Below are 54,323 nucleotides of genomic sequence, written 5' to 3'. Positions count from 1 at the left end.
TCGTCCGTGAAGGCGTGATGGCGCCGGGCGATCTCGTACTGGGCGGCCAGCCGCGAGCCGAAGAGCAGCGGGTCGTCGGCGCCCAGGGCCATCGGGACGCCCGCCTCGTACAGCGTGCGCAGCGGAACGTCCTCGGGCTTCTCGTAGACGCCCAGGGCGACGTTCGACGCCGGGCACACCTCGCAGGTGATGCCCCGCTCCGCGAGGCGCTTGAGGAGCCGCGGATCCTCCGCCGCCCGCACACCGTGACCGAGTCGGTCCGCGTGCAGATCGTCGAGACAGTCCCGCACCGACGACGGCCCCGTCAGCTCACCACCGTGCGGAGCCGACAGCAGCCCGCCCTCCCGCGCGATGTGGAAGGCCCGGTCGAAGTCCCGCGCCATTCCCCGGCGTTCGTCGTTGGAGAGTCCGAAGCCGACCACGCCCCGGTCGGCGTACCGCACCGCGAGCCGGGCCAGCGTGCGCGCGTCCAGCGGGTGCTTCATCCGGTTCGCGGCGACCAGCACGCGCATCCCGAGCCCCGTCTCGCGCGACGTCGTCTCGACCGCGTCGAGGATGATCTCCAGCGCCGGGATCAGCCCGCCCAGCCGCGGTGCGTACGACGTCGGGTCGACCTGGATCTCCAGCCACCCCGAGCCGTCCTTGACGTCCTCCTCGGCGGCCTCCCGCACCAGCCGACGGATGTCGTCCGGTTCCCGCAGACACGACCGCGCGGCGTCGTACAGGCGCTGGAAACGGAACCAGCCCCGCTCGTCCGTAGCCCGCAGTCTCGGTGGCTCCCCGCTGGTCAGCGCCTCGGTCAGGGCGTCGGGCAGGCGGACGCCGTACTTGTCGGCCAGTTCCAGCACGGTCGCCGGCCGCATCGACCCGGTGAAGTGCAGATGCAGATGGGCCTTCGGCAGCTCAGAGACATCACGTACACGCTCCATTGGAGGATCCTGCCGCACGCCGGCGCCGTCCCGATACCGGATTCCCCTTACGTGGTCTTGCTCGCACTGAGAAACGGGCCGTCTCCCCTCGGGGAGGCGGCCCGTCACGCGTGCGTGGAGCGCGAAAACGTCAGTCCTGCGCCTCGGCCAGCAGCTTCTGGATCCGGCTGACGCCCTCGACGAGATCCTCGTCACCCAGGGCGTACGACAGCCGCAGATAACCCGGGGTGCCGAATGCCTCGCCAGGAACGACCGCGACCTCGGCCTCCTCCAGGATGAGCGCGGCCAGCTCGACCGTGTCCGCCGGCCGCCTGCCGCGGATCTCCTTGCCGAGCAGGGCCTTGACCGACGGGTACGCGTAGAAGGCGCCCTCGGGCTCCGGGCAGAGCACGCCGTCGATCTCGTTCAGCATCCGCACGATGGTCTTGCGGCGGCGGTCGAAGGCCTCCTTCATCTTCTCCACGGCCGACAGATCACCGGATACGGCGGCCAGCGCGGCGACCTGCGCCACGTTGGAGACGTTCGACGTGGCGTGCGACTGGAGGTTCGTCGCGGCCTTGACCACGTCCTTCGGGCCGATCACCCAGCCCACGCGCCAGCCCGTCATCGCGTACGTCTTGGCGACACCGTTGACCACGATCGTCTTGTCGGCGAGCTCGGGCACGACCACCGGGAGCGAGTGGAACTCGGCGTCGCCGTACACGAGGTGCTCGTAGATCTCGTCCGTCAGGACCCACAGGCCCTTGTCGGCGGCCCAGCGGCCGATCTCCTCGATCTGCGCGCGCGTGTAGACCGCGCCGGTGGGGTTCGAGGGGGAGACGAAGAGGAGGACCTTCGTGTTCTCGGTGCGCGCCGCCTCCAACTGCTCGACCGAGACCCGGTAGCCGGTCGTCTCGTCCGCGACGACGTCCACCGGGACACCGCCGGCCAGGCGGATCGACTCCGGGTACGTCGTCCAGTACGGCGCCGGGACGATGACCTCGTCGCCCGGGTCGAGGATCGCGGCGAAGGCCTCGTAGATGGCCTGCTTGCCGCCGTTGGTCACCAGGATCTGGGACGCCTCGACCTCGTAGCCGGAGTCGCGCAGTGTCTTCGCGGCGATCGCGGCCTTCAGCTCGGGCAGTCCGCCGGCCGGCGTGTAGCGGTGGTACTTCGGGTTCTTGCAGGCCTCGACGGCGGCCTCGACGATGTAGTCCGGGGTCGGGAAGTCGGGTTCGCCGGCGCCGAAGCCGATCACCGGACGCCCGGCGGCCTTGAGGGCCTTGGCCTTGGCGTCGACGGCGAGGGTGGCGGACTCGGAGATCGCGCCGACTCGGGCGGAGACCCGGCGCTCGGTGGGAGGGGTTGCAGGGCTCATGGGGCCCATCGTTTCAGACCGGAAACGCCACCGGCACGCGGGTTTCACAGACTGAACATGTAGCGGTCGACCACTGAACACCCGTCCGGAATCACGCGGTGGCCTGGTGATCTTCCGTCGGTTTTCCGACGATCTTCCTCCGCCAAGGCCCCTACGGGCGCTTTCTGTTCGACGGGGCGCCCCGGACCACGTACACTCTCACCTCGTTGGCCATCAACTGCCGCGCCGTGGAAGGTGCACACCGAGCACTCGGTCGGATGCGGTACGTTGGGGGACGCGCAAAGGGTCGTAGCTCAATTGGTAGAGCACCGGTCTCCAAAACCGGCGGTTGGGGGTTCAAGTCCCTCCGGCCCTGCTACACACACCTTCGCCAGGATGTGTGTGCATGTACGTACAGTAGTGCACAGCCGTGCGGCTCAGACCGGGCGCGGCACGGCCACGACCCGGGAACAGGTGAGGACGAATGGCGGACGCCGTGGGCTCCATCGACACGCCTGGTGCCCAGGACGAGGCGCAGGAGACGAAGAAGTCCCGAAAGGGCGGTAAGCGGGCCAAGAAGGGTCCGTTCAAGAAGCTTGCCCTCTTCTACCGTCAGGTCATCGCCGAGCTGCGCAAGGTCGTCTGGCCCACGCGCAACCAGCTGACGACGTACACGACGGTGGTCATTGTCTTCGTCGTCATCATGATCGGCCTGGTGACCGTGATTGACTATGGGCTCAGCCACGCCGCCAAGTACGTCTTCGGCTGAGTCTAGAGCGAAGGGCGCCGAGGTAACCGGCGCCCCTTTCGCATGTTCCACCCCTATGTATCCAGGAAGAAGCAGCCATCGTGTCTGACCCGAACCTGAACGACGCCGCCGTCGAGCCCGATGAGTCGGTCGATGACGAGCTCGACATCGTCGAGGGCTCGGACGAGCAGGACGAGTTCGAGGCTGCCGAGGCCGAGGCGGGCGAGCCCGCCGAGGAAGCCGCACTGCACGTCGAGGACGAGGCCGCCGAGGACGCGTCCGACGAGGACGTCGAGGACGAGCTCGTCGAGGAGGAGCCCGAGCCGGTCGACCCGGTCGAGGCCCTCCGCCAGGAGCTGCGCGCACTGCCCGGCGAGTGGTACGTCATCCACACCTACGCCGGTTACGAGAACCGCGTGAAGACCAACCTCGAGCAGCGTGCCGTCTCGCTGAACGTCGAGGACTTCATCTTCCAGGCCGAGGTGCCGCAGGAAGAGGTCGCGCAGATCAAGAACGGCGAGCGCAAGACCGTCCGGCAGAACAAGCTCCCCGGCTACGTGCTGGTGCGCATGGACCTGACGAACGAGTCCTGGGGCGTCGTCCGCAACACCCCCGGCGTCACCGGCTTCGTGGGCAACGCCTACGACCCGTACCCGCTGACCCTGGACGAGATCGTCAAGATGCTCGCCCCGGAGGCCGAGGAGAAGGCCGCCCGTGAGGCCGCCGAGGCCGAGGGCAGGCCCGCCCCGCAGCGCAAGGTCGAGGTCCAGGTGCTGGACTTCGAGGTCGGCGACTCGGTCACCGTCACCGACGGCCCGTTCGCGACGCTGCAGGCGACCATCAACGAGATCAACCCCGACTCGAAGAAGGTCAAGGGTCTCGTCGAGATCTTCGGCCGCGAGACCCCGGTCGAGCTCTCCTTCGACCAGATTCAGAAGAACTGATCGCAGGTCCGTTGACCGACACGGACAGAGAGAGCGCCCTGAGCCGGGCGGCAGTTGCCCCACGGCTCGGGCGCTCTCGTCGTTTTCTGCTGGCAGGGGTGTTCCTGCTGATCGGGGCGGTCGTCTCGGCCTGCGCCGGGTACGTGGGCGTGACCCAGTGGGCGCAGGTCTCCTCGCTCCAGAAGGACGGGGTCCGCGCGGTCGGCGTCTTCCACAACGAGGGCGCCGCCAACTGCTGGCGCCACCGTTGCTGGGCCGAGTTCGAGCTCGACGGGAAGAAGGTGGAGGCCGATCTGCCGGCCCTCACCGCCGCCACGAAGAACAAGGTCTCCCGCGAGGGCCAGCCGATCACCATCCGGTACCTGCCCTCCGACCCGACGGTGGCCGCCGAGGAGGACGGGCTCGGTGAGGTGGGCGCCATCACCACGCTCATCGGCATGTTCGGGGTCGGGTTCCTGATCGCGGGGCTGGTTCAGCTGGTGGTCGCGAGCCGGGACCGTACCCCCGCGCCCGCGCAGCCGTCCTGACCTCGACGATTTCATGCCGGGGGAGGTCATCGGCTACCGTGGTGCGGTATGCCATCTGCCGGATGATTCATCCAATTGATGCAGCTGGTAACCAACTCTCAGTAAGGACCCGGAGAGAGCATGCCTCCCAAGAAGAAGAAGGTCACGGGGCTCATCAAGCTCCAGATCCAGGCCGGCGCGGCCAACCCGGCTCCGCCGGTAGGCCCCGCGCTGGGTCAGCACGGCGTGAACATCATGGAGTTCTGCAAGGCGTACAACGCCGCGACCGAGTCGCAGCGTGGCTGGGTGATCCCGGTGGAGATCACGGTCTACGAGGACCGTTCCTTCACCTTCATCACCAAGACGCCGCCGGCCGCCAAGATGATCCTCAAGGCCGCGGGTGTGGAGAAGGGCTCCGGCGAGCCGCACAAGACCAAGGTCGCCAAGATCACTCAGGCGCAGGTCCGCGAGATCGCCACCACGAAGATGCCCGACCTCAACGCCAACGACCTGGACGCCGCGTCGAAGATCATCGCCGGCACCGCCCGTTCCATGGGCATCACGGTCGAGGGCTGAGCCCCACCCCCCCCGTACGTCAGCAGAAGTGGCAGGGCCTGCTCGGTCCGGACCACGACTCCTTAAGACTCACCAGGAGAAGAAGTGAGCAAGCGCAGCAAGTCTCTCCGCGCTGCGGACGAGAAGATCGACCGGGAGAAGCTGTACGCCCCGCTCGAGGCCGTCCGTCTCGCCAAGGAGACCTCCACCTCCAAGTTCGACGGCACCGTCGAGGTCGCCTTCCGTCTGGGTGTCGACCCGCGCAAGGCCGACCAGATGGTCCGTGGCACCGTGAACCTTCCGCACGGCACCGGTAAGACCGCCCGGGTCCTGGTCTTCGCGACCGGTGACCGTGCCGAGGCCGCGACCGCCGCGGGCGCCGACATCGTCGGCTCCGACGAACTCATCGACGAGGTGGCGAAGGGCCGGCTGGACTTCGACGCCGTCGTCGCCACCCCGGACCTCATGGGCAAGGTCGGCCGCCTCGGCCGGGTGCTCGGCCCCCGTGGCCTCATGCCGAACCCCAAGACCGGCACCGTCACCCCGGACGTCGTGAAGGCTGTCAACGACATCAAGGGCGGCAAGATCGAGTTCCGCGTCGACAAGCACTCGAACCTGCACTTCATCATCGGCAAGGCGTCCTTCGACGACACCAAGCTGGTGGAGAACTACGGCGCCGCGCTGGAGGAGATCCTCCGTCTGAAGCCGTCCGCCGCCAAGGGTCGCTACATCAAGAAGGCCGCGATCAGCACCACGATCGGCCCCGGCGTTCCGGTCGACCCGAACCGCACCCGCAACCTCCTCGTCGAGGAGGACCCGGCCGCCGTCTGAGCCGAGCGCTCACCCCGGTAGCCGCGTCAGGGACGCGACAAAAGCACGACGGGCTCCGCAACCTTCACGGGTGCGGGGCCCGTCTCTTTCGTGTGCGGATATTTCCGTACGGCTGTCAGTGCCCTGAGTTAACGTCGGGACACAGCTAACGCTTAGGGGTGGGACGAATGAAGAGCACGACCGTGCGCCGCGTGGCCCTGTCGATCGCGGCGGCGACCGCTCTGTCGGGGGTGGCCGCCTGCGGCTCCTCTGACTCCGGCGGCGGGACCGCCAAGGACGACAGCGCGGCCGGCAAGGGCAGCACACGCGTCAGCCCGATAGCCGCGCTGCGCTCCGCCGAGAAGTCCACCGACGGCGCCGACTCCGCCAAGGTCGAGTCCACGACGTCCATGGGCTCCGTGATGTCCATGACCGCCGACGGCTCCCTCGGCTGGGCCGACGGCCTCACCGGCAACCTCGTCATCACGTACACCGGCGGCACGATGGCCGACACCATGCGCCAGCTCGGCACCACGTCGATGCAGGCCCGCTATCTGCCCGACGCCTACTACGCCAAGATGGGCGAGCAGTTCGCCCAGCAGGCGGCCGGCAAGCACTGGATCCGGTACGGCTACGACGACCTCGCGGACCTCGGCGGCAGCTCCGGCGCCTACCTCAAGGACCAGATGCAGAACACGACGCCGAACCAGTCGGTGAAGCTGCTGCTGGCCTCCGGGGACGTCAAGAAGGTCGGCGCCGAGAAGGTGCGCGGCGTGGAGACCACGCACTACTCGGGCACGGTGGACGTGGCCGACCTGGCCGACAAGAACTCCAACCTCACCGCGAGCCAGTTGGCGGGCCTCAAGAAGCAGCTCACCCAGGCCGGCGTCAGCACCGAGACCGTGGACATCTGGGTCGACGGCAAGGACCTGCTGGTCAAGAAGGTCGAGAAGGGGCAGATGACGGCCGGCGAGTACACGCAGACCGCGTACTACAGCGACTACGGCACGAAGGTGTCCGTCAGCAAGCCGGCGGCGAGCGACACCGAGGACTTCAAGGACCTGCTGAAGCAGCAGGGCATGACACCGGGCAGCGGCGACACCGCCAGCGGTTCCGGCACCAGCTCTTGAGATCTGTGTTCGGGGCAGTTGGGGCAGGGTTCGCCGTGCTGCTGTGTGCGGGCTGCGCGGGCGGTATCGGCGGCGCGGGCGGGTCCTCGGACTCGTCCGCCGCCGCGGCCGTCGCGCGGGCGGCCAGGGCGACCGAGGGCGTCCCGTCCGTCCACTACCGGGTCAGCGGGCGGATACCGGAGCAGGGGCAGGTCGAGTCGGAGGCGTCCGTCGCCGCGAAGCCGGCTCGCGCCCGCATGGTCACCAGCAGCCGGGACGACGGCAAGACCACCGAGGCCGAACTGCGCATCGTCGACGGGGTGTTGTACCAGCGGGCGAGCGAGAACGGCGTGGCCCAGCAGGCGCACGGCAGACACTGGGCCGACTTCGGTCCGGACGCCAAGTTCACCGCGGGCGGCGGACTGCGGATGGACGTCAGTGGCCTGCGCGACCAGGTCGGGCGGAACCCGGCCCGGGACGCCGCCTTCCTGGCGGCCGCCGCCGCCGGCGACGTACGGCGGACCGGCACCGAGACCGTCGCGGGCACCCGCACCACGCATTACACGGGGACGGCCGCCCTCGACGACCTCCGCGACTCCGTGACCGGGAAGGCGAAGGCGGACCTGGCGCAGTACGAGAAGTTGGGCGTCGACGAGCTCACCCTCGACGTGTGGGTCGACGGCGACGACCACGTCAGGCGGCTGCGCACCCAGGGCTTCGGCCGGCACGGGGAGCTCGATCTCACCGTCACCCTCCTCGACTTCGGCAAGCCGGTGACGGTGCGGGCACCGGCCGCCGACGACACGGTGGACCTGCGCGCGCCGGCCAAGGAGTCCCGCGGCTGAGCACCGTAGGAGCGGATTTGCTTGACAGGGATGTGGTCCCGTACTCTCCAGGAGAAGCCAAAGACCGCTGGTCGTTGCCGTGCTCTCGGAAGAGGGTTCGGTGGCCGAAGGATCCGCTGAACTGCGGACGACCCGCGCAGGTGACACTGTGGAAGTACTCCCGGACTTCGCCGCCCAACAGCGGGTGAATCCGGTCGAGTTACGCCCCGTGCGCCTGCGCCGGGGCGTTTCGTATTCCTCAGCCCCTTCTGAGCGGTCCAACACCCGGAAGGAGGCCGACGCTCTATGGCAAGGCCCGACAAGGCTGCCGCGGTAGCCGAGCTGACGGAGCAGTTCCGCAGCTCGAACGCCGCTGTGCTGACCGAGTACCGGGGTCTCACCGTGGCGCAGCTCAAGACGCTGCGTCGTTCGCTCGGTGAGAACGCCCAGTACGCCGTGGTGAAGAACACGCTGACCAAGATTGCGGCCAACGAGGCCGGGATCTCGACGCTCGACGACCTGTTCAACGGTCCGACGGCGGTCGCCTTCGTCACCGGTGACCCGGTGGTGTCGGCGAAGGGTCTGCGTGACTTCGCCAAGGACAACCCGAACCTCGTCATCAAGGGCGGTGTCCTTGACGGCAAGGCGCTGTCCGCCGACGAGATCAAGAAGCTCGCGGACCTCGAGTCCCGCGAGGTTCTGCTCGCCAAGCTGGCGGGTGCCTTCAAGGGCAAGCAGACCCAGGCTGCTCAGGTCTTCCAGGCGCTCCCGTCGAAGTTCGTCCGCACCGCGGAGGCGCTTCGTGCCAAGCAGGCCGAGCAGGGCGGTGCCGAGTAATTCGGCTCGCGAAATGACCGCCGCGTGAGGCAGCACGCCTGAGGCAGCGGTCGTAGCGGGCCGAACGTACGCCCGCCAGACATGTACACACCGGCACCAGCCGAATTAGTGAAGGGAAGCCATCGTGGCTCTCACCCAGGACGAACTGCTCGCCGAGTTCGAGACGATGACCCTCATCCAGCTTTCCGAGTTCGTGAAGGCGTTCGAGGAGAAGTTCGACGTCACCGCCGCCGCCGCGGTTGCCGCCGCCCCCGCCGCTGCGGCCGCCGCCGTTGAGGCCGAGGCCGAGCAGGACGAGTTCGACGTCATCCTCACCGGCGCCGGCGAGAAGAAGATCCAGGTCATCAAGGTCGTGCGTGAGCTGACCTCGCTGGGCCTGAAGGAGGCCAAGGACCTCGTGGACGGTGCTCCGAAGCCCGTCGTCGAGAAGGTCGCCAAGGAGGCCGCCGAGAAGGCTGCCGAGTCCCTCAAGGCCGCCGGCGCCTCCGTCGAGGTCAAGTAACACCTTCGGGGCCCCTCGGGGCCTCAGCGCGCAGACGCGGCCCGATCGGGCTGTAACGCGACCGCACCGAAGAGCGATCATCCATCCGGGTGGTCGCTCTTCGGCGTTACGGGGAGGCGGGCCACGGTTGCCTTGCACCCGTTGTGGCGGCGGGTATGGTGATCTTCGTCGTGTCTCCCGCGCACCGGGTTTGCGCAGAGGGGCCTTGACGAACCGCACGGAGCGCGCAATTCTCAGGACGCGTCGCCAGAACGGTCCGAATCCGAGGCATGGATCGGCGACGAAGAGGGCAGTATCAACGTGCGTTGAAGGCAGGCATGGCGCAGGCGTTGAGGACAACGAGGGTCTCAGAAAATGGGGACTGGACATCAGTGTGCCGAGTGGCTACACTGACCCTTTGCGCTGCCTGTTAGCTGTCCCCTGCCCGTCACCAGGGGTCTGCCCTCACCTGAGCACCGATGACCGAAGCCCCTTTGAACTGGGGTTTCTGTCTCCGTGGCCGGGGAGGGACCGGGGAGCGCGTAGTGAGTCCGAGCCCTCGGAAGGACCCCCTCTTGGCCGCCTCGCGCACTGCCTCGACCGCGAATACGAACAACGCTGCCAGCACCGCCCCGCTGCGCATCTCTTTTGCAAAGATCAAGGAGCCCCTCGAGGTTCCGAACCTTCTTGCGCTGCAGACCGAGAGCTTCGACTGGCTGCTCGGCAACGACGCGTGGAAGGCTCGAGTCGAGGCGGCTCTGGATTCTGGTCAGGACGTCCCCACCAAGTCCGGTCTGGAGGAGATCTTCGAGGAGATCTCCCCGATCGAGGACTTCTCCGGGTCGATGTCGCTGACCTTCCGCGACCACCGCTTCGAGCCGCCGAAGAACAGCATCGACGAGTGCAAGGAGCGCGACTTCACGTACGCGGCTCCGCTCTTCGTCACCGCCGAGTTCACGAACAACGAGACCGGCGAGATCAAGTCCCAGACCGTCTTCATGGGTGACTTCCCGCTCATGACGAACAAGGGCACCTTCGTCATCAACGGCACCGAGCGTGTCGTGGTGTCGCAGCTGGTCCGCTCGCCGGGTGTCTACTTCGACTCCTCCATCGACAAGACGTCCGACAAGGACATCTTCTCGTCCAAGATCATCCCGTCCCGGGGTGCCTGGCTGGAGATGGAGATCGACAAGCGCGACATGGTCGGTGTCCGTATCGACCGCAAGCGCAAGCAGTCCGTCACCGTTCTCCTGAAGGCTCTCGGCTGGACCACCGAGCAGATCCTCGAGGAGTTCGGCGAGTACGAGTCGATGCGCGCCACCCTGGAGAAGGACCACACCCAGGGCCAGGACGACGCACTGCTCGACATCTACCGCAAGCTGCGTCCGGGCGAGCCCCCGACCCGTGAGGCCGCGCAGACGCTGCTCGAGAACCTCTACTTCAACCCCAAGCGCTACGACCTGGCCAAGGTCGGCCGCTACAAGGTCAACAAGAAGCTGAGTGCGGACGCTCCGCTGGACGCGGGCATCCTGACCGTCGAGGACATCATCTCGACGATCAAGTACCTGGTGAAGCTGCACGCCGGTGAGACCGAGACGGTCGGCGACAGCGGTGGCTCCATCGTCGTCGAGACCGACGACATCGACCACTTCGGCAACCGTCGTCTGCGCAGCGTCGGCGAGCTCATCCAGAACCAGGTCCGCACGGGTCTGGCTCGTATGGAGCGCGTCGTGCGTGAGCGCATGACGACCCAGGACGTCGAGGCGATCACGCCGCAGACCCTGATCAACATCCGGCCGGTCGTCGCCTCCATCAAGGAGTTCTTCGGCACCAGCCAGCTGTCGCAGTTCATGGACCAGAACAACCCGCTGTCGGGTCTCACCCACAAGCGCCGTCTGTCGGCTCTTGGCCCGGGTGGTCTCTCCCGTGAGCGGGCCGGCTTCGAGGTCCGTGACGTGCACCCCTCGCACTACGGCCGCATGTGCCCGATCGAGACGCCCGAAGGCCCGAACATCGGTCTGATCGGTTCGCTCGCCTCCTACGGTCGCGTCAACGCGTTCGGTTTCGTGGAGACGCCGTACCGCAAGGTCGTCGACGGTCAGGTCACCGACGAGGTGGACTACCTGACGGCCGACGAAGAGGACCGATTCGTCATCGCGCAGGCCAACGCCACGCTCAACGACGACATGCAGTTCACCGAGGCCCGGGTCCTCGTCCGCCGCCGTGGCGGCGAGGTCGACTACGTCGCCGGTGACGACGTGGACTACATGGACGTCTCGCCGCGCCAGATGGTGTCGGTCGCGACCGCCATGATCCCGTTCCTCGAGCACGACGACGCCAACCGTGCCCTGATGGGCGCGAACATGATGCGTCAGGCCGTTCCGCTCATCAAGAGCGAGGCCCCGCTCGTCGGCACCGGCATGGAGTACCGCTCCGCCGTCGACGCCGGCGACGTGGTCAAGGCCGAGAAGGCGGGTGTCGTCCAGGAGGTCTCCGCGGACTACATCACCACCGCCAACGACGACGGCACGTACATCACGTACCGCCTGGCCAAGTTCGCCCGCTCCAACCAGGGCACCTCGGTCAACCAGAAGGTCATCGTCAACGAGGGCGACCGGATCATCGAGGGCCAGGTCCTGGCCGACGGTCCGGCCACCGAGAACGGCGAGATGGCGCTGGGCAAGAACCTGCTCGTGGCGTTCATGCCGTGGGAGGGTCACAACTACGAGGACGCGATCATCCTGTCGCAGCGCCTCGTGCAGGACGACGTCCTCTCCTCGATCCACATCGAGGAGCACGAGGTCGACGCCCGTGACACCAAGCTCGGCCCCGAGGAGATCACCCGGGACATCCCGAACGTCTCCGAGGAGGTCCTCGCCGACCTCGACGAGCGCGGCATCATCCGGATCGGTGCCGAGGTCGTCGCCGGTGACATCCTCGTCGGCAAGGTCACGCCCAAGGGCGAGACCGAGCTGACCCCCGAGGAGCGCCTGCTCCGCGCGATCTTCGGTGAGAAGGCGCGCGAAGTGCGCGACACCTCGCTGAAGGTGCCGCACGGCGAGATCGGCAAGGTCATCGGCGTCCGCGTCTTCGACCGCGAGGAGGGCGACGAACTGCCGCCCGGCGTCAACCAGTTGGTCCGGGTGTATGTTGCGCAGAAGCGCAAGATCACCGACGGCGACAAGCTGGCCGGCCGGCACGGCAACAAGGGCGTCATCTCGAAGATCCTGCCGATCGAGGACATGCCGTTCCTGGAGGACGGCACCCCGGTCGACATCATCCTCAACCCGCTGGGTGTCCCGTCCCGAATGAACCCGGGACAGGTCCTGGAGATCCACCTCGGCTGGCTCGCCAGCCGCGGCTGGGACGTCTCCGGCCTCGCGGACGACTGGGCGCAGCGCCTGCAGGTCATCGGCGCCGACCAGGTCGCCCCGGGTACCAACGTCGCGACCCCGGTCTTCGACGGTGCCCGCGAGGACGAGATCTCGGGTCTCTTCGAGGCCACGATCCCCAACCGCGACGGCGACCGGCTGGTCCAGCCCTCCGGCAAGGCCAACCTGTTCGACGGCCGCTCCGGCGAGCCGTTCCCGAAGCCGATCTCGATCGGCTACATGTACATCCTCAAGCTGCACCACCTGGTCGACGACAAGCTGCACGCGCGTTCGACCGGTCCGTACTCGATGATCACCCAGCAGCCGCTGGGTGGTAAGGCCCAGTTCGGTGGCCAGCGCTTCGGTGAGATGGAGGTGTGGGCGCTTGAGGCTTATGGCGCCGCGTACGCCCTCCAGGAACTGCTGACCATCAAGTCCGACGACGTGACCGGCCGCGTGAAGGTCTACGAGGCCATCGTCAAGGGCGAGAACATCCCCGAGCCCGGCATCCCCGAGTCCTTCAAGGTGCTCATCAAGGAGATGCAGTCCCTGTGCCTCAACGTGGAGGTGCTGTCCTCGGACGGCATGTCCATCGAGATGCGCGACACCGACGAGGACGTCTTCCGCGCTGCGGAGGAGCTTGGCATCGACCTGTCCCGGCGTGAGCCGAGCAGCGTCGAAGAGGTCTGACGGGAGTCCGGCCGAAGGTCCTGGTGAGGAATCTTCGGCCGGCCCCTGGACCCCCGTATCAGACCCCATGACTTACAACCCTGAGAGGGATTGACGCATAGTGCTCGACGTCAACTTCTTCGATGAGCTCCGGATCGGTCTGGCCACCGCTGACGACATCCGTCAGTGGAGCCACGGCGAGGTCAAGAAGCCTGAGACCATCAACTACCGCACCCTCAAGCCCGAGAAGGACGGACTCTTCTGCGAGAAGATCTTCGGTCCGACCCGGGACTGGGAGTGCTACTGCGGCAAGTACAAGCGCGTTCGCTTCAAGGGCATCATCTGTGAGCGCTGCGGCGTCGAGGTGACCCGCGCCAAGGTGCGCCGTGAGCGGATGGGCCACATCGAACTGGCTGCGCCCGTCACGCACATCTGGTACTTCAAGGGTGTCCCGTCCCGGCTGGGCTACCTGCTCGACCTCGCCCCGAAGGACCTTGAGAAGGTCATCTACTTCGCGGCGTACATGATCACGTTCGTCGACGAAGAGCGCCGTACGCGTGACCTGCCCTCCCTGGAGGCGCACGTCTCCGTGGAGCGTCAGCAGGTCGAGAACCGTCGGGACTCCGACCTCGAGGCCCGCGCCAAGAAGCTTGAGACCGACCTGGCCGAGCTTGAGGCCGAGGGTGCCAAGGCCGATGTGCGCCGCAAGGTGCGCGAAGGTGCCGAGCGCGAGATGAAGCAGCTGCGCGACCGTGCGCAGCGCGAGATCGACCGCCTGGACGAGGTGTGGACCCGGTTCAAGAACCTCAAGGTCCAGGACCTGGAGGGCGACGAGCTCCTCTACCGCGAGCTGCGTGACCGCTTCGGCACGTACTTCGACGGTTCGATGGGTGCCGCGGCGCTGCAGAAGCGCCTGGAGTCCTTCGACCTGGACGAGGAGGCCGAGCGCCTCCGCGAGATCATCCGCACCGGCAAGGGCCAGAAGAAGACCCGTGCGCTGAAGCGGCTCAAGGTGGTGTCCGCGTTCCTGCAGACCTCCAACAGCCCCAAGGGCATGGTTCTCGACTGCGTCCCGGTCATCCCGCCGGACCTTCGCCCGATGGTGCAGCTGGACGGTGGCCGCTTCGCGACCTCCGACCTGAACGACCTGTACCGCCGTGTGATCAACCGCAACAACCGCCTGAAGCGACTCCTCGACCTCGGCGCCCCCGAGATCATCGTGAACAACGAGAAGCGCATGCTTCAGGAGGCCGTCGACGCGCTCTTCGACAACGGCCGTCGTGGCCGCCCGGTGACGGGCCCCGGCAACCGTCCGCTGAAGTCGCTGTCCGACATGCTCAAGGGCAAGCAGGGTCGCTTCCGTCAGAACCTGCTCGGCAAGCGTGTGGACTACTCCGCGCGTTCCGTGATCGTCGTCGGTCCGCAGCTGAAGCTGCACCAGTGCGGTCTGCCGAAGGCCATGGCGCTGGAGCTCTTCAAGCCGTTCGTGATGAAGCGCCTGGTCGACCTGAACCACGCGCAGAACATCAAGAGCGCCAAGCGGATGGTCGAGCGCGGCCGCACGGTCGTGTACGACGTCCTGGAAGAGGTCATCGCGGAGCACCCGGTTCTGCTGAACCGTGCGCCCACGCTGCACCGCCTCGGCATCCAGGCCTTCGAGCCGCAGCTGGTCGAGGGCAAGGCCATCCAGATCCACCCGCTCGTCTGCACCGCGTTCAACGCGGACTTCGACGGTGACCAGATGGCCGTCCACCTGCCCCTGTCCGCAGAGGCGCAGGCCGAGGCCCGCATCCTGATGCTGTCCTCGAACAACATCCTCAAGCCCGCCGACGGCCGTCCGGTGACGATGCCGACCCAGGACATGGTCCTCGGTCTGTTCTTCCTCACCACCGACGGCGAGCTGCGGAACGTGAAGGGCGAGGACCGCTCCTTCGCGTCCGTGGCCGAGGCGATCATGGCGTTCGACGCCGGCGAGCTCTCGCTGCAGTCGCGCGTGGACATCCGCTTCCCGGTGGGCACCATCCCGCCGCGCGGCTGGACCCCGCCGGCGCAGGAGGAGGGCGAGCCGGAGTGGCAGCAGGGTGACAGCTTCCGGCTGAGGACGACCCTCGGCCGGGCGCTCTTCAACGAGCTGCTGCCCGAGGACTACCCGTTCGTCGACTACGAGATCGGCAAGAAGCAGCTCTCGGAGATCGTCAACGACCTCGCCGAGCGCTACCCCAAGGTCATCGTGGCGGCGACGCTCGACAACCTGAAGGCGGCCGGCTTCTTCTGGGCGACCCGTTCCGGTGTCACCGTGGCCATCTCCGACATCGTCGTTCCCGACGCGAAGCGCGCGATCGTCAAGGGCTACGAGGACCAGGACGAGAAGGTCCAGAAGCAGTACGAGCGTGGTCTGATCACCAAGGAAGAGCGCACGCAGGAGCTCATCGCGATCTGGACCAAGGCGACCAACGAGGTCGCCGAGGCGATGAACGCGAACTTCCCGAAGACCAACCCGGTTTCGATGATGGTGAACTCGGGCGCACGAGGCAACATGATGCAGATGCGTCAGATCGCCGGTATGCGTGGTCTGGTGTCGAACGCCAAGAACGAGACGATCCCGCGTCCCATCAAGGCGTCCTTCCGTGAGGGCCTGTCCGTGCTGGAGTACTTCATCTCCACGCACGGTGCCCGTAAGGGTCTGGCGGACACCGCCCTGCGGACCGCCGACTCGGGTTACCTCACCCGTCGTCTGGTCGACGTCTCCCAGGACGTCATCATCCGCGAGGAGGACTGCGGCACCGACCGCGGCCTCAGGCTCCAGATCGCGGAGGTCGGCGCGGACGGCGTGCTGCGCAAGGCCGACAACGTCGAGACCAGCGTGTACGCCCGTGCGCTGGCCGAGGACATCACCGTCGACGGCAAGGTGCTGGCCCCGGCCAACACCGACCTCGGCGACGTCCTCATCGACGAGCTGGTCAGGCACGGTGTCTCCGAGGTCAAGACCCGCTCGGTCCTGACCTGCGAGTCCGCCGTCGGCACCTGCGCCATGTGCTACGGCCGCTCGCTGGCCACCGGCAAGCTGGTCGACATCGGTGAGGCGGTCGGCATCATCGCCGCCCAGTCCATCGGTGAGCCCGGTACCCAGCTGACGATGCGTACCTTCCACACCGGTGGTGTGGCCGGTGACGACATCACCCAGGGTCTGCCCCGTGTCGTCGAGCTCTTCGAGGCTCGTACGCCCAAGGGTGTCGCCCCGATCTCCGAGGCCCAGGGCCGCGTGCGGATCGAGGAGACCGAGAAGACCAAGAAGATCGTCATCACCCCGGACGACGGCAGCGACGAGACGGCGTTCCCGATCTCGAAGCGTGCCCGTCTTCTGGTCAGCGAGGGCGAGCACGTCCAGGTGGGCCAGAAGCTCACCGTGGGTGCCACCAACCCGCACGACGTGCTGCGGATCCTCGGTCAGCGCGCGGTCCAGGTCCACCTGGTCGGCGAGGTCCAGAAGGTCTACAACTCGCAGGGTGTGTCGATCCACGACAAGCACATCGAGATCATCATCCGGCAGATGCTGCGCCGTGTGACGATCATCGAGTCGGGCGACGCGGAGCTGCTGCCCGGCGAGCTGGTCGAGCGTTCGAAGTTCGAGACCGAGAACCGTCGTGTGGTCCAGGAAGGCGGCCACCCGGCCTCCGGCCGTCCGCAGCTGATGGGTATCACCAAGGCCTCGCTGGCGACGGAGTCCTGGCTGTCGGCCGCCTCCTTCCAGGAGACGACCCGAGTGCTGACGGACGCGGCGATCAACGCCAAGTCCGACAGCCTCATCGGCCTCAAGGAGAACGTCATCATCGGTAAGCTCATCCCGGCCGGTACGGGTCTGTCCCGCTACCGCAACATCCGGGTGGAGCCCACCGAGGAGGCCAAGGCCGCGATGTACTCGGCCGTCGGCTACGACGACATCGACTACTCGCCGTTCGGCACCGGCTCCGGCCAGGCCGTCCCGCTGGAGGACTACGACTACGGTCCGTACAACCAGTAAGGCGTACGTCTGCTGAAGGGCGGTCACCTCGCTTCGCGCGGGGTGGCCGCCCTTCGGCATGTCAGCGGGCGGTGAGCTGTACGAAGGTCACGGCCGCGGTGGCGATCGCGGCCAGGACGCCGATGCTGGCGAGGGGCCAGCGGGAGCGTTCCAGCGACTCGACGCGCCGCTCGTGGTCGGCGAGCTCCTTGTCGGTCTGGTCGCAGCGCTGGACCAGGAGCGCGAGCGAGCCGTCGACCCGGGCGAGGCGGGAGTCCAGGGTGCCGCGCAGGCGCTCCAGCTCCAGCGCGACGGCGAGGGAGTCGTTCGGGTCAGGGTCGGTGCCGGCCTGGTTCCGCGAGTTGGCGGGGCCCACGTTGCGTCATCTCCTTGGGGATCTGTTCGGGTACGGGGGACGGGGAGGGGAACGGTTCCTGGGGGCCGTCTCGCGGCCTTGTCGGGGCTGCCTCAGGCCCGCTTCAGGGCCGTTCGGTGTCCGGGTGCGGGCGGGCCGGTTGCGGGCCGGAGAGGGGCGGGAAGGGGAGGACGGTCGCGTCGGCGGGGCTGGTGCGGCGGGTCCTCGGCTGTGCCGTCGCCTCGGCCCTGCGGCGCTCGTCGTGTTCGCCGCGGTCCCGCCAGCCCTGGCCGTACGCGGTGAACTCCCGCCGCTCGATCTCCGTCCGCGTGGTGATCACCAGGTCCGGCGGAATCGGGCGGCCCTTGAGGTGGGCGGCAAGGGCCCGTCGTAGCTCGGCGCTTGCCCCGGCCTCGTCGGTCTCGTCCCGTTCCGTGTCGTCGTCCCTGGTCATGAGGCCCTCGTATCCCTCCGTACCGTGCGGACCCTCGCTCTGTTCGATTCGAACGTATGAGCGATAGCTGTTCGCAGAGTACTCCACCCGCGTGCCCGCGCGGGGGTGAAACGGAAGCGGTGACCTCCCTTCTGTTCGGCCCTGCGGATCGCCGGGCGCATGCGAAACGGCGGGCCGACCCGGTGTCGGGTACAGCTCCGCCGTGGCGTCAAGTGTGACAGGTTGCGAGCGCGGTCGCAATTAGTGGGGTCAGTCGGCCGCGAGGGTCCCGCCCTCGCCCCGCGTCTCGTCCGGCAGGAACTGCTCGACCACCCGCACGAACATGTCCCGCCGGTCGGCCGGTACGCCCAGGAGATCCGCGACCTCCGCGGGCGTGGGCCGGCGGCCGGATTCCGCGCCCGGAGTCGGGGGGACCCGCTCGTGCGGGTCGGCCAGTTCCTCGGCGGTCAGCCGGCCGGAGCGGATGAGCATGTCGCGGACCGGCACCCCGAGCACGCGGGCGAGTCGGCGCGTGGTCTCCAGGTCAGGCATGCTCTGGCGTTGCAGCAGGCGGGTGACGGCGGCGCGGTGCACGCCCGCCTCGTCCGCGATCCGCGACTTGCCGCCGCCGCGCGGACTGTCGATGTCGTAGTCGCGGTCGCGCATCAGGCCCTCGACCCATGTGGCGAACGCGTCCAGATCCGGACTGGTCATCTGTCTGCTCGCTTCCCTAGGAGGGGTGTGTCCAGTTTGCTTGCGCGCGCGGTATTACGTGCGTTCGTGCAAGCAATGAGTATAGGGCCCGGTGAGCCCGGTGAGGGAGTGTGGCGGGAAGTAGATTGCGTGCGCACGCGCAATCTGTCAGGGTAGACGGCCCCTTCACCCCCACCCCGACCGAGAGAGAGGCCCATGTCGCCGGCCGCCCAGACACCCCCTCCCGCCGCCCAGGCCGCCCGCTGGATCGGCCAGCTGCTCCAGCAACTGCCCGAGCTGGTGGCGGAATTAGCCGCCGGCCGCACCGCGCCGACCCCCCGTCCCACCTCCCCGCCGCCAACCGGCCACGGCACCGCCCCGATCCGCGTCCATGTCTCCGACGCCCTCCGTGACATCACGGACGGCGTGGTCGAACTGGAGGAGGCCGTGCGCGCCCGCCTCGGTCTGCCCCGCCCGCCCCGCGCCTCCGTGCCCGAGCGGCTGCGGCGTATCGCCTCGCTCCTCGACGGCATCGCCGCCGACCCCGTGCTGGCCGCGCACGTGCGCGACGAGAGCCGGCGACTGGCCCGGCGGTGCGCCCGTGCGCTGGGGGACGCCGAGACCGTCGTACGGATCGCCGGGCGCTGCCCCTGGTGCGACTCCGTCTCGCTGCGGGCGTTCCCTGGCCGGGGCGCCGTCCTGTGCGTCAACCCCGCCTGCCGCTGCTCGGACGCGGACTGCGGCTGTCATGACGACCCCGGCCACCGGCACAGTTGGGACGAGGGCGCGGGGGAGTGGGAGCGCCTGGCCGCCGACGGAGAAGAGGACGCCCGATGACGGCGTATCGGCCGATGGCCCGGCCGCCCACGCTCGTGCCCGGTCCGCTCGCCGCGCGGGAGGTCGGGGTCGCGCCCGCGACCATCCGCAAGTGGGTCCAGCTCGGTCGGCTTCAGGCGGCCGGGCGGGCGGGGCGGGCGCAGCTCTTTCGGCTGGAGGACGTCTTCGCGGCCGAACGCGCGGCGCGTGGCGCGGGCCGTCGGACGCGCTGAACCGGAGCCTGTATCGCCGTACACCTAACGGCAAAGGCGTCCGGTGCCGCATCATGGAGGGACCTCGGGGGGTTCTGGAGGTGCTCGGTGTCGCAACCGTCGTGGCAGCCCTGGCAGGACAAGGACGAGTCGTCGGTGAACGGTGTGCCGTACGACACGCAGGGGAGAGACGTGTCGCGGCCGACGTCCCAACCGCACCTTCAGCCCCAGCCGCACCCGCAGCCCTACCTCCAGCCGTGGCCGGGCGCGGGCGCTCCCGCCCCTCAGCCCTGGCAGGCCCACGCCGCCCCGGCCATGCTCGCCTCGCACGCCGACCGTGAGCGGGCCGTGGACGTGCTCAGGGCGGGGTACGGGGAGGGGCGGCTGGAGAAGGGGGAGTTCGACCGGCGGGTGGAGCGGGTGTACGCGGCCCGTACCGTCGGGGAGCTGGCCCTGCTGGTGGCCGACCTGCCGCTGGGTCCCGTACCGCAGCCGGCGCCCGTCACCGCCGTACCGCGGATGTTTCTGCCCGAGCCGGTGCCGCGGACGAACGGCAAGGCGGTCGGGGCCGCCATCTGCGGGGTGCTGTGTCTGCCGACCTTCGGGCTGACCGGGATTCCCGCGGTGGTGCTCGGGCACACGGCGCGTACGGAGATCCGGCGGACCGGGGAGGCGGGCGACGGGCTCGCGCTGACCGGGCTCGTCCTCGGCTGGCTGTCCACGGCCGGGTGGGCGCTGATCCTGACGCTGTTGATCCTGGTGGGTGTCACGACCGGATGACGTCTGGGTGACGACCGTCACGGGTGTCCTGGTGAGGGCTGTCGGGCGGTGTTGTGGCGTGTACGGAATGTGAAATCGAAGATCCACTGCGGCGTAGGGGCTTGACACCGGAGGCCCGGCACTGTTGGTGCCGTCCATTTGTTTTGACCGCAGCGTATGAGCTAGGTACCCTCGGACCTTGTGCCTGGGGTGTGCCCTGGCCCTCGTGCGTGCCTTCGAACCGTACCTGGGCCGTGAGCGGCCACCGCAATCTGCGCTCTTACTGCCTGGCGGCGGAAGTCTGCAGTATTCGACACACCCGACCGCGTGGGTCGGCGACGTTCCAGGTTAGCTTCACCATTCGGCACACAGAAACCGGAGAAGTAGTGCCTACGATCCAGCAGCTGGTCCGGAAGGGCCGGCAGGACAAGGTCGAGAAGAACAAGACGCCCGCACTCGAGGGTTCCCCTCAGCGTCGTGGTGTCTGCACGCGTGTGTTCACGACCACCCCGAAGAAGCCGAACTCGGCCCTGCGTAAGGTCGCGCGTGTGCGTCTGACCAGCGGGATCGAAGTCACCGCTTACATTCCGGGTGAGGGACACAACCTGCAGGAGCACTCCATCGTGCTCGTGCGTGGCGGTCGTGTGAAGGACCTGCCCGGTGTTCGCTACAAGATCATCCGCGGTTCCCTTGACACCCAGGGTGTCAAGAACCGCAAGCAGGCCCGCAGCCGCTACGGCGCCAAGAAGGAGAAGTAGAAAATGCCTCGTAAGGGCCCCGCCCCGAAGCGCCCGGTCATCATCGACCCGGTCTACGGTTCTCCTCTTGTCACCTCCCTGATCAACAAGGTGCTGCTGAACGGCAAGCGCTCCACCGCCGAGCGCATCGTGTACGGCGCCATGGAGGGCCTGCGCGAGAAGACCAGCAACGACCCGGTCATCACGCTGAAGCGCGCGCTGGAGAACATCAAGCCCACGCTTGAGGTCAAGTCCCGCCGTGTCGGTGGTGCGACGTACCAGGTGCCGATCGAGGTCAAGCCCGGTCGCGCCAACACGCTCGCGCTGCGCTGGCTGGTCGGTTACTCCCGCGCCCGTCGCGAGAAGACCATGACCGAGCGTCTGCTCAACGAGCTTCTCGACGCTTCGAACGGCCTCGGCGCGGCCGTCAAGAAGCGCGAGGACACGCACAAGATGGCCGAGTCCAACAAGGCCTTCGCGCACTACCGCTGGTAGTCGCTACCCACATCGAGACCGAGAGAAGACCGAAGCCTTATGGCTACTACTTCACTTGACCTGGCCAAGGTCCGCAACATCGGGATCATGGCCCACATCGACGCGGGCAAGACGACCACCACCGAGCGGATCCTCTTCTACACCGGCGTCAGCTACAAGATCGGTGAAGTCCACGACGGCGCTGCCACCATGGACTGGATGGAGCAGGAGCAGGAGCGTGGCATCACGATCACCTCTGCTGCCACCACCTGTCACTGGCCGCTTGAGGACGACGACTACACGATCAACATCATCGACACCCCCGGGCACGTCGACTTCACCGTCGAGGTGGAGCGTTCGCTCCGCGTCCTCGACGGTGCCGTCACCGTGTTCGACGGCGTGGCCGGTGTCGAGCCGCAGTCCGAGACGGTGTGGCGTCAGGCCGACCGTTACGGCGTGCCGCGCATCTGCTTCGTGAACAAGCTCGACCGGACCGGCGCGGAGTTCCACCGCTGCGTCGACATGATCAAGGACCGCCTCGGTGCGGTGCCGCTGATCATGCAGCTTCCGATCGGTGCCGAGATGGACTTCAAGGGCGTTGTGGACCTGGTCCGCATGAAGGCGCTCGTGTGGTCCGCCGAGGCGGCGAAGGGCGAGATGTACGACGTCGTCGACATCCCGGCAACGCACGTCGAGGCCGCCGAGGAGTACCGCGGCAAGCTGGTCGAGGCCGTCGCGGAGAACGACGACGAGGTCATGGAGCTGTTCCTGGAGGGCCAGGAGCCCACCGAGGAGCAGTTGTACGCCGCGATCCGTCGCATCACCATCGCGTCCGGCAAGTCCGACGGCATCACGGTCACCCCGGTGTTCTGCGGTACCGCGTTCAAGAACAAGGGCGTCCAGCCCCTGCTCGACGCGGTCGTGCGCTACCTGCCGACCCCCCTGGACGTCGAGGCCATCGAAGGCCACGACGTCAAGGACCCCGAGGTCGTCGTCAAGCGCAAGCCGTCCGTGGACGAGCCGCTGTCCGCGCTTGCCTTCAAGATCATGAGCGACCCGCACCTGGGCAAGCTCACCTTCGTCCGGGTCTACTCGGGCCGCCTGGAGACTGGCACCGCGGTGCTGAACTCCGTCAAGGGCAAGAAGGAGCGCATCGGCAAGATCTACCGCATGCACGCGAACAAGCGTGAGGAGATCGAGGCGGTGGGCGCCGGCGACATCGTCGCCGTCATGGGCCTGAAGCAGACCACCACCGGTGAGACGCTGTGCGACGACAAGCAGCCGGTCATCCTGGAGTCCATGGACTTCCCGGCGCCGGTCATCCAGGTCGCCATCGAGCCCAAGTCCAAGGGTGACCAGGAGAAGCTGGGTGTGGCCATCCAGCGTCTCGCGGAGGAGGACCCGTCCTTCCACGTCCACTCGGACGAGGAGACCGGCCAGACCATCCTCGGCGGTATGGGCGAGCTGCACCTCGAGGTGCTGGTCGACCGTATGAAGCGCGAGTTCCGGGTCGAGGCCAACGTCGGCAAGCCGCAGGTCGCCTACCGCGAGACGATCCGCAAGGCCGTCGAGCGCGTGGACTACACCCACAAGAAGCAGACCGGTGGTACCGGTCAGTTCGCCAAGGTGCAGATCGCGATCGAGCCGATCACCGAGTCCGACGGCCCGGCGTACGAGTTCGTGAACAAGGTCACCGGTGGCCGTATCCCGAGGGAGTACATCCCTTCGGTGGACGCCGGTGCGCAGGAGGCCATGCAGTTCGGCATCCTCGCCGGGTACGAGATGACGGGTGTCCGCATCACGCTGCTCGACGGTGCCTACCACGAGGTCGACTCCTCCGAGCTCGCGTTCAAGATCGCCGGCTCGCAGGCCTTCAAGGAGGCCGCCCGCAAGGCCAGCCCCGTGCTCCTTGAGCCGATGATGGCCGTCGAGGTCACCACGCCCGAGGACTACATGGGTGAGGTCATCGGCGACATCAACTCCCGCCGTGGCCAGATCCAGGCCATGGAGGAGCGTGCCGGTGCCCGCGTCGTGAAGGGCCTCGTGCCCCTCTCGGAGATGTTCGGCTACGTCGGCGACCTCCGCAGCAAGACCTCGGGTCGCGCAAGCTACTCGATGCAGTTCGACTCCTACGCCGAGGTTCCGCGGAACGTCGCCGAGGAGATCATCGCGAAGGCCAAGGGCGAGTAACACACCCCGTTTACACGCTTTAGGCTTGACACCGACCGCCGGGGCTTTCGACCGGCAAAGGGACGAGAAATCGTCGCAGCCCGGAATGAACCCCGGCGGGCGGCATCCCAGCAAAGATCACCTGGCGCCGATGAGTAAGGCGTACCAGAACCACTCCACAGGAGGACCCAGTGGCGAAGGCGAAGTTCGAGCGGACTAAGCCGCACGTCAACATCGGCACCATCGGTCACATCGACCACGGTAAGACGACCCTCACGGCCGCCATTACCAAGGTGCTGCATGACGCGTTCCCGGACCTGAACGAGGCCTCGGCCTTCGACCAGATCGACAAGGCTCCCGAGGAGCGCCAGCGCGGTATCACGATCTCGATCGCGCACGTCGAGTACCAGACCGAGACGCGTCACTACGCCCACGTCGACTGCCCCGGTCACGCGGACTACATCAAGAACATGATCACGGGTGCGGCGCAGATGGACGGCGCCATCCTCGTTGTCGCCGCGACGGACGGCCCGATGCCGCAGACCAAGGAGCACGTGCTCCTGGCCCGCCAGGTCGGCGTTCCGTACATCGTCGTCGCCCTGAACAAGGCCGACATGGTGGACGACGAGGAGATCCTGGAGCTCGTCGAGCTCGAGGTCCGTGAGCTCCTCTCCGAGTACGAGTTCCCGGGCGACGACCTTCCGGTCGTCAAGGTCTCGGCGCTCAAGGCCCTTGAGGGCGACAAGGAGTGGGGCCAGTCCGTCCTCGACCTGATGAAGGCCGTCGACGAGAACATCCCGCAGCCCGAGCGTGACGTCGACAAGCCGTTCCTCATGCCCATCGAGGACGTCTTCACGATCACCGGTCGCGGTACGGTCGTCACCGGCCGTATCGAGCGTGGTGTCCTGAAGGTCAACGAGACCGTCGACATCATCGGCATCAAGACCGAGAAGACCACCACCACGGTCACCGGTATCGAGATGTTCCGCAAGCTGCTCGACGAGGGCCAGGCCGGCGAGAACGTGGGCCTGCTCCTCCGTGGCATCAAGCGCGAGGACGTCGAGCGCGGCCAGGTCATCATCAAGCCCGGCTCGGTCACCCCGCACACGGAGTTCGAGGCCCAGGCGTACATCCTGTCCAAGGACGAGGGTGGCCGTCACACGCCGTTCTTCAACAACTACCGTCCCCAGTTCTACTTCCGTACGACGGACGTGACCGGCGTCGTGACCCTCCCCGAGGGCACCGAGATGGTCATGCCGGGTGACAACACCGAGATGAAGGTGGAGCTCATCCAGCCCGTCGCCATGGAAGAGGGCCTGAAGTTCGCCATCCGTGAGGGTGGCCGGACGGTCGGCGCCGGCCAGGTCACCAAGATCAACAAGTAATTCCGTTGATCTGACCTGGTAGCTCCAACGCGAGCTCCTGAAAAGGCTCGTACGACTTCGGTCGTACGGGCCTTTTCGTCGTCCTGCCGGATTCCCTCGGTCCTGAGCCGCCCTGGGCCATGGCGACGACTCCTGGGTGAAGTCTTGGAAAACCTTGTGCGGCGCCCCATTGAGGGTTGGGCCAATTCCGCGCGGCCCCTGCACCGAATGTTCTTGTCTGTTCGCTGTGGGGTGGTTGTGACGGCCTAGCGTGGAGGGCTCGTGGGGCCGGCGGGGCCAGGACGCACACAGGGGATGGCTGGAGTCTGATGCGTGAGGCGCACAGCGGATCGTTGATCGTCACCGGCGGCAAGGGCGGGCGCCGAGAGCCGCTGCCACAGCTGGACGACCGGCCCACGCAGCCGCTGCGGACGGTACGGCCGGGCCCGCGCCCCAGCACCCCGAGCGCCCCCGTCCGACGTGAACGCCCGCGCCTGTACGCCATCGACGGCATCCGCCTGGTCGCCGCGCTGATGGTGGCCCTGCACCACTACGTCGGCACGTACCGCGTGAACCAGCCGCACAACGCCATCTGGGGCCGGCCGGTGTCCGACATCATGCCGACGGTGTTCCATGTCGCGACCTACGGCTGGATCGGCGTAGAGATCTTCTTCGTCATCAGCGGCTTCGTGATCTGTATGTCCTGCTGGGGCCGCACCCCGAGGCAGTTCTTCACCTCGCGCGTGATGCGGCTCTACCCGGCCTACTGGTTCGCCATCGCCTTCACGACAGCCGTACTCGTCGCCCTGCCGGGTGTCTGGGACCGCATGCGGCCGCGAGACATACTCCTCAACTTCACGATGCTGCAGGCGGGTTCGAAGGTAGGAAACGTCGACGGCGTCTACTGGACCCTCTGGTCGGAGCTCCGCTTCTACCTCCTCTTCCTGGTCGTGGTCGCCACCGGTCTGACCTACCGCAAGGTCGTCCTCTTCTGCTGCGTGTGGGGCGCCGCGGCGATGCTCGCGCCGGTCGCCAAGTTCCACCTCCTGGAGCTGATCGCCAACCCCGAGGGCGCCTGGTACTTCATCGCCGGCCTCGCCCTCTACCTCATGCACCGCTTCGGCCAGGACCTGCTCCTGTGGGGCATCCTCGGCATGGCCTGGCTGATGGGCCAACGGGAGTTGGGCCTGCGGATCGACGAGGTCGAGCACGTGTCGGGGTGGCGGGGAAGCGTGGCGATCTTCACCGTCTTCCTGCTGGTCATGGTCGCGATCGCGTTGGGCGCGACGGACCGCGTCCAGTGGAAGTGGCTGGTGACGGCGGGTGCGATGACGTATCCGCTGTATCTGATCCACTACGTGGCCGGTACGACGCTGATCCACCGCCTGAAGGACACGATGGACGCGCGGCTGCTGGTCGCGGTGGTCATCGTCGGCTTCATGGCGCTGAGTTGGCTGGTCCACCGGTTCGTGGAGCGGCCGGTGGCGGGGTTGATGAAGCGGGGGTTGGACACGTCGTTCGCTCGGCTGCGGAACGCGGGGTCGTAGCGGGAGTCGGCGGGCGGGGTCTTGGTGGAGGGCGGGGGTCTGATGGCCGGCGCGCTCGGGTTTCAGGATCGGCGCAGCAGGTTCACCGTGCGGTCGAAGGCGGAGTCCCGGTTCTTCGCGAACTCCTCTTTGGTGAAGACCGGTTCGGTCAGCTGGGGCGGGATGCCGGTGCCGTCGAAGGTGCGGCCGGTACGGGTCAGGAACTCCTCGTTGGGCAGCCAGGCGACCATGCCGTTCGGGAGCACGCGGGCCATGGTGTCGGAGAAGACGCCCTGGGTGGCCTGCCCGATACGGACGGTCCTGCCCGGGCGGTCGATGAGCGCCTGCGTGAAGGTCTCCCCGGCGCTCACGGTGGAACCACCGGTGAGTACGGCGATCGGGCCCGTGTAGCGCGGCGCCTGGGTCGGCGTGACGCGGATCGGCTCGGGGCGGGTGAACCGGGTCGGGTCGGCGGGGTCGTTGCGGGCGCGCTTGGCGTAGGCGACGTAGGGCGCGTCCGTGAGGCGCTCGGCGATGTGGATGCCGAGGGAGTCGGCGCCGCCGCCGTTGACGCGGAGGTCGATGATCAGGCCGCGGAGGTGGCGGGGCTGGCGACGGGGACAGTGGCGGTGACGTTGTCGAGTGCGCGGAGAAGATTGTCGAGATCCTCGGGATTTCCATTCCTCTGTCCGGGCTGGCGGACCGGCTCACTCGCCGGAGAGCGGCAGGGCCGGCTTCCGTTCTTTCGGGCGGGTGTTGGAGGGGCTGGGCGATCCGTGAGGCTGGGGGAGGAGTCCAAGTGCGGTGCGCCACGTCCCACGGAACTCGCCGATCTGCTGGCGTTCGTGGAGAAGTCCCTCCATTGACCCCTGGCTCTGGAAGGACTCATGGATCTGAGGTCGGTTTCTCGGGTTCGTCGGGGGGTTCGGCGTTCCGGGGTGGGACTTCGATGTCGTCGCGGTCGCTGTGCCGGCGGTGGCTCAACTGCACAAGGCGCAGAATCCGGCCCTCATGCCGGTGACCTACGCCGTCTTTCCCGCCTATGGCTGTGAGTTCTCCGGCGACGAGAGCCTTGGGGAAGCCGAGTACCGGTATCAGAAGCCGCGCCCTCACGAAGAGAAGAAGCTCAGCAAGCTCGACGGGACAAACCTCGGGACCGCTTGCCTCCCCCAGAACCCAGCCGTTGTCCCATTCAACGCGCCACACGCTCCCATGCCGGTTCTCGAACTCGGTGAAGCCGCCGGGCGCATTCTCCAGCTTCGGGATCTCCTGGAGCAGGATCTTCTCCTGGGCCAGCGTGCGCCGCATTTGCCGCCCGAACCGAGCGCGGTCAGTGCGTCAGCCGCGGCCCCAGCACCGGCAGCAACCTGTCCCTCAGTAGCCGTCGGGCCGGTTCCGTCGACAGCCACAGGAGTTTGTGGTGGGTGCCGTCGGTCATCGTCAGGGTCATGCCGGAGGTGGAGACACCGCCGTGCAGGCGGGCGTGGTGGATGTCGGTGAAGGGGATCACCTTGTTGGTGCGGTGGGCGCGGCGGATCGCCTCCGGGTCGTGGCCGACGAGACGGTACGGATCCTGGGCCGTCACCCCGGAGCCGCTCTGGGAGTTCAGTACGGACTGCAGCAGGCCGCTGCGCACGCGGACCAGGTGACCGGGGAGCAGCCACAGCTCGCCGTGGATCCAGTCCAGCCAGCCGGTCGTGCAGGTGCCGGCCAGCAGTTTGGCGGGTTGCAGCCGGATGCGGGAGGCCCGCGTGACCGCTTCGTCCAGCAATGTGCCCCAGGCGTCCACGGACCGGACCCGGCATGGGTCCCGTATCGCGCCTGCCTCCGAGGCGAAGTGGAGGTGCGCCCAGCCGGCGCTGTGCAGTTCGACGGTGAGCAGGACCTGCCATTCGGGCGAGGCGAGCTGTACGGCCAGGTGTTCGCGGTCATCCGTCCAGAGCGCGGGGGAGACGTCGTGGCCGGCGGCCGACCAGAGGGGTCTGCGGGCTTCGAGCGCCGTCGCGGCGCGGGCGAGGTCTATGGGCTGCGTCACGTCGGGATCTTGGCGGAGGAACGGGCCGCGCCGCCAGGTGAGTGGCACCCATGTTTGACCTGCGTCACTCCCGGGGTATTGTCTCCGGCCCGATTGGCCAGGGCCCTGGCCCATATGGCAGACTGTCGGAGTTGCTCGGTCGAGTGTTGATGCTGTGCGCCTCCCGCCGGGAGGACCGGAAGCGAGTCCCACAGTACTCGTCGCCCCAACTGCCGTAAGGCAGCGCTGAGGCGGACGTACGGGAATCTTTCGGGAAGTGCGGTGCAGCACCGGCCAGGCGCCCGGTGAACCTCTTTCTCAGGCAAGGGATGTTCGGACAAGGGACATCTGTGTCAGTGAGAGTGCGACACACCCGACCGCGTGGGTCGGAGGAAGTCAGTGGAGCACCGGGTTCCAGAGCTGTAAAAGAGACAGGACTACTGAGTAGCCATGGCGGGACAGAAGATCCGCATCCGGCTCAAGGCCTACGACCACGAGGTCATCGACTCCTCGGCGAAGAAGATCGTCGAGACGGTGACGCGCACTGGTGCGTCGGTCGCGGGCCCGGTGCCGCTGCCCACTGAGAAGAACGTGTACTGCGTCATCAAGTCGCCGCACAAGTACAAGGACTCTCGCGAGCACTTCGAGATGCGCACGCACAAGCGCCTCATCGACATCCTCGACCCGACCCCCAAGACCGTTGACTCCCTGATGCGACTCGACCTCCCGGCCGGTGTCGACATCGAGATCAAGCTCTGAGGGCCGGTGATCTGAGAATGGCTAAGCAGATCAAGGGCATCCTGGGCGAGAAGCTCGGCATGACGCAGGTGTGGGACGAGAACAACCGTGTTGTTCCCGTCACCGTCGTCAAGGCCGGCCCCAACGTCGTGACCCAGGTCCGTACGAATGACAGTGACGGCTACGAGTCGGTCCAGATCGCCTTCGGCGAGATCGACCCGCGCAAGGTGAACAAGCCCCTCAAGGGTCACTTCGCCAAGGCCGATGTCACCCCGCGTCGCCACCTCGTCGAGATCCGCACCGCGGCCGCCTCCGAGTACACGCTCGGCCAGGAGATCACCGCTGAGGTGTTCGAGGCCGGCGTGAAGGTCGACGTGACCGGCAAGAGCAAGGGCAAGGGCTTCGCCGGTGTCATGAAGCGTCACAACTTCAAGGGCCTCGGCGCCGGACACGGCACCCAGCGCAAGCACCGCTCTCCCGGCTCCATCGGTGGCTGTGCCACCCCGGGCCGTGTGTTCAAGGGCCTCCGCATGGCGGGTCGTATGGGCAACGAGCGGGTCACCACCCAGAACCTGACCGTCCACGCCGTTGACGCGGAGAAGGGTCTGCTGCTCATCAAGGGCGCGGTTCCTGGTCCGAACGGCGGCCTCGTCCTGGTCCGCACCGCGGCCAAGGGGGCCTGAGGTAACCGATGAGCACTGTTGACATCCTTTCGCCGGCGGGCGAGAAGGCCGGATCCGTCGAGCTCCCCGCGGAGATCTTCGACGTAGAGAAGGTTTCCATCCCGCTGATCCACCAGGTAGTCGTCGCGCAGCTGGCCGCGGCCCGTCAGGGCACGCACAAGACCAAGCGTCGTGGCGAGGTCCGTGGTGGTGGCAAGAAGCCGTACCGCCAGAAGGGCACCGGCCGCGCCCGTCAGGGCTCGACCCGTGCGCCGCAGTTCGCAGGCGGTGGCGTCGTCCACGGCCCGCAGCCGCGTGACTACTCGCAGCGGACCCCGAAGAAGATGAAGGCCGCGGCCCTGCGCCACGCCCTCACCGACCGGGCCCGCCACAACCGCATCCACGTCGTCTCCGGACTGCTCGAGGGCGACAACCCGTCCACGAAGTCCGCTCGGACGCTGTTCGGCAAGATCTCGGAGCGCAAGAACCTGCTCCTGGTCATCGAGCGCGCCGACGAGGCCGCGTGGCTGTCCGCCCGCAACCTGCCCCAGGTCCACATCCTGGAGCCGGGCCAGCTGAACACGTACGACGTTCTCGTCTCGGACGACGTGGTCTTCACCCAGTCCGCGTTCGAGTCCTTCGTGTCCGGCCCGAAGGCCAATGACACCGAAGGGAGCGAGGCCTGATGGCTACGCGTCACCCGAGCATCGCCTCCAAGGCGGCCAAGGTCGCCAAGGCCGCGCGCGTCGCCAAGGCGCGGCGCCACGCGACCGAGGGCAAGAACACCGTCGTCACGCCGCTCAGCAAGTCGTACACGGACCCCCGTGACGTGCTGCTGAAGCCGGTCGTGTCGGAGAAGAGCTACGCGCTCCTGGACGAGAACAAGTACACGTTCATCGTCGACCCGAACGCCAACAAGACCCAGATCAAGCAGGCCGTCCAGGCGGTCTTCTCGGTCAAGGTCACCGGGGTCAACACGATCAACCGCATCGGCAAGCGCAAGCGCACGAAGACCGGCTTCGGTCAGCGTGCCGGCAGCAAGCGAGCGATCGTGACCCTCGCAGAGGGCGACCGTATCGACATCTTCGGCGGTCCGTCCGCGTAAGCGGGTCGGATCGTCCGATATCGGACGAGGACTGAGAAATGGGAATCCGCAAGTACAAGCCGACTACGCCGGGCCGTCGTGGCGCCAGCGTCGCCGACTTCGTCGAGGTCACGCGGTCCACGCCGGAGAAGTCGCTGGTCCGCCCGCTGCACAGCAAGGGCGGCCGTAACAACGCCGGTCGTGTGACCGTTCGCCACCAGGGTGGCGGACACAAGCGCGCCTACCGAGTGATCGACTTCCGTCGGCACGACAAGGACGGCGTGCCGGCGAAGGTCGCGCACATCGAGTACGACCCCAACCGCACCGCGCGCATCGCGCTGCTGCACTACGCGGACGGCGAGAAGCGTTACATCCTCGCCCCGCGCAACCTGCAGCAGGGCGACCGCGTCGAGAACGGTCCCGGGGCCGACATCAAGCCGGGCAACAACCTGGCGCTGCGCAACATCCCGGTCGGTACGACGATCCACTCCGTGGAGCTTCGTCCCGGCGGCGGCGCCAAGTTCGCCCGCTCCGCCGGTGCCTCCGTGCAGCTGCTCGCGAAGGAGGGCACCATGGCCCACCTCCGCATGCCGTCCGGTGAGATCCGTCTGGTCGACCAGCGCTGCCGCGCCACGGTCGGCGAGGTCGGCAACGCCGAGCAGAGCAACATCAACTGGGGCAAGGCCGGCCGCAAGCGCTGGCTGGGCGTCCGCCCGACCGTTCGCGGTGTGGCGATGAACCCGGTTGACCACCCCCACGGTGGTGGTGAGGGCAAGACCTCCGGTGGTCGCCACCCGGTCAGCCCCTGGGGTCAGAAGGAGGGTCGTACTCGCTCGCCGAAGAAGGCTTCGAGCAAGTACATCGTCCGCCGCCGCAAGACGAACAAGAAGCGCTAGGAGCGGGTTTAGATGCCGCGCAGTCTCAAGAAGGGGCCCTTCGTCGACGAGCACCTCGCCAAGAAGGTGGATGCTCAGAACGAAGCCGGTTCCAAGAACGTCATCAAGACCTGGTCCCGCCGCTCGATGATCGTCCCGGCCATGCTGGGCCACACGATCGCGGTGCACAACGGCAAGACCCACATCCCGGTGTTTGTCACCGAGTCGATGGTCGGCCACAAGCTCGGCGAGTTCTCGCCGACGCGCACCTTCCGGGGTCACGTCAAGGACGACCGGAAGTCGAAGCGCCGCTAGCGCGGGGTGACTGATCATGACAAACACTGAAGGGACAACCATGGAAGCCAGGGCCCAGGCGCGGTACATCCGCGTCACGCCCATGAAGGCCCGCCGCGTGGTGGACCTCATCCGTGGCATGGGCGCCACGGAGGCTCAGGCGGTCCTGCGTTTCGCCCCGCAGGCCGCGAGCGTGCCGGTGGGCAAGGTGCTCGACAGCGCCATTGCCAACGCCGCGCACAACTACGACCACACCGACGCCGACAGCCTCGTCATCACCGAGGCGTACGTCGACGAGGGTCCGACCCTGAAGCGGTTCCGGCCGCGTGCCCAGGGCCGTGCCTACCGGATCCGCAAGCGGACCAGCCACATCACCGTGGTCGTCAGCAGCAAGGAAGGAACCCGGTAATGGGCCAGAAGGTAAACCCGCACGGGTTCCGGCTCGGCATCACCACGGACTTCAAGTCCCGGTGGTACGCCGACAAGCTGTACAAGGACTACGTCAAGGAAGACGTCGCCATCCGTCGGATGATGACGTCCGGCATGGAGCGCGCCGGCATCTCGAAGGTGGAGATCGAGCGTACCCGTGACCGTGTGCGTGTGGACATCCACACCGCTCGTCCGGGCATCGTCATCGGCCGCCGTGGCGCCGAGGCCGACCGCATCCGCGGTGACCTCGAGAAGCTCACGGGCAAGCAGGTCCAGCTGAACATCCTCGAGGTCAAGAACCCCGAGACGGATGCCCAGCTGGTCGCGCAGGCCGTCGCCGAGCAGCTCTCCTCCCGCGTCTCCTTCCGTCGGGCCATGCGCAAGAGCATGCAGTCCGCCATGAAGGCCGGCGCCAAGGGCATCAAGATCCAGTGCGGCGGTCGCCTCGGCGGCGCCGAGATGTCCCGCTCGGAGTTCTACCGCGAGGGCCGCGTGCCCCTGCACACGCTCCGCGCGAACGTGGACTACGGCTTCTTCGAGGCCAAGACGACCTTCGGCCGCATCGGCGTGAAGGTCTGGATCTACAAGGGCGATGTCAAGAACATCGCCGAGGTCCGCGCCGAGAACGCTGCCGCCCGTGCGGGTAACCGCCCGGCTCGCGGTGGCGGCAACGACCGCCCGGCCCGTGGTGGCCGCGGTGGCGAGCGGCGCGGTCGCAAGCCGCAGCAGGCTGCCGGCGCCGAGGCCCCCAAGGCCGAGGCTCCCGCCGCCGCCGCTCCGGCTGAGAGCACCGGAACGGAGGCCTGACCGACATGCTGATCCCCCGTAGGGTCAAGCACCGCAAGCAGCACCACCCCAAGCGCCGTGGCGAGGCCAAGGGCGGTACGACGGTTGCGTTCGGCGAGTACGGCATCCAGGCCCTCACTCCGGCGTACGTGACCAACCGCCAGATCGAGGCGGCCCGTATCGCGATGACCCGCCACATCAAGCGTGGCGGCAAGGTCTGGATCAACATCTACCCGGACCGCCCGCTGACGAAGAAGCCTGCCGAGACCCGCATGGGTTCCGGTAAGGGTTCTCCGGAGTGGTGGATCGCGAACGTACACCCGGGCCGGGTCATGTTCGAGCTGTCCTACCCCAACGAGAAGATCGCCCGTGAGGCCCTGACTCGCGCCGCTCACAAGCTGCCGATGAAGTGCCGGATCGTCAAGCGCGAGGCAGGTGAAGCGTGATGTCGGTCGGTACCAAGGCGTCCGAGCTGCGCGAACTGGGTGACGAGGAGCTTCTCAACAAGCTCCGCGAAGCCAAGGAAGAGCTGTTCAACCTCCGCTTCCAGGCGGCGACGGGCCAGCTCGAGAACCACGGTCGGCTCAAGGCCGTCCGCAAGGACATCGCGCGGATCTACACCCTGATGCGTGAGCGCGAGCTGGGCATCGAGACGGTGGAGAGCGCCTGATGAGTGAGAACAACGTGACTGAGACCGCAGAGGCTCGCGGCTTCCGCAAGACCCGTGAGGGTCTCGTCGTCAGCGACAAGATGGACAAGACCGTCGTCGTCGCCGTCGAGGACCGCGTGAAGCACGCGCTGTACGGCAAGGTCATCCGCCGTACGAACAAGCTCAAGGCTCACGACGAGCAGAACGCCGCGGGCGTCGGCGACCGTGTCCTCCTCGCGGAGACCCGGCCGCTGTCCTCGACGAAGCGCTGGCGCATCGTCGAGATCCTCGAGAAGGCCAAGTAAATCTCCTGCGGGCATCCCCGCAGGACAGTTCCGCCAGGCTCGGGGCGGGTGTGTGAGTTGCGCACCCGCCCCGGGAACCGGCAGACAAACAGGAGATAGACGTGATCCAGCAGGAGTCGCGACTGCGCGTCGCCGACAACACTGGTGCGAAGGAAATCCTTTGCATCCGTGTGCTCGGTGGCTCAGGTCGCCGCTACGCGGGCATCGGTGACGTCATCGTCGCCACCGTCAAGGACGCGATCCCCGGTGGCAACGTGAAGAAGGGTGACGTCGTCAAGGCGGTCATCGTTCGCACCGTCAAGGAGCGCCGCCGTCCGGACGGCTCGTACATCCGCTTCGACGAGAACGCCGCCGTCATTCTGAAGAACGACGGCGACCCTCGCGGCACCCGCATCTTCGGCCCGGTCGGGCGTGAGCTGCGCGAGAAGAAGTTCATGAAGATCATCTCGCTGGCTCCGGAGGTGCTGTAAGCATGAAGATCAAGAAGGGCGACCTGGTTCAGGTCATCACCGGCAAGGACAAGGGCAAGCAGGGCAAGGTCATCGCGGCCTACCCCCGCGAGGACCGCGTCCTGGTCGAGGGTGTCAACCGGGTCAAGAAGCACACCAAGGCCGGTCCGACCGCTCGCGGTTCGCAGGCCGGCGGCATCGTCACCACCGAGGCGCCCGTCCACGTCTCCAACGTCCAGCTGGTCGTTGAGAAGGACGGCAACAAGGTTGTCACGCGTGTCGGTTACCGCTTCGACGACGAGGGCAACAAGGTTCGCGTTGCCAAGCGGACGGGTGAGGACATCTGATGGCTACCACCACCACTCCGCGTCTCAAGACGAAGTACCGCGAGGAGATCGCGGGCAAGCTGCGTGACGAGTTCAAGTACGAGAACGTCATGCAGATCCCCGGCCTCGTCAAGATCGTGGTCAACATGGGTGTCGGCGACGCCGCCCGTGACTCCAAGCTCATGGACGGTGCCGTCCGTGACCTGACCACCATCACCGGTCAGAAGCCGGCCATCACCAAGGCCCGCAAGTCCATCGCGCAGTTCAAGCTGCGCGAAGGTCAGCCGATCGGTGCCCACGTCACGCTCCGTGGCGACCGCATGTGGGAGTTCCTGGACCGCACTCTGTCGCTCGCGCTTCCGCGCATCCGCGACTTCCGTGGTCTGTCCCCCAAGCAGTTCGACGGACGTGGCAACTACACCTTCGGTCTCACGGAGCAGGTCATGTTCCACGAGATCGACCAGGACAAGATCGACCGCGTCCGGGGTATGGACATCACCGTGGTCACCACGGCGACCAACGACGCTGAGGGCCGTGCGCTCCTTCGTCACCTCGGCTTCCCCTTCAAGGAGGCGTGAGCGAGATGGCGAAGAAGGCTCTGATTGCCAAGGCTGCTCGTAAGCCCAAGTTCGGGGTGCGTGGCTACACGCGCTGCCAGCGCTGCGGCCGTCCGCACTCCGTGTACCGCAAGTTCGGCCTGTGCCGCGTGTGCCTTCGTGAGATGGCCCACCGTGGCGAGCTGCCGGGCGTGACCAAGAGCTCCTGGTAATCCCTTCAGGGATTCCGGAGGCTCTCGGTAAGCAAAGGGTTTGGTCAGGAGCCCACCCCTCCATGGCTTAGGCTAGGAGGGTTGGGCGCTCTGACGCCCGTAAGACTTACTACGCCGTAGGTCCACCGTGCCGCACCCGCCCCGTCTCGGATCGGGGAGAGGGATGGCGCACCAGGAAACCCCGGCGAGAGAGGCCGAAGGCCACTTCATGACCATGACTGATCCGATCGCAGACATGCTTACGCGTCTGCGGAACGCGAACTCGGCATACCACGACTCAGTGACGATGCCGGCGTCCAAGATCAAGTCTCACATCGCGGAGATCCTCCAGCAGGAGGGCTTCATCACGGGCTGGAAGGTCGAGGACGCCGAGGTCGGCAAGAACCTCGTCCTGGAGCTGAAGTTCGGCCCCAACCGTGAGCGCTCCATCGCGGGCATCAAGCGGATCTCCAAGCCCGGTCTCCGGGTGTACGCGAAGTCCACCAACCTGCCGAAGGTGCTCGGCGGCCTCGGCGTGGCGATCATCTCCACGTCGCACGGTCTCCTCACCGACAAGCAGGCCGGCAAGAAGGGCGTAGGCGGAGAAGTTCTCGCCTACGTCTGGTAGCGGAAGGGAACGGAGGAAAAAGCTATGTCGCGTATTGGCAAGCTCCCCATCACGGTTCCCGCCGGCGTGGACGTCACCATCGACGGCCGTACGGTGTCGGTCAAGGGCCCCAAGGGCGCCCTGTCCCACACCGTTGCCGCGCCGATCGACATCGCCAAGGGTGAGGACGGCGTGCTCAACGTCACCCGCCCCAACGACGAGCGTCAGAACAAGGCCCTGCACGGCCTGTCCCGCACGCTGGTGGCGAACATGATCACCGGCGTGACCGAGGGTTACGTGAAGAAGCTCGAGATCAGCGGTGTCGGTTACCGCGTTGCGGCCAAGGGTTCGAACCTCGAGTTCGCGCTCGGCTACAGCCACTCGATCACCGTCGAGGCGCCCGAGGGCATCTCGTTCAAGGTCGAGAACCCGACGCACTTCTCGGTCGAGGGCATCGACAAGCAGAAGGTCGGCGAGGTTGCGGCCAACATCCGCAAGCTGCGCAAGCCCGACCCGTACAAGGCCAAGGGTGTCAAGTACGAGGGCGAAGTCATCCGCCGCAAGGTCGGAAAGGCGGGTAAGTAAGCCATGGCATACGGACAGAAGATCCTTAAGGGCGACGCCTACAAGCGCGCCGCGATCAAGCGCCGTCACATCCGGATCCGTAAGCACATCAACGGTACGGCGGAGCGTCCGCGTCTGGTCGTTACCCGCTCCAACCGCCACATCGTGGCCCAGGTGATCGACGACATCAAGGGTCACACCCTGGCGTCGGCGTCCACCCTGGACACCACGGTGCGTGGCGGCGAGGGTGACAAGTCCGCGCAGGCCAAGCAGGTCGGCGCTCTGGTCGCCGAGCGTGCCAAGGCCGCCGGTGTCGAGGCTGTTGTATTCGACCGCGGTGGCAACCAGTACGCCGGGCGCATCGCCGCTCTGGCGGACGCCGCCCGCGAGGCCGGGCTCAAGTTCTGAGCTGCCGTAGCTAGCGGATAAAGAGAGAGGTAATTCCAATGGCTGGACCCCAGCGCCGCGGTGGCGGTGCCGGTGGCGGCGAGCGGCGGGACCGGAAGGGCCGTGACGGCGGCGCAGCTGCCGCCGAGAAGACCGCGTACGTTGAGCGCGTTGTCGCGATCAACCGCGTCGCCAAGGTTGTGAAGGGTGGTCGTCGCTTCAGCTTCACTGCGCTCGTCGTAGTGGGCGATGGCGATGGCACCGTCGGTGTCGGTTACGGCAAGGCCAAGGAGGTGCCGGCCGCCATCGCCAAGGGTGTTGAGGAGGCCAAGAAGCACTTCTTCAAGGTCCCCCGTATCCAGGGCACCATCCCGCACCCGATCACGGGCGAGAAGGCCGCGGGCGTCGTCCTGCTCAAGCCTGCTTCCCCCGGTACCGGCGTTATCGCCGGTGGCCCGGTGCGTGCCGTGCTCGAGTGCGCCGGTGTGCACGACATCCTGTCGAAGTCGCTCGGCTCGTCGAACGCGATCAACATCGTGCACGCGACCGTGGCGGCCCTCAAGGGTCTGCAGCGTCCCGAGGAGATCGCGGCTCGCCGTGGTCTGCCCCTCGAGGACGTCGCTCCCGCGGCTCTGCTGCGTGCGCGTGCCGGGGCTGGTGCTGCGTAATGGCACAGCTCCGGATCACGCAGACGAAGTCGTACATCGGCAGCAAGCAGAACCACCGTGACACCCTGCGCTCCCTTGGTCTCAAGGGCATCAACTCGCAGGTCGTCAAGGAGGACCGCCCCGAGTTCCGCGGCATGGTTCGCCATGTCCGTCACCTCGTGACGGTCGAGGAGGTCGACTGATCATGGCGGAGAACAACCCGCTCAAGATCCACAACCTCCGTCCCGCCCCGGGCGCCAAGACCGCCAAGACCCGTGTCGGTCGTGGTGAGGCGTCGAAGGGCAAGACGGCCGGTCGTGGCACCAAGGGTACGAAGGCCCGTTACCAGGTTCCGGAGCGCTTCGAGGGTGGCCAGATGCCCCTCCACATGCGTCTTCCGAAGCTGAAGGGCTTCAGGAACCCGTTCAAGACCGAGTACCAGGTCGTGAACCTCGACAAGCTCTCCGCTCTCTACCCCGAGGGTGGCGAGGTGACCGTCGAGGGTCTGGTGGCCAAGGGTGCTGTTCGCAAGAACAGCCTCGTCAAGGTCCTCGGCCAGGGTGAGATCTCTGTTGCGTTGCAGGTGACGGTGGATGCCGTCTCCGGTTCCGCCAAGGAGAAGATCACCGCGGCCGGCGGCACCGTCACCGAGCTCGTCTGAACACCTCAGGCGTCTCGATGACTTGAACGATCCCGACCGGGGATACCTCATAACGGGGTATCCCCGGTTGGTCGTTCCTAGGGAAGCGGTGTCGCCGGTAAGGTGGCCTGCGCTGTTCTCTTTCCTATCCGTCGAACCTCAAGACCGTCACCCTTGACGCAGTTGCGCGGGGGTCGCAGGAGGCACCGTGCTCACCGCGTTCGCCCGGGCGTTCAGGACGCCCGACCTGCGCAAGAAACTGCTCTTCACGCTCGGCATCATCGTGGTGTACCGGGTCGGTACCCACATTCCGATTCCCGGCGTCAACTACACGGCTGTCCAGCAGTGTGTGGACGAGGCGTCCGGCAACCAGGGCCTGTTCGGTCTGGTCAACATGTTCAGCGGCGGCGCGCTGCTGCAGATCACGATCTTCGCGCTGGGCATCATGCCCTACATCACCGCGAGCATCATCCTGCAGCTGCTGACCGTGGTGATCCCGCGCCTGGAAGCCCTCAAGAAGGAGGGCTCGGCAGGTACCGCGAAGATCACGCAGTACACGCGTTATCTGACCGTGGCGCTGGCCATCCTGCAGGGCACCGGCCTGGTGGCCACCGCCCGCAGCGGCGCTCTCTTCTCCGGCTGCACCGTCGCGTCGAGCATCGTCCCCGACCAGGCCATCTTCACCACCATCACGATGGTGATCTGCATGACCGCCGGTACGGCCGTCGTCATGTGGCTTGGCGAGCTCATCACCGACCGCGGCATCGGCAACGGCATGTCGATCCTCATGTTCATCTCCATCGCGGCGACCTTCCCGTCGGCGCTGTGGGCCATCAAGAAGCAGGGCACGCTGGCGGACGGCTGGATCGAGTTCAGTACCGTCATCGCCGTGGGTCTGGTCATGGTCGGCCTGGTCGTCTTCGTCGAGCAGGCCCAGCGCCGGATCCCGGTGCAGTACGCGAAGCGCATGATCGGCCGCCGTTCCTACGGCGGTACCTCGACGTACATCCCGCTGAAGGTCAACCAGGCGGGTGTCATCCCGGTCATCTTCGCGTCGTCGCTGCTCTACATCCCGGCGCTCATCGCGCAGTTCTCGGGCAGTAACTCCAGCTGGAAGACGTGGATCGAGCAGAACCTCACCAAGGGCGACCACCCGATCTACATCAGCATGTACTTCCTGCTGATCGTTTTCTTCGCGTTCTTCTACGTGGCGATCTCCTTCAACCCCGAAGAAGTCGCCGACAACATGAAGAAGTATGGTGGCTTCATCCCGGGCATCCGGGCTGGCCGACCGACCGCTGAGTACCTCTCGTACGTGCTCAACCGGATCACCTGGCCGGGTTCGCTGTATCTGGGTCTGATCGCTCTCGTGCCGACGATGGCGTTGGTGGGCTTCGGGGCAAGCCAGAACTTCCCGTTCGGCGGGACCAGCATCCTCATCATCGTGGGTGTGGGTCTCGAGACGGTGAAGCAAATCGAGAGCCAGCTCCAGCAGCGCAATTACGAAGGGTTCCTCCGCTGATGCGAATCGTCCTCGTCGGGCCGCCGGGCGCCGGGAAGGGCACGCAGGCCACTCGGCTCGCCGAGAAGCTGCGCGTCCCGCACATCTCCACGGGTGACCTGTTCCGCGCCAACATCAGCCAGCAGACGGAGCTCGGGAAACTCGCGAAGTCCTACATGGACGCCGGCAACCTCGTACCCGACGAGGTGACCATCGCGATGGCCAAGGACCGTATGGAGCAGGCCGACGCGGAGAACGGCTTCCTCCTGGACGGTTTCCCGCGCAACGTCTCGCAGGCCGAGGCGCTCGACGAACTCCTCAAGACCGAGGGCATCAAGCTGGACGCGGTGCTGGATCTGGAGGCACCGGAAGAAGAGGTCGTGAAGCGGATCGCCGGTCGGCGCATCTGCCGCAACGACTCGGCGCACGTCTTCCACGTGTCGTACAAGAAGCCGGCCAAGGAAGGCGTCTGTGACGTCTGCGGCGGCGAGTTGTACCAGCGGGACGACGACTCCGAGGCGACGGTCCGCACGCGCCTCGAGGTCTACCACACCCAGACCGAGCCGATCATCGACTACTACAAGGTCCAGGGCCTCGTGGTGACGATCGAGGCGATGGGTCCGGTGGACGAGGTCACGCAGCGGGCCCTCAAGGCCCTCAAGCGCGAGGACGACGACAAGTAGTCGCAGTCCGATCCGGCCGTGACGCCCTCCCCCCAGACTTCGTCCGGGGCACCGAGGGCGTCGCGGCCGTAGTGTTGTGTACGTAACCGAATGACGTGAGTGACGGAGAGCGCAGGCCCCCATGGTGCAGATCAAGAGCCCCGAGCAGATCGCCAAGATGCGTGAGGCGGGTCTGGTCGTCGCCGCCATCCACGCGGCCACGCGCGAGGCGGCGGTGCCCGGGGCCACCACCAAGGATCTGGACCAGGTGGCGCGCAAGGTGCTCGCGGAGCACGACGCCAAGCCGAACTTCCTTGGCTACGGCGGTTTCCCGGCCACGATCTGCACCTCCGTGAACGAGGTGGTCGTGCACGGCATCCCGTCCGACGAGGTCGTCCTCAAGGACGGCGACATCATCTCCATCGACTGCGGCGCGATCATCGACGGCTGGCACGGCGACGCGGCGTACACCGCGTTCGTGGGTTCGGGCCACTCCCCGGAGCTGATCGAGCTGTCCCGGGTGACCGAGGAGTCGATGTGGGCCGGCATCGCCGCGATGAAGCTCGGCAACCGGCTGGTCGACGTCTCCCGCGCCATCGAGACCTACATCCGCCGGCAGCCGAAGCCGGGCGGCGGCAAGTACGGGATCGTCGAGGACTACGGCGGTCACGGCATCGGCACCGAGATGCACATGGACCCGCACCTGCTGAACTACGTCGAGAAGCGCCGCGGCAAGGGCCCCAAGCTGGTCCCCGGCTTCTGCCTGGCGATCGAGCCGATGGTGTCCCTCGGCACCCCGAAAACCGAGGTCCTGGCCGACGACTGGACGGTCATCACGACGGACGGCACGTGGTCGTCCCACTGGGAGCACTCGGTCGCGCTGACGGAGGAAGGGCCCCTGGTCCTGACGGCTCCGGACGGCGGCAGGGCGAAGCTCGCGGAGCTCGGGATCACGGCTGCGCCGGATCCTCTTGCTTAACGATCATGCGGGTGGGGCATCCTTCCTCGATTCGTCTTTCCGAGTGGCCTGACGTAGACTGACTCGTCGGCTCTCGTGCAGCCGCATGTCCGCATGCACCCCCAGGGGAACGCACGTGAGTCGATCAAGGTAGTCGATTCGAAGGGCGAAGCGTGGCCAAGAAGCAAGGTGCCATCGAGATCGAGGGCACTGTCGTCGAGTCTCTTCCGAACGCCATGTTCAAGGTTGAGCTCCAGAACGGCCACCAGGTCCTGGCACACATCAGCGGCAAGATGCGTATGCACTACATCCGCATCCTCCCTGACGACCGGGTCGTGGTGGAGCTGTCTCCGTACGACCTGACGCGTGGCCGGATCGTCTACCGCTACAAGTAGATCCCTCTGACTCGGAGAGCCTCAGTCCCATGAAGGTCAAGCCGAGCGTCAAGAAGATCTGCGACAAGTGCAGGGTGATCCGCCGTCACGGTCGGGTCATGGTCATCTGCGAGAACCCGCGCCACAAGCAGCGCCAGGGCTGACGCACGACTGACCGATCCCTCTGCATCGACATCGCAGAGATTCGCGCGACGCGAGCTAAGCAAGTTCATACGCAGGACTCAGGCGTAGTAGGCGCCTGACACCCCCGGCTCGGAGGCTGGGGACCCGTTTCGTACCAACCCTTCCGACAGAAGGGGCCGGCGGCCGGGAACCGGTTCTGTGGAAGACCTCCGAAGATCACCAGGAGCCATTGAATGGCACGCGTTTCCGGTGTCGACATCCCGCGCGAAAAGCGCGTGGAGGTCGCCCTCACCTACGTGTTCGGCATTGGCCGGACCCTTTCCCAGCTGACGCTGGCCGAGACCGGCATCGACCCCAACACCCGTGTTCGCGACCTCTCGGAAGAGCAGCTCGTCGCGATTCGTGAGTACGTCGACGCCAACATCAAGACCGAGGGTGACCTCCGTCGCGAGGTCCAGGCCGACATCCGCCGCAAGGTCGAGATCGGTTGCTACCAGGGTCTCCGTCACCGTCGTGGTCTGCCCGTCCGCGGTCAGCGCACCAGCACGAACGCTCGTACCCGCAAGGGCCCGCGTCGCGCCATCGCCGGCAAGAAGAAGCCGGGCAAGAAGTAGTCCGCAGCGGACAACGCTTCACCAGCGGTCTTCGCTGTAGGACCGACCACCTCCCCGTAGGAGTTATAGATGCCCCCCAAGGGTCGTCAGGGCGCTGCCAAGAAGGTGCGCCGCAAGGAAAAGAAGAACGTCGCTCACGGCCACGCGCACATCAAGAGCACGTTCAACAACACCATCGTCTCGATCACGGACCCCTCGGGCAACGTGATCTCCTGGGCCTCCGCCGGCCACGTCGGCTTCAAGGGCTCGCGCAAGTCCACCCCCTTCGCCGCGCAGATGGCCGCCGAGTCGGCCGCCCGTCGCGCGCAGGAGCACGGCATGCGCAAGGTCGACGTCTTCGTGAAGGGCCCGGGCTCGGGCCGCGAGACGGCCATCCGTTCGCTTCAGGCGACCGGTCTTGAGGTCGGCTCCATCCAGGACGTCACCCCCACCCCGCACAACGGCTGCCGTCCGCCCAAGCGCCGCCGCGTCTGACGCACGGTTGTCTCAGGTTTCGGGCGGTATGGCCTTTCGAGGCTGTGCCGCCCGTACCCTTGCAGTACTCAAGGACATCAAATAGTGGGTGTCCATGACTGAAGGATTCACTTCATGCTGATCGCTCAGCGTCCCTCGTTGACCGAAGAGGTCGTCGACGAGTTCCGCTCCCGGTTCGTGATCGAGCCGCTGGAGCCGGGCTTCGGCTACACCCTCGGCAACTCCCTGCGTCGTACGCTCCTCTCCTCGATCCCCGGTGCGGCTGTCACCAGCATCCGGATCGACGGCGTTCTGCACGAGTTCACCACCGTGCCGGGCGTCAAGGAGGACGTCACCGACCTGATCCTCAACATCAAGCAGCTGGTCGTCTCCTCGGAGCACGACGAGCCGGTCGTGATGTACCTGCGCAAGCAGGGCCCGGGTCTGGTCACCGCCGCCGACATCGCGCCCCCGGCCGGTGTCGAGGTGCACAACCCCGACCTCGTCCTCGCCACGCTCAACGGCAAGGGCAAGCTGGAGATGGAGCTCACGGTCGAGCGTGGCCGCGGCTACGTCTCCGCCGTGCAGAACAAGCAGGCCGGTCAGGAGATCGGCCGTATCCCGGTCGACTCCATCTACAGCCCGGTGCTGAAGGTCACGTACAAGGTCGAGGCGACCCGTGTCGAGCAGCGGACCGACTTCGACAAGCTGATCGTCGACGTCGAGACGAAGCAGGCCATGCGGCCGCGCGACGCCATGGCGTCCGCCGGTAAGACCCTGGTCGAGCTGTTCGGTCTCGCCCGCGAGCTGAACATCGACGCCGAGGGCATCGACATGGGCCCGTCCCCCACGGACGCCGCCCTTGCCGCTGATCTCGCCCTGCCGATCGAGGAGCTTGAGCTCACCGTTCGGTCGTACAACTGCCTCAAGCGCGAGGGCATCCACTCCGTGGGTGAGCTCGTGGCGCGTTCCGAGGCCGACCTCCTGGACATCCGCAACTTCGGTGCGAAGTCCATCGACGAGGTCAAGGCGAAGCTGGCCGGCATGGGCCTGGCCCTGAAGGACAGCCCGCCCGGATTCGACCCGACGGCCGCTGCCGACGCCTTCGGCGCCGACGACGACGTGGACGCGGGTTTCGTGGAGACCGAGCAGTACTGATCGGTTGTTGCCGGTGAGCGTCCGCTCATCGGGTCCTGACCCCGGTACCTGATACGGCCGGGGCAGATACCAAGGAGAAAGACATGCCGAAGCCCACCAAGGGTGCCCGTCTGGGCGGCAGTGCCGCGCACGAGAAGCTGCTTCTCGCGAACCTCGCGAAGGCGCTCTTCGAGCACGGCCGTATCACCACCACCGAGGCGAAGGCCCGCAAGCTGCGGCCGTACGCCGAGCGTCTGGTCACCAAGGGCAAGAAGGGCGACCTTCACAACCGCCGTCAGGTGCTCCAGGTGATCACGGACAAGAGCGTCGTCCACACGCTCTTCACCGAGATCGGCCCGCGCTACGAGAACCGTCCCGGTGGCTACACCCGTATCACCAAGATCGGTAACCGTCGTGGCGACAACGCGCCCATGGCCGTCATCGAGCTGGTCGAGGCGCTGACCGTTGCACAGGCTGCGACGGGTGAGGCCGAGGCCGCGACCAAGCGTGCCGCCAAGGACGCCGAGGCTCCCGTTGAGACCAAGGCCGAGGAGACTCAGGTCGAGGACGCCAAGGTTGACGTGACCAAGGACGACGAGGAGTCCAAGGACGCGTAAGGCTGTCCTTCGACTGCGGCGCCGTTGTGGTTGCTCGCGCAGTTCCCCGCGCCCCTTACGGGGCGCGGCAGTGGGCCCGTTCCTTCTTGGGACGGGCCCGCTTTTGTGTTCCTGAGAGGATCTCGGTGTGAGTGACGAAGTACAGCCCGGGTTCGTCCGCGTTCGGCTCGATCTGTCCTATGACGGGACCTCGTTCTCCGGGTGGGCCAAGCAGGCCGGGGGGCGGCGGACTGTGCAGGGGGAGATCGAGGAGGCGTTGCGGACCGTTACGCGGTCGGGGGAGGTCTCGTACGAGTTGACCGTGGCCGGGCGGACCGACTCCGGGGTGCATGCGCGGGGGCAGGTGGCGCATGTGGATCTGCCGGGGGAGGTGTGGGCCGAGCATCGCGAGAAGCTGCTGAAGCGGCTTGCGGGGCGGTTGGCCAGGGATGTGCGGGTGTGGAGGGTCGGCGAGGCTCCAGCGGGCTTCAACGCGCGGTTCTCGGCTGTCTGGCGGCGGTACGCCTATCGCGTCACCGACAACCCGGGTGGGGTCGATCCGCTGCTGCGCGGGCATGTCCTGTGGCACGACTGGCCGCTTGATGTCGACGCCATGAACGAGGCGGCTCAAGCGCTGCTGGGGGAGCACGACTTCGCGGCCTACTGCAAGAAGCGGGAGGGGGCGACCACGATTCGTACGTTGCAGGAGCTGGGTCTTGCGCGCGGTGACGACGGGATCGTCACCGCTACCGTGCGGGCCGACGCGTTCTGCCACAACATGGTGCGCTCGCTGATCGGGGCGCTGCTGTTCGTGGGGGACGGGCATCGCACGCCGGACTGGCCGGGCAAGGTGCTGGCCGCCGGCGTACGGGACTCGGCCGTGCATGTCGTACGGCCGCACGGGCTGACGCTGGAGGAGGTCGGTTACCCGGCCGACGAGCTGCTTGCCGCGCGCAGCAAGGAGGCGCGCAACAAGCGGACGCTGCCCGGGGCCGGGTGTTGTTGAGCGGGTCCGGCTAGCCGACCGCTGCCGATGCCTGGGCCTCACCGCGGCGGCGGATCTGGCGGAAGGTGAACTCCGCCAGGTCGTCGCCGGTCGAGAAGACCTTGGTGTCCTTGGCCGTGACGTCCTTGGCGTTGGTGAAGCCGGCGATGGTGAAGTAGGCGTACCGGCCGTAGGAGTTGGTGGTCGTGCGGCACAGGGCCGAGTCGCAGAAGGACTTCACGCCGCCGCCGAGGAGGGGCTTGACGAAGCCCTTCTTGTCCGCCTGGCCCTTGGCCTTGAGGGCCTTGGCCTCGGTGTCGAAGACGGCCACGCCGACGGTGACCGCGACGCCGTCCTTGACGTAGGTCACCCGCATCAGGCTGGTGCAGCCGCTCGTGGTGAGGACCTTCGGGAGCGTGCCCTGGGCGACCGAGGCGCAGTTCTTCGTGTCGGCCGTCGGGCCCTTCTTGTACACGGCCGAGCCCATGGTCAGCTGAGTGCCCGGGAAGAGCAGCGTCGCGCTGAGGGGGGCCGTGTCCTTGGCCTTGCTGTCGATGAATTCCTTCGGGTCCAGCGGCGGCGGGGCGCTGGTCGGCTCGAAGGACGGGGCCGCAGCGCTGCCGCTGGGGATGGAGGCGCTGGCGGGCAGGTTGGACGGGTTGCCCGAGGCCTGGTTGCCACCGTCGGAGGACACGACGGCCATCGCGACGGCGGTGCCTATCGCGATCGTGGCGACCGCGCCGCCGCCTATGAAGAACAGGCGCCGTCTCCTGTTGCGGGTCTCGGACGCCTCGGCGAGTGCGGCCCAGTCCGGGGTGCCGTCACTGCCGCCGTCGGTCCACGGCTGCTGCGATTGCGGTTTCCAGGGATCCCACTGGGACGGGGGTCCTCCCTGCTGCCCAAAGCTCATGGGCCGCATCTTAGACGGGGCACGGCGCGTGCTGGTGCGCCTCAACAGGCTCCGTAGCACCTAGCGTTGGGCCGGTGAATATGGATAAAGGGGACATCTCTGGGTGGTTGGTGCGACGTGCCCCCTGGCAGTTGTGGGTGGTTCTCGCCGCCGTGCTGGGTGCCACCGCGGCCCGCACAGTGCGGCTGACCTCGGACGGAGGCATGGACAACGCGATCGTCGTACGGGCCGCGCGGACCTGGTTGGCCGGAGGGTCCCCGTATGACGATCCACACTTCCTCTATCTGCCGAGCGCGGTCCTGGCGGCCGCCCCGCAGACCCTGTTGTCCCCTCTTGTACTGCGTGTGCTGGTGCCGCTCGTGGTGACCGGGTGCCTGGGGCTTGGCTGGATCTGCGCGCTGCGGCTGTACGGCGTCCCGCTCCGGAGTCGTTTCGCCGCCCTCGGCCCGGCCGCTCTGGCCGCCGGCTTCGCGCCCTTCGGGCACCTGGTCCTGCTGGCGAACTGGACGGCGACGGCCGCCCTCGCGCTGCCGCTGGCCCTGCTGCTCGCGAGCCGGGGCCGATGGGTGGCGGCGGCCGTGGTGGTGGGCGCCGCGATCGCCCTGAAGCCGTTGCTGGCCCCGCTGGCGCTGCTCTTCGTCTTCGCCCGCCGCTGGCGCGCCCTGGCGGTCCTGGTGACGCTCCCGGCGCTCGCGTCGGTTGCCGCCGCGCTGCTGCTGCCGGACCCGGCGGGCTTCCTCACCCGCACCCTGCCGTTCCTGCTGCGCGGCGACGACGGTTTCGTGCGGCTCTACGAGGCCTCGCCGGCGGCGGTGCTGCCGAGGCTGGGGATGCCGACGGCGGTGGCCGGGGCGACGGCGCTGCTCGCTGCCGGTGCCGGGGTGCTGTGCGCGTACCGGCGCTGGCGGCGCAGTGAACCCGGGCCGATGCGCCTCGCCGAGACCTCCGCCACGTTGATGCTCTCGGCGTTCCTGGTCTCCAGGCCGTCCTACGACCACTACCTGCTGGTCGTGCTTCCGGTGCTGCTGGCGGGGCTCCCGCGGCCCGGATCGGTCGCCCGGAGTCCGTGGTTCTGGCTGGCGCTGGTGCCGCAGTTGCCCGGTCTGACCTGGCCGTACATGGAGACGGTCCAGCGGCGGGCGTTCAAGGACGCGTTCACGTTGTGCGCGCTGGCGCTCACCGTCGCCGTGCACGGCTGGACGCGGTGGGCGGAGGCGCCCGCGAGGTCGGCCGGACCGGCCCCCGCCGTCACGTTTTGACCCGTCCGGGGCAGCGCGGGTAACCTTGCCAGTTGTTATGCGTATCGGCTTGGTCGTTCTCACGCGAGAGGCCCATACGTAGGTTCCCTGGAGCAGTTTCCAGTGGGCGGCATACGGGCATCGTCCCCGGCCATTGTCGTCCCCAGCTGCACGATCGCTTCAGTGATGCCATGTGTCAGCACCCATCCACTGAAGAAGAAGGCTGCGAAGTGCGTACGTACAGCCCCAAGCCCGGCGATGTGACTCGCCAGTGGCACGTCATCGACGCCCAGGACATCGTCCTCGGCCGTCTGGCTACCACTGCCGCGAACCTCCTCCGTGGCAAGCACAAGCCGACCTATGCCCCGCACATGGACATGGGTGACTTCGTCATCATCATCAACGCCGACAAGGTTCACCTGTCCGGCAACAAGAAGACCCAGAAGCTGGCGTACCGCCACTCCGGCTACCCGGGTGGTCTGCGCTCCGTCCGCTACGACGAGCTGCTGGCGAAGAACCCCGAGAAGGCCGTCGAGAAGGCCATCAAGGGCATGATTCCCAAGAACACCCTGGGCCGTCAGATGCTCGGCAAGCTGAAGGTCTACTCGGGCGACCAGCACCCGCACGCTGCACAGCAGCCGGTGCCGTTCGAGATCACCCAGGTCGCGCAGTAGTTCCGGCCACACACCCCCTAAGACAGAAAAGAATCTGAGGAGAACCGTGGCCGAGACCACCGTTGAGCAGCCGGTCGAAGAGACCGAGACCGAGCTCGTCGACGTCGAGAGTTACACCACCGAGTCCGACGCGCCCGTCGAGGGCGAGTACACGTCGGAGTCGACCGCGTCCCGCTTCGGCGACCCGCAGCCGGCCGCCGGCCTGGGCCGTCGCAAGAACGCCATCGCCCGCGTCCGGATCGTCCCGGGCACCGGCAAGTGGAAGATCAACGGTCGCACCCTTGAGGACTACTTCCCCAACAAGGTGCACCAGCAGGAAGTCAACGAGCCCTTCAAGGTGCTTGAGCTCGAGGGCCGCTACGACGTCATCGCGCGCATCGCGGGTGGCGGCGTCTCCGGTCAGGCCGGTGCCCTGCGCCTCGGCGTGGCCCGCGCCCTGAACGAGGCCGACGTGGACAACAACCGCGGCGCCCTCAAGAAGGCCGGCTTCCTCCGTCGCGACGACCGTGCGGTCGAGCGCAAGAAGGCCGGTCTCAAGAAGGCCCGTAAGGCCCCGCAGTACAGCAAGCGTTAATCGCAGCTGCCTGCTCGTACTCCGAACGCCCCGGCGGCACGCCACAGTGCCGTCGGGGCGTTCGTTTATTGGAGCGGTGGGCGTATAACGGCACAAGGTGCTCAAAGGCTTGTGTGATCGGATGTCCAGGCATGGAATGCCTGGGACGCGAAAGCCGCTGTGTGCGGGCTGCATCAGCACCGGCTTCCGTAACTGACGCTTCCTCAGGAGGACAAGTGGGACGACTCTTCGGCACGGACGGCGTGCGCGGCGTCGCCAACGCGGATCTGACAGCGGAGCTGGCCCTCGGCCTCTCCGTGGCCGCGGCGCACGTACTGGCCGAGGCGGGCTCCTTCGAGGGGCACCGGCCGACAGCCGTGGTCGGCCGGGATCCGCGGGCGTCCGGGGAGTTCCTGGAGGCGGCCGTGGTCGCGGGCCTGGCCAGCTCGGGCGTGGACGTACTGCTCGTCGGTGTGCTGCCCACCCCCGCGGTGGCGTATCTCACCGGCGTGCTGGGCGCCGACCTCGGCGTGATGCTCTCCGCGAGCCACAACGCCATGCCCGACAACGGGCTGAAGTTCCTCGCGCGCGGCGGGCACAAGCTCGACGACGAGCTGGAGGAGCGGATCGAGAAGATCTACGAGGAGCACCGCACCGGCGCGCCCTGGGACCGCCCCACCGGCTCGGGTGTCGGCCGGGTCCGGCGCTACAACGAGGGCTTCGACCAGTACGTAGCCCACCTGATCGGCGTGCTCCCGAACCGGCTCGACGGGCTGAAGATCGTCCTCGACGAGGCGCACGGCGCTGCGTCGCGGGTCTCGCCCGAGGCGTTCTCGCGGGCGGGTGCCGAGGTCATCACGATCGGCACGGAGCCGGACGGGCTCAACATCAACGACGGCTGCGGGTCGACCCACCTGGGGCTGCTCAAGGCGGCGGTAGTCGAGCACGGTGCGGACTTCGGTATCGCGCACGACGGTGACGCGGACCGGTGCCTGGCCGTGGACCACACCGGTGACGAGGTCGACGGCGACCAGATCATGGCCGTGCTCGCGCTGGCGATGCGGGAGCGGTCCGCGCTGCGGTCCGACACCGTTGTCGCGACCGTCATGTCCAACCTGGGCTTCAAGCTGGCCATGGAGCGGGAAGGGCTGACGATCATCCAGACTGCCGTCGGCGACCGTTACGTGCTGGAGGAGATGAAGGCGCACGGGTACGCCCTGGGCGGCGAGCAGTCCGGGCACGTGATCATTCTTGATCACGCGACGACCGGGGACGGGACGTTGACCGGGCTCATGCTCGCGACGCGGGTCGCTTCCACCGGGCGGTCGTTGCGGGAACTGGCTTCTGTGATGGAGCGGTTGCCTCAGGTGCTGATCAATGTGCCGGATGTCGATCGGGGCCGGGTCGGTAGTTCGGCGGAGCTTGCCACGGCCGTTGCTGAGGCTGAGCGGGAACTCGGGGCTACGGGGCGGGTGTTGCTTCGGCCGTCCGGGACCGAGCCGTTGGTTCGGGTGATGGTCGAGGCTGCGGATATTGATCAGGCCCGGTCTGTGGCTGGGCGGCTTGCTGATGCGGTGAAGTCGGCGCTGGGTTAGTTCTTGTTTCGGGTTCGGGGTGGGGGATCTGTGTGGTGCGGGCTGCGGATTCGTCGTGGCTGGTCGCGCCCACGCGGCGGAGCCGCATATCGAAACAGCCCCGCGCCCCTGACTGCGTCATGCTCGGCGGCGTTGGGTTGACCAGAGCCACTTTTGGGCCAGCAAGGTCAGGGTGCCTGCCAGGACGATGCCCAAGAGGTTCAGGAGTAGTTGCTCCGTTGAGCCCCACGCCTGCCGGTACTCGTTGTAGGTGAAGGCCACGGCCGCGTTCGCGGCGGCCGGGACCGTGGTGACCGAGATGGCCACGCCTACCAGGAGGCCCGACTTCGCCGAGGTGAGGGAGAGCGTGCCGGCGATGCCGGCCAGGACCGCCACGACGAAGGAGAACGCGTCGGGCTGGTAGATGAAGTTGGTGTTGGGGCGCTGGGCCTCCAGCCTGACCTTGGTGAACAGGTCCACGGCATCCATGAAGTAGCTGAAGCCGACCGTGACCAGCATGGCGAAGGCGAAGCCGACGAGCAGGGCGATCAGGGAGCGCAGGGCGAGGCGGGGCGCGCGGCGCACGATCGCCGTGCAGATGCCGGCCAGTGGGCCGAACTCCGGGCCGACCGCCATCGCGCCGACGATCAGGATCGCGTTGTCGAGCACCACACCGCAGGCCGCGATCATCGTGGCGAGCGTGATGAAGGCGACGTAGGTGACCGAGAGCGTCGACTCCTCGTGCGACGCGTCGGCGAGGTGCTCCCACAGGACCGCGTCGGCGCCCTCGCCGGGTGCGTCCGCCTCCGCCTTGTCGGCGCGCTCGGACAGCGACAGGTCGATGTTGTCGACGGCGATGGAGCCGGTACGGTCCAGGTCCAACTCCCGTAGCCCGGCGATGAGTTCGTCGCCGGCCTCACGGGCCACGTCGCACAGCACCACGTCCCCGGCGGGGTTGCGGGCGGCGCCGGGCAGCACGACCAGGTGGGCGGTGCCGATCGTCTTGTCGATCAGGCGGACCACGTCGTCGGTGCGGTCGGCCGGGGTGATCAGGCGGAGGTGGAGCATGGGGGCAGGCTAGCGGTCACAGTTTGCGCAGGCTCAACCGCTGGACCTTGTGGTCCGTGCTCTTGCGGATGATGAGGGTGGCTCGGCCTCGGGTGGGGGCGATGTTCTCGACGAGGTTGGGTTTGTTGATGGTGCGCCAGAGGGTGCGGGCGTAGTCGAGGGCCTCGTCCTCCGAGACCTGGGTGTACTTGCGGAAGTAGGAGTCCGGGTTCTGGAAGGCGGTCTGGCGGAGCTTCTTGAACCGGTTGAGGTACCAGCGCTCGATGTCGTCGCCGCTCGCGTCGACGTAGACGCTGAAGTCGAAGTAGTCGGCGAGGCCGACGCGGGTGCGGCCGTCCTTGCCGGGGAGGGCGGGCTGCAGGACGTTCAGGCCCTCGACGATCAGGATGTCCGGGCGGCGGACCGTGAGGCGCCGGTCCGGGACGATGTCGTAGATGAGGTGGGAGTAGACGGGTGCCGTGACCTCGTCCTTGCCGGCCTTGATGTCGGCGACGAAACGGGTCAGCGCGCGGCGGTCGTACGACTCGGGGAAGCCCTTGCGTGACATCAGGCCGCGGGCCTCCAGTTCCCGGGTGGGGAGGAGGAAGCCGTCGGTGGTCACCAGCTCCACGCGGGGGTGTTCGGGCCAGCGGGAGAGCAGGGCCTGGAGGAGGCGGGCGACCGTGGATTTTCCGACGGCGACCGAGCCGGCGACGCCTATGACGAACGGGGTGCCGGACTGGGAGCCCTGTTCGCCCAGGAAGGTGTTCAGGGCGTTTCTGAGGCCGTCAGTGGCGCCGACGTAGAGGTTGAGGAGTCTGGACAGCGGGAGGTAGATGTCACGCACCTCGTCGAGGTCGATGACATCGCCGAGACCGCGCAGCTTCTCGACCTCCTCGGCGGTGAGCGGCAGCGGCGTCTTGTCGCGCAGCGCGCTCCACTCGGCTCGGGTGAGGTCGACGTAGGGAGTCGCCTCCGGCCTGTGCCGGTGGGCGCTCCGGGGCATCGGGGAGACCGGAGAGATCACAGTCCATTGTTAACGGAGTTTGAACGGGGTGGCGGGTGGGGTCCGTCACGTGGGGGAGGGAGAGGGGGAGCGGGGGGATCAGCTCCAGCTCAGTTTCTGGCGGCACTCGGCCAGCGCGAACTCTCCGCAGCTGTCCGCGATCCTCTCCATGAGGCCGCCGACGAGGACCCCCGTGTTCCATGCGTAGACGGGGTACTCGCGGTCCGCGTCGGGCCGGGAGGTGTCGAGGACCACGACCTCCCATATGTCGTCGTGCATGAGGACCATGAAGTGGTGCGGGAGGCCGAGGGCGATGCGGTCCTCGTGGGTGTACGCGGGGGTGCCGAGCGGTTTCTCGCCCGCCGCCGGTGTCTGGTACACGCCGAGGAATTCGGTGGGCGGGGTCTCCCATGTGCCGAACTCCTCGATCAGGCGGCGGTAGGAGGGCGGGAAGGAGAGCGCCATCTCGGTCTCCGCCCTGGCGATCAGCTCTGGAGGGCAGCCGTCGCCGTGCCGGAAGAGGTCCTCGTTGGCGCGCACGAGGGCGATCACCTGATCGGCTGCGTGGAGAGCGTTCGGCATGTGGAGTCCTTCGCCTCGTCCGTATCGCTTGCGTGGACCCCCTTCTTATCGGGCCCTCTGCTATTTCCGAAACCGGGCAGGATGTGCCGTGTTCTGGCGGCTTTCGACGCCTAGGCTGCCGCTCATGTGCGGAATCGTGGGATACGTGGGGTCGCAGTCGGCGCTTGATGTGGTGATGGCCGGGCTGAAGCGGCTGGAGTACCGGGGGTACGACTCGGCGGGGGTCGCTGTGCTCGCGGACGGGGGGCTGGCGTCGGCGAAGAAGGCCGGGAAGCTGGTCAATCTGGAGAAGGAGTTGCTGGAGCGGCCCCTGCCGGCGGGCGGGACCGGGATCGGGCATACCCGGTGGGCCACGCACGGGGGGCCCACGGACGCGAACGCGCATCCGCATGTGGACAACGCGGGGCGGGTCGCGGTCGTCCACAACGGGATCATCGAGAACTTCGCGCTGCTG

At 67.2% G+C, this 54,323-nt stretch carries 66 protein-coding genes, 1 tRNA gene and 1 pseudogene (2 of these 68 only partly in view); 56 read left to right on the top strand and 12 right to left on the bottom strand.

What is annotated here, in order from left to right; translation table 11 throughout:
- Together M2283_RS24470 and M2283_RS24465 are read right to left on the bottom strand one after the other, a co-directional pair.
- Positions 1-929 carry the 5' portion of an adenosine deaminase gene (locus M2283_RS24470; RefSeq protein ID WP_280878483.1) on the bottom strand. It extends 109 nt beyond the left edge of the window, so 929 of the gene's 1,038 nt are visible here — the first part of the coding sequence; the start codon lies at positions 927-929; its stop codon lies off the left edge, out of view.
- Positions 930-1,059: 130 nt separating this feature from the next.
- Positions 1,060-2,286 (bottom strand): pyridoxal phosphate-dependent aminotransferase, encoded by a 1,227-nt coding sequence (locus tag M2283_RS24465; protein WP_280878482.1) that lies wholly within the window; start codon positions 2,284-2,286, stop codon positions 1,060-1,062.
- Between the two features lie 282 nt (positions 2,287-2,568).
- On the opposite strand from M2283_RS24465, the gene M2283_RS24460 reads away from it, so the two are divergent.
- The 12 genes from M2283_RS24460 (at position 2,569) to M2283_RS24405 (ending at position 17,140) form a co-directional block, all read left to right on the top strand.
- Positions 2,569-2,641, top strand: a tRNA-Trp gene (locus M2283_RS24460).
- A gap of 108 nt (positions 2,642-2,749) precedes the next feature.
- Positions 2,750-3,034, top strand: a complete 285-nt coding sequence (gene secE / locus M2283_RS24455; RefSeq protein ID WP_280878481.1) for a preprotein translocase subunit SecE — start codon at positions 2,750-2,752, stop codon at positions 3,032-3,034.
- Between the two features lie 80 nt (positions 3,035-3,114).
- Positions 3,115-3,957 (top strand): transcription termination/antitermination protein NusG, encoded by an 843-nt coding sequence (nusG, locus tag M2283_RS24450; protein ID WP_280878480.1) that lies wholly within the window; start codon positions 3,115-3,117, stop codon positions 3,955-3,957.
- A gap of 98 nt (positions 3,958-4,055) precedes the next feature.
- The gene (locus M2283_RS24445) at positions 4,056-4,484 is read left to right on the top strand and encodes a DUF3592 domain-containing protein (protein WP_280878479.1); all 429 of its coding nucleotides are present in this window, start codon (positions 4,056-4,058) and stop codon (positions 4,482-4,484) included.
- A gap of 120 nt (positions 4,485-4,604) precedes the next feature.
- Positions 4,605-5,039 carry a 50S ribosomal protein L11 gene (rplK, locus tag M2283_RS24440; RefSeq protein ID WP_030359033.1) on the top strand — a complete coding sequence of 145 codons (435 nt, stop codon included), beginning with the start codon at positions 4,605-4,607 and terminating at the stop codon, positions 5,037-5,039.
- 84 nt (positions 5,040-5,123) lie between these two features.
- Entirely contained in the window at positions 5,124-5,849 is a 726-nt protein-coding gene (gene rplA / locus M2283_RS24435; RefSeq protein WP_280878478.1) for a 50S ribosomal protein L1, read from the top strand.
- A gap of 167 nt (positions 5,850-6,016) precedes the next feature.
- A complete protein-coding gene (locus M2283_RS24430; RefSeq protein WP_280878477.1) occupies positions 6,017-6,958 on the top strand; it encodes a hypothetical protein in 942 nt (313 codons plus the stop codon).
- A gap of 35 nt (positions 6,959-6,993) precedes the next feature.
- On the top strand, positions 6,994-7,782 hold the full coding sequence (locus M2283_RS24425; RefSeq protein ID WP_280878476.1) for an LppX_LprAFG lipoprotein: 789 nt from the start codon (positions 6,994-6,996) through the stop codon (positions 7,780-7,782).
- A 285-nt stretch (positions 7,783-8,067) separates the two neighbouring features.
- The gene (gene rplJ, locus M2283_RS24420) at positions 8,068-8,598 is read left to right on the top strand and encodes a 50S ribosomal protein L10 (protein WP_280878475.1); all 531 of its coding nucleotides are present in this window, start codon (positions 8,068-8,070) and stop codon (positions 8,596-8,598) included.
- 121 nt (positions 8,599-8,719) lie between these two features.
- Positions 8,720-9,100 (top strand): 50S ribosomal protein L7/L12, encoded by a 381-nt coding sequence (gene rplL / locus M2283_RS24415; protein WP_280878730.1) that lies wholly within the window; start codon positions 8,720-8,722, stop codon positions 9,098-9,100.
- Positions 9,101-9,654: 554 nt separating this feature from the next.
- Complete coding sequence (gene rpoB / locus M2283_RS24410; protein ID WP_280878474.1) at positions 9,655-13,140, top strand: DNA-directed RNA polymerase subunit beta; 3,486 nt, start codon at positions 9,655-9,657, stop codon at positions 13,138-13,140.
- 100 nt (positions 13,141-13,240) lie between these two features.
- Complete coding sequence (locus M2283_RS24405) at positions 13,241-17,140, top strand: DNA-directed RNA polymerase subunit beta' (RefSeq protein WP_280878473.1); 3,900 nt, start codon at positions 13,241-13,243, stop codon at positions 17,138-17,140.
- Between the two features lie 61 nt (positions 17,141-17,201).
- Here the strand turns inward: M2283_RS24405 and M2283_RS24400 are convergent, their stop codons facing one another.
- From M2283_RS24400 to M2283_RS24390, 3 genes are all read right to left on the bottom strand, one after another.
- On the bottom strand, positions 17,202-17,495 hold the full coding sequence (locus M2283_RS24400) for a hypothetical protein (protein ID WP_280878472.1): 294 nt from the start codon (positions 17,493-17,495) through the stop codon (positions 17,202-17,204).
- Between the two features lie 103 nt (positions 17,496-17,598).
- A complete protein-coding gene (locus M2283_RS24395; RefSeq protein WP_280878471.1) occupies positions 17,599-17,928 on the bottom strand; it encodes a hypothetical protein in 330 nt (109 codons plus the stop codon).
- Positions 17,929-18,177: 249 nt separating this feature from the next.
- Positions 18,178-18,621 (bottom strand): helix-turn-helix domain-containing protein, encoded by a 444-nt coding sequence (locus M2283_RS24390; RefSeq protein ID WP_280878470.1) that lies wholly within the window; start codon positions 18,619-18,621, stop codon positions 18,178-18,180.
- 195 nt (positions 18,622-18,816) lie between these two features.
- On the opposite strand from M2283_RS24390, the gene M2283_RS24385 reads away from it, so the two are divergent.
- The 8 genes from M2283_RS24385 (at position 18,817) to M2283_RS24350 (ending at position 26,678) form a co-directional block, all read left to right on the top strand.
- Positions 18,817-19,437, top strand: a complete 621-nt coding sequence (locus M2283_RS24385; RefSeq protein WP_280878469.1) for a hypothetical protein — start codon at positions 18,817-18,819, stop codon at positions 19,435-19,437.
- On the top strand, positions 19,434-19,649 hold the full coding sequence (locus M2283_RS24380) for a hypothetical protein (RefSeq protein ID WP_280878468.1): 216 nt from the start codon (positions 19,434-19,436) through the stop codon (positions 19,647-19,649). The genes M2283_RS24385 and M2283_RS24380 overlap by 4 nt, the downstream gene beginning before the upstream one ends.
- Before the next feature lie 294 nt (positions 19,650-19,943).
- A complete protein-coding gene (locus M2283_RS24375; protein WP_280878729.1) occupies positions 19,944-20,408 on the top strand; it encodes a DUF1707 and DUF4190 domain-containing protein in 465 nt (154 codons plus the stop codon).
- Between the two features lie 365 nt (positions 20,409-20,773).
- Positions 20,774-21,145: a 30S ribosomal protein S12 gene (rpsL, locus tag M2283_RS24370; RefSeq protein WP_003948652.1), complete on the top strand. Its 372-nt coding sequence runs from the start codon at positions 20,774-20,776 to the stop codon at positions 21,143-21,145.
- A 3-nt stretch (positions 21,146-21,148) separates the two neighbouring features.
- On the top strand, positions 21,149-21,619 hold the full coding sequence (gene rpsG, locus M2283_RS24365; protein ID WP_005481264.1) for a 30S ribosomal protein S7: 471 nt from the start codon (positions 21,149-21,151) through the stop codon (positions 21,617-21,619).
- Between the two features lie 39 nt (positions 21,620-21,658).
- Complete coding sequence (gene fusA / locus M2283_RS24360; protein ID WP_280878467.1) at positions 21,659-23,788, top strand: elongation factor G; 2,130 nt, start codon at positions 21,659-21,661, stop codon at positions 23,786-23,788.
- Positions 23,789-23,958: 170 nt separating this feature from the next.
- A complete protein-coding gene (tuf, locus tag M2283_RS24355) occupies positions 23,959-25,152 on the top strand; it encodes an elongation factor Tu (RefSeq protein ID WP_123998321.1) in 1,194 nt (397 codons plus the stop codon).
- Between the two features lie 308 nt (positions 25,153-25,460).
- Positions 25,461-26,678 (top strand): acyltransferase family protein, encoded by a 1,218-nt coding sequence (locus M2283_RS24350; protein WP_280878466.1) that lies wholly within the window; start codon positions 25,461-25,463, stop codon positions 26,676-26,678.
- Between the two features lie 62 nt (positions 26,679-26,740).
- On the opposite strand, the pseudogene M2283_RS24345 reads toward M2283_RS24350, so the two are convergent.
- The 3 genes and pseudogenes from M2283_RS24345 to M2283_RS24335 form a co-directional block, all read right to left on the bottom strand.
- A pseudogene (locus tag M2283_RS24345) lies at positions 26,741-27,262 on the bottom strand (S41 family peptidase); the annotation flags it as partial.
- A 280-nt stretch (positions 27,263-27,542) separates the two neighbouring features.
- Entirely contained in the window at positions 27,543-27,965 is a 423-nt protein-coding gene (locus M2283_RS24340) for a hypothetical protein (protein WP_280878465.1), read from the bottom strand.
- Between the two features lie 22 nt (positions 27,966-27,987).
- Positions 27,988-28,692 carry a hypothetical protein gene (locus tag M2283_RS24335; RefSeq protein ID WP_280878463.1) on the bottom strand — a complete coding sequence of 235 codons (705 nt, stop codon included), beginning with the start codon at positions 28,690-28,692 and terminating at the stop codon, positions 27,988-27,990.
- A 429-nt stretch (positions 28,693-29,121) separates the two neighbouring features.
- On the opposite strand from M2283_RS24335, the gene rpsJ reads away from it, so the two are divergent.
- From rpsJ to truA, 31 genes are all read left to right on the top strand, one after another.
- On the top strand, positions 29,122-29,430 hold the full coding sequence (rpsJ, locus tag M2283_RS24330; RefSeq protein WP_003948644.1) for a 30S ribosomal protein S10: 309 nt from the start codon (positions 29,122-29,124) through the stop codon (positions 29,428-29,430).
- A gap of 17 nt (positions 29,431-29,447) precedes the next feature.
- The gene (gene rplC / locus M2283_RS24325; RefSeq protein WP_123998314.1) at positions 29,448-30,092 is read left to right on the top strand and encodes a 50S ribosomal protein L3; all 645 of its coding nucleotides are present in this window, start codon (positions 29,448-29,450) and stop codon (positions 30,090-30,092) included.
- Positions 30,093-30,100: 8 nt separating this feature from the next.
- On the top strand, positions 30,101-30,757 hold the full coding sequence (rplD, locus tag M2283_RS24320) for a 50S ribosomal protein L4 (protein WP_280878462.1): 657 nt from the start codon (positions 30,101-30,103) through the stop codon (positions 30,755-30,757).
- Positions 30,757-31,176 carry a 50S ribosomal protein L23 gene (gene rplW / locus M2283_RS24315; RefSeq protein ID WP_280878461.1) on the top strand — a complete coding sequence of 140 codons (420 nt, stop codon included), beginning with the start codon at positions 30,757-30,759 and terminating at the stop codon, positions 31,174-31,176. Before rplD ends, rplW begins: the two co-directional genes overlap by 1 nt.
- 38 nt (positions 31,177-31,214) lie before the next feature.
- The gene (gene rplB / locus M2283_RS24310) at positions 31,215-32,051 is read left to right on the top strand and encodes a 50S ribosomal protein L2 (protein ID WP_280878460.1); all 837 of its coding nucleotides are present in this window, start codon (positions 31,215-31,217) and stop codon (positions 32,049-32,051) included.
- A 12-nt stretch (positions 32,052-32,063) separates the two neighbouring features.
- Positions 32,064-32,345, top strand: a complete 282-nt coding sequence (gene rpsS, locus M2283_RS24305; RefSeq protein ID WP_030930516.1) for a 30S ribosomal protein S19 — start codon at positions 32,064-32,066, stop codon at positions 32,343-32,345.
- A 40-nt stretch (positions 32,346-32,385) separates the two neighbouring features.
- On the top strand, positions 32,386-32,733 hold the full coding sequence (gene rplV, locus M2283_RS24300) for a 50S ribosomal protein L22 (protein ID WP_280878459.1): 348 nt from the start codon (positions 32,386-32,388) through the stop codon (positions 32,731-32,733).
- Positions 32,733-33,560, top strand: a complete 828-nt coding sequence (gene rpsC / locus M2283_RS24295; RefSeq protein ID WP_280878458.1) for a 30S ribosomal protein S3 — start codon at positions 32,733-32,735, stop codon at positions 33,558-33,560. The genes rplV and rpsC overlap by 1 nt, the downstream gene beginning before the upstream one ends.
- A gap of 5 nt (positions 33,561-33,565) precedes the next feature.
- Positions 33,566-33,985 carry a 50S ribosomal protein L16 gene (gene rplP / locus M2283_RS24290; protein WP_030788270.1) on the top strand — a complete coding sequence of 140 codons (420 nt, stop codon included), beginning with the start codon at positions 33,566-33,568 and terminating at the stop codon, positions 33,983-33,985.
- Positions 33,985-34,209, top strand: a complete 225-nt coding sequence (gene rpmC / locus M2283_RS24285) for a 50S ribosomal protein L29 (RefSeq protein WP_280878457.1) — start codon at positions 33,985-33,987, stop codon at positions 34,207-34,209. Before rplP ends, rpmC begins: the two co-directional genes overlap by 1 nt.
- Positions 34,209-34,493 (top strand): 30S ribosomal protein S17, encoded by a 285-nt coding sequence (gene rpsQ, locus M2283_RS24280; protein WP_280878456.1) that lies wholly within the window; start codon positions 34,209-34,211, stop codon positions 34,491-34,493. Before rpmC ends, rpsQ begins: the two co-directional genes overlap by 1 nt.
- Positions 34,494-34,594: 101 nt before the next feature.
- The gene (gene rplN, locus M2283_RS24275; protein ID WP_003998823.1) at positions 34,595-34,963 is read left to right on the top strand and encodes a 50S ribosomal protein L14; all 369 of its coding nucleotides are present in this window, start codon (positions 34,595-34,597) and stop codon (positions 34,961-34,963) included.
- A 2-nt stretch (positions 34,964-34,965) separates the two neighbouring features.
- The gene (gene rplX / locus M2283_RS24270; protein ID WP_055614922.1) at positions 34,966-35,289 is read left to right on the top strand and encodes a 50S ribosomal protein L24; all 324 of its coding nucleotides are present in this window, start codon (positions 34,966-34,968) and stop codon (positions 35,287-35,289) included.
- A complete protein-coding gene (gene rplE / locus M2283_RS24265; protein ID WP_053753925.1) occupies positions 35,289-35,846 on the top strand; it encodes a 50S ribosomal protein L5 in 558 nt (185 codons plus the stop codon). The genes rplX and rplE overlap by 1 nt, the downstream gene beginning before the upstream one ends.
- A gap of 5 nt (positions 35,847-35,851) precedes the next feature.
- On the top strand, positions 35,852-36,037 hold the full coding sequence (locus M2283_RS24260; protein ID WP_003948630.1) for a type Z 30S ribosomal protein S14: 186 nt from the start codon (positions 35,852-35,854) through the stop codon (positions 36,035-36,037).
- A gap of 208 nt (positions 36,038-36,245) precedes the next feature.
- Entirely contained in the window at positions 36,246-36,644 is a 399-nt protein-coding gene (gene rpsH / locus M2283_RS24255; RefSeq protein ID WP_007384075.1) for a 30S ribosomal protein S8, read from the top strand.
- Between the two features lie 24 nt (positions 36,645-36,668).
- Positions 36,669-37,208, top strand: coding sequence for a 50S ribosomal protein L6 (gene rplF / locus M2283_RS24250; RefSeq protein ID WP_280878455.1), 540 nt, complete (start codon positions 36,669-36,671; stop codon positions 37,206-37,208).
- Positions 37,209-37,211: 3 nt separating this feature from the next.
- Positions 37,212-37,595, top strand: coding sequence for a 50S ribosomal protein L18 (gene rplR, locus M2283_RS24245; RefSeq protein WP_123998306.1), 384 nt, complete (start codon positions 37,212-37,214; stop codon positions 37,593-37,595).
- Positions 37,596-37,633: 38 nt separating this feature from the next.
- On the top strand, positions 37,634-38,242 hold the full coding sequence (gene rpsE / locus M2283_RS24240) for a 30S ribosomal protein S5 (protein ID WP_007384078.1): 609 nt from the start codon (positions 37,634-37,636) through the stop codon (positions 38,240-38,242).
- Complete coding sequence (gene rpmD, locus M2283_RS24235) at positions 38,242-38,424, top strand: 50S ribosomal protein L30 (protein WP_280878454.1); 183 nt, start codon at positions 38,242-38,244, stop codon at positions 38,422-38,424. The genes rpsE and rpmD overlap by 1 nt, the downstream gene beginning before the upstream one ends.
- Positions 38,425-38,426: 2 nt before the next feature.
- Positions 38,427-38,882, top strand: coding sequence for a 50S ribosomal protein L15 (gene rplO, locus M2283_RS24230; protein WP_280878453.1), 456 nt, complete (start codon positions 38,427-38,429; stop codon positions 38,880-38,882).
- A gap of 187 nt (positions 38,883-39,069) precedes the next feature.
- The gene (gene secY / locus M2283_RS24225) at positions 39,070-40,383 is read left to right on the top strand and encodes a preprotein translocase subunit SecY (protein ID WP_280878452.1); all 1,314 of its coding nucleotides are present in this window, start codon (positions 39,070-39,072) and stop codon (positions 40,381-40,383) included.
- A complete protein-coding gene (locus tag M2283_RS24220; protein ID WP_280878451.1) occupies positions 40,383-41,045 on the top strand; it encodes an adenylate kinase in 663 nt (220 codons plus the stop codon). The genes secY and M2283_RS24220 overlap by 1 nt, the downstream gene beginning before the upstream one ends.
- 121 nt (positions 41,046-41,166) lie before the next feature.
- Positions 41,167-42,003: a type I methionyl aminopeptidase gene (map, locus tag M2283_RS24215; protein ID WP_280878450.1), complete on the top strand. Its 837-nt coding sequence runs from the start codon at positions 41,167-41,169 to the stop codon at positions 42,001-42,003.
- Between the two features lie 152 nt (positions 42,004-42,155).
- On the top strand, positions 42,156-42,377 hold the full coding sequence (gene infA, locus M2283_RS24210; protein ID WP_003948620.1) for a translation initiation factor IF-1: 222 nt from the start codon (positions 42,156-42,158) through the stop codon (positions 42,375-42,377).
- Between the two features lie 29 nt (positions 42,378-42,406).
- Entirely contained in the window at positions 42,407-42,520 is a 114-nt protein-coding gene (gene rpmJ / locus M2283_RS24205) for a 50S ribosomal protein L36 (protein ID WP_003998809.1), read from the top strand.
- A 213-nt stretch (positions 42,521-42,733) separates the two neighbouring features.
- Entirely contained in the window at positions 42,734-43,114 is a 381-nt protein-coding gene (gene rpsM, locus M2283_RS24200; protein WP_280878449.1) for a 30S ribosomal protein S13, read from the top strand.
- A gap of 69 nt (positions 43,115-43,183) precedes the next feature.
- Complete coding sequence (rpsK, locus tag M2283_RS24195; RefSeq protein WP_003956432.1) at positions 43,184-43,588, top strand: 30S ribosomal protein S11; 405 nt, start codon at positions 43,184-43,186, stop codon at positions 43,586-43,588.
- A gap of 114 nt (positions 43,589-43,702) precedes the next feature.
- On the top strand, positions 43,703-44,725 hold the full coding sequence (locus M2283_RS24190) for a DNA-directed RNA polymerase subunit alpha (RefSeq protein ID WP_280878448.1): 1,023 nt from the start codon (positions 43,703-43,705) through the stop codon (positions 44,723-44,725).
- 83 nt (positions 44,726-44,808) lie between these two features.
- Positions 44,809-45,321, top strand: coding sequence for a 50S ribosomal protein L17 (gene rplQ / locus M2283_RS24185; protein WP_280878447.1), 513 nt, complete (start codon positions 44,809-44,811; stop codon positions 45,319-45,321).
- A 127-nt stretch (positions 45,322-45,448) separates the two neighbouring features.
- Positions 45,449-46,306 carry a tRNA pseudouridine(38-40) synthase TruA gene (truA, locus tag M2283_RS24180; protein WP_280878446.1) on the top strand — a complete coding sequence of 286 codons (858 nt, stop codon included), beginning with the start codon at positions 45,449-45,451 and terminating at the stop codon, positions 46,304-46,306.
- A 10-nt stretch (positions 46,307-46,316) separates the two neighbouring features.
- Here the strand turns inward: truA and M2283_RS24175 are convergent, their stop codons facing one another.
- On the bottom strand, positions 46,317-47,195 hold the full coding sequence (locus M2283_RS24175) for a hypothetical protein (RefSeq protein ID WP_280878445.1): 879 nt from the start codon (positions 47,193-47,195) through the stop codon (positions 46,317-46,319).
- Between the two features lie 110 nt (positions 47,196-47,305).
- Here M2283_RS24175 and M2283_RS24170 point away from each other — a divergent pair, with 110 nt between their 5' ends.
- From M2283_RS24170 to glmM, 4 genes are all read left to right on the top strand, one after another.
- Positions 47,306-48,454, top strand: a complete 1,149-nt coding sequence (locus M2283_RS24170) for a glycosyltransferase 87 family protein (RefSeq protein ID WP_280878444.1) — start codon at positions 47,306-47,308, stop codon at positions 48,452-48,454.
- A gap of 209 nt (positions 48,455-48,663) precedes the next feature.
- Entirely contained in the window at positions 48,664-49,107 is a 444-nt protein-coding gene (rplM, locus tag M2283_RS24165; RefSeq protein WP_280878443.1) for a 50S ribosomal protein L13, read from the top strand.
- 46 nt (positions 49,108-49,153) lie between these two features.
- Positions 49,154-49,681, top strand: coding sequence for a 30S ribosomal protein S9 (gene rpsI / locus M2283_RS24160; protein ID WP_280878442.1), 528 nt, complete (start codon positions 49,154-49,156; stop codon positions 49,679-49,681).
- A gap of 215 nt (positions 49,682-49,896) precedes the next feature.
- Positions 49,897-51,255 (top strand): phosphoglucosamine mutase, encoded by a 1,359-nt coding sequence (gene glmM / locus M2283_RS24155; RefSeq protein WP_280878441.1) that lies wholly within the window; start codon positions 49,897-49,899, stop codon positions 51,253-51,255.
- A 117-nt stretch (positions 51,256-51,372) separates the two neighbouring features.
- Here the strand turns inward: glmM and M2283_RS24150 are convergent, their stop codons facing one another.
- From M2283_RS24150 to M2283_RS24140, 3 genes are all read right to left on the bottom strand, one after another.
- Positions 51,373-52,302 (bottom strand): DUF389 domain-containing protein, encoded by a 930-nt coding sequence (locus M2283_RS24150; protein ID WP_280878440.1) that lies wholly within the window; start codon positions 52,300-52,302, stop codon positions 51,373-51,375.
- 16 nt (positions 52,303-52,318) lie between these two features.
- A complete protein-coding gene (gene coaA / locus M2283_RS24145; protein ID WP_280878439.1) occupies positions 52,319-53,287 on the bottom strand; it encodes a type I pantothenate kinase in 969 nt (322 codons plus the stop codon).
- A gap of 99 nt (positions 53,288-53,386) precedes the next feature.
- Positions 53,387-53,869, bottom strand: a complete 483-nt coding sequence (locus tag M2283_RS24140) for an SMI1/KNR4 family protein (RefSeq protein ID WP_280878438.1) — start codon at positions 53,867-53,869, stop codon at positions 53,387-53,389.
- A 124-nt stretch (positions 53,870-53,993) separates the two neighbouring features.
- Between M2283_RS24140 and glmS the strand changes: the two genes are divergently transcribed.
- Positions 53,994-54,323, top strand: partial view of a glutamine--fructose-6-phosphate transaminase (isomerizing) gene (glmS, locus tag M2283_RS24135; RefSeq protein ID WP_280878437.1) — the beginning only. It continues 1,518 nt past the right edge of the window; the window shows 330 of its 1,848 coding nt (coding positions 1-330); its start codon is at positions 53,994-53,996; its stop codon lies beyond the right edge, outside the window.

The organism is Streptomyces pseudovenezuelae (genome assembly GCF_029892565.1).
Classification (GTDB): domain Bacteria; phylum Actinomycetota; class Actinomycetes; order Streptomycetales; family Streptomycetaceae; genus Streptomyces; species Streptomyces pseudovenezuelae_A.
The sequence above is the reverse complement of the archived record's forward strand: the minus strand, read 5'-3'. Positions and strand labels throughout refer to the sequence as shown.

What these genes read in the sequence shown, in the direction of transcription:
- M2283_RS24465 (WP_280878482.1), bottom strand. Translation starts at nt 2,286, where the DNA reads ATGAGCCCTGCAACCCCTCCCACCGAGCGCCGGGTCTCCGCCCGAGTC.
- secE (WP_280878481.1), top strand. Translation starts at nt 2,750, where the DNA reads ATGGCGGACGCCGTGGGCTCCATCGACACGCCTGGTGCCCAGGACGAG.
- rplK (WP_030359033.1), top strand. Translation starts at nt 4,605, where the DNA reads ATGCCTCCCAAGAAGAAGAAGGTCACGGGGCTCATCAAGCTCCAGATC.
- M2283_RS24430 (WP_280878477.1), top strand. Translation starts at nt 6,017, where the DNA reads ATGAAGAGCACGACCGTGCGCCGCGTGGCCCTGTCGATCGCGGCGGCG.
- rplJ (WP_280878475.1), top strand. Translation starts at nt 8,068, where the DNA reads ATGGCAAGGCCCGACAAGGCTGCCGCGGTAGCCGAGCTGACGGAGCAG.
- M2283_RS24395 (WP_280878471.1), bottom strand. Translation starts at nt 17,928, where the DNA reads ATGACCAGGGACGACGACACGGAACGGGACGAGACCGACGAGGCCGGG.
- M2283_RS24390 (WP_280878470.1), bottom strand. Translation starts at nt 18,621, where the DNA reads ATGACCAGTCCGGATCTGGACGCGTTCGCCACATGGGTCGAGGGCCTG.
- M2283_RS24385 (WP_280878469.1), top strand. Translation starts at nt 18,817, where the DNA reads ATGTCGCCGGCCGCCCAGACACCCCCTCCCGCCGCCCAGGCCGCCCGC.
- M2283_RS24380 (WP_280878468.1), top strand. Translation starts at nt 19,434, where the DNA reads ATGACGGCGTATCGGCCGATGGCCCGGCCGCCCACGCTCGTGCCCGGT.
- M2283_RS24375 (WP_280878729.1), top strand. Translation starts at nt 19,944, where the DNA reads ATGCTCGCCTCGCACGCCGACCGTGAGCGGGCCGTGGACGTGCTCAGG.
- rpsG (WP_005481264.1), top strand. Translation starts at nt 21,149, where the DNA reads ATGCCTCGTAAGGGCCCCGCCCCGAAGCGCCCGGTCATCATCGACCCG.
- fusA (WP_280878467.1), top strand. Translation starts at nt 21,659, where the DNA reads ATGGCTACTACTTCACTTGACCTGGCCAAGGTCCGCAACATCGGGATC.
- M2283_RS24350 (WP_280878466.1), top strand. Translation starts at nt 25,461, where the DNA reads ATGCGTGAGGCGCACAGCGGATCGTTGATCGTCACCGGCGGCAAGGGC.
- M2283_RS24340 (WP_280878465.1), bottom strand. Translation starts at nt 27,965, where the DNA reads ATGCGGCGCACGCTGGCCCAGGAGAAGATCCTGCTCCAGGAGATCCCG.
- rpsJ (WP_003948644.1), top strand. Translation starts at nt 29,122, where the DNA reads ATGGCGGGACAGAAGATCCGCATCCGGCTCAAGGCCTACGACCACGAG.
- rplC (WP_123998314.1), top strand. Translation starts at nt 29,448, where the DNA reads ATGGCTAAGCAGATCAAGGGCATCCTGGGCGAGAAGCTCGGCATGACG.
- rplD (WP_280878462.1), top strand. Translation starts at nt 30,101, where the DNA reads ATGAGCACTGTTGACATCCTTTCGCCGGCGGGCGAGAAGGCCGGATCC.
- rplW (WP_280878461.1), top strand. Translation starts at nt 30,757, where the DNA reads ATGGCTACGCGTCACCCGAGCATCGCCTCCAAGGCGGCCAAGGTCGCC.
- rplB (WP_280878460.1), top strand. Translation starts at nt 31,215, where the DNA reads ATGGGAATCCGCAAGTACAAGCCGACTACGCCGGGCCGTCGTGGCGCC.
- rpsS (WP_030930516.1), top strand. Translation starts at nt 32,064, where the DNA reads ATGCCGCGCAGTCTCAAGAAGGGGCCCTTCGTCGACGAGCACCTCGCC.
- rplV (WP_280878459.1), top strand. Translation starts at nt 32,386, where the DNA reads ATGGAAGCCAGGGCCCAGGCGCGGTACATCCGCGTCACGCCCATGAAG.
- rpsC (WP_280878458.1), top strand. Translation starts at nt 32,733, where the DNA reads ATGGGCCAGAAGGTAAACCCGCACGGGTTCCGGCTCGGCATCACCACG.
- rplP (WP_030788270.1), top strand. Translation starts at nt 33,566, where the DNA reads ATGCTGATCCCCCGTAGGGTCAAGCACCGCAAGCAGCACCACCCCAAG.
- rpmC (WP_280878457.1), top strand. Translation starts at nt 33,985, where the DNA reads ATGTCGGTCGGTACCAAGGCGTCCGAGCTGCGCGAACTGGGTGACGAG.
- rpsQ (WP_280878456.1), top strand. Translation starts at nt 34,209, where the DNA reads ATGAGTGAGAACAACGTGACTGAGACCGCAGAGGCTCGCGGCTTCCGC.
- rplX (WP_055614922.1), top strand. Translation starts at nt 34,966, where the DNA reads ATGAAGATCAAGAAGGGCGACCTGGTTCAGGTCATCACCGGCAAGGAC.
- rplE (WP_053753925.1), top strand. Translation starts at nt 35,289, where the DNA reads ATGGCTACCACCACCACTCCGCGTCTCAAGACGAAGTACCGCGAGGAG.
- M2283_RS24260 (WP_003948630.1), top strand. Translation starts at nt 35,852, where the DNA reads ATGGCGAAGAAGGCTCTGATTGCCAAGGCTGCTCGTAAGCCCAAGTTC.
- rpsH (WP_007384075.1), top strand. Translation starts at nt 36,246, where the DNA reads ATGACCATGACTGATCCGATCGCAGACATGCTTACGCGTCTGCGGAAC.
- rplF (WP_280878455.1), top strand. Translation starts at nt 36,669, where the DNA reads ATGTCGCGTATTGGCAAGCTCCCCATCACGGTTCCCGCCGGCGTGGAC.
- rplR (WP_123998306.1), top strand. Translation starts at nt 37,212, where the DNA reads ATGGCATACGGACAGAAGATCCTTAAGGGCGACGCCTACAAGCGCGCC.
- rpsE (WP_007384078.1), top strand. Translation starts at nt 37,634, where the DNA reads ATGGCTGGACCCCAGCGCCGCGGTGGCGGTGCCGGTGGCGGCGAGCGG.
- rpmD (WP_280878454.1), top strand. Translation starts at nt 38,242, where the DNA reads ATGGCACAGCTCCGGATCACGCAGACGAAGTCGTACATCGGCAGCAAG.
- rplO (WP_280878453.1), top strand. Translation starts at nt 38,427, where the DNA reads ATGGCGGAGAACAACCCGCTCAAGATCCACAACCTCCGTCCCGCCCCG.
- M2283_RS24220 (WP_280878451.1), top strand. Translation starts at nt 40,383, where the DNA reads ATGCGAATCGTCCTCGTCGGGCCGCCGGGCGCCGGGAAGGGCACGCAG.
- map (WP_280878450.1), top strand. Translation starts at nt 41,167, where the DNA reads ATGGTGCAGATCAAGAGCCCCGAGCAGATCGCCAAGATGCGTGAGGCG.
- rpmJ (WP_003998809.1), top strand. Translation starts at nt 42,407, where the DNA reads ATGAAGGTCAAGCCGAGCGTCAAGAAGATCTGCGACAAGTGCAGGGTG.
- rpsM (WP_280878449.1), top strand. Translation starts at nt 42,734, where the DNA reads ATGGCACGCGTTTCCGGTGTCGACATCCCGCGCGAAAAGCGCGTGGAG.
- rpsK (WP_003956432.1), top strand. Translation starts at nt 43,184, where the DNA reads ATGCCCCCCAAGGGTCGTCAGGGCGCTGCCAAGAAGGTGCGCCGCAAG.
- M2283_RS24190 (WP_280878448.1), top strand. Translation starts at nt 43,703, where the DNA reads ATGCTGATCGCTCAGCGTCCCTCGTTGACCGAAGAGGTCGTCGACGAG.
- rplQ (WP_280878447.1), top strand. Translation starts at nt 44,809, where the DNA reads ATGCCGAAGCCCACCAAGGGTGCCCGTCTGGGCGGCAGTGCCGCGCAC.
- M2283_RS24175 (WP_280878445.1), bottom strand. Translation starts at nt 47,195, where the DNA reads ATGAGCTTTGGGCAGCAGGGAGGACCCCCGTCCCAGTGGGATCCCTGG.
- M2283_RS24150 (WP_280878440.1), bottom strand. Translation starts at nt 52,302, where the DNA reads ATGCTCCACCTCCGCCTGATCACCCCGGCCGACCGCACCGACGACGTG.
- coaA (WP_280878439.1), bottom strand. Translation starts at nt 53,287, where the DNA reads ATGCCCCGGAGCGCCCACCGGCACAGGCCGGAGGCGACTCCCTACGTC.
- M2283_RS24140 (WP_280878438.1), bottom strand. Translation starts at nt 53,869, where the DNA reads ATGCCGAACGCTCTCCACGCAGCCGATCAGGTGATCGCCCTCGTGCGC.